Source organism: Paenibacillus sp. LRG-1 (assembly GCF_057220305.1).
Map to the genome: position 1 here is coordinate 5,055,343 of NZ_CM170126.1, position 57,671 is coordinate 5,113,013.

Below are 57,671 nucleotides of genomic sequence, written 5' to 3' on the forward strand. Positions count from 1 at the left end.
ACAGCGTCCCCATCAGCTCCATCCCGTAAACCCTCGCTCCATAGCTATAATAAGGACGAAGCACTTGGCGGCTGGTAAATGGACGGAAAGCACGCAAATTCATATACTTGCGCAAACGGAGGAACGCCCATACTAGCGCAAGGAAACTCGCGGCAAAATTCACTGCTCCTGCCAGCTGCACATTGAGCAGGCCCATCAGCCACAGTGTCACCAGACCGATGAAATTCAGTAATGGGTAGTAAAACAGCAGGCCGTTATATACGCTAAATCGATCCAGCCCTTGCGACAATGCTGTCGTCAGCGCTGTAAGCACTGCCAGCGGTATGGCTGCCGCACAATAAAGCTGGGACAGCTGGATGATGTCCGCACCATAACCATTCAGCCACAGCGGCATGCATATCCAGGCCACCGCTCCCGCCAACAAGCTGGCAGGCAACTGAATCCAGAGTGACAACGCCAGTAGTTCTTCCGTCGTGCCTGTTTTCTTCTTGATGTTATAAATTAACGACGTTGGTAATCCGAAGCTCAACACACTGCCGATCAGCGTAGGCCAGAACAGAACTGCCGCCAGTTCTCCTTTCCCCTCTACTCCGAGCATACGTGCGGTCAGGATGGAAGTCAGGGTCGTGACGATTAGCACAAAAAAATTGTTAAAACTCGTGCGCATGATCGTTTTGGCGAGACTGTCACCCGTGAATACTTTCCTTGCTGCTGTCCATGTGCTCATGTTACGTCCAACTCCTGTTCCTTATTAAGCCTCTCGTCTCTATGCTCACATTGCGTCTTTTGACGCACCTCCATCAGCCTACCGTTTTTTTGGAATTGCGTTCAGGCAACTGTCCCCCGCCAACAGGCTCCTTTGGACTTGAAAAGATCGCTTTCAACGCTCTTCTATAGCCTTGAATGGCAGTATGATTTTTCTTGGGCTTTTCTCTCAAAATCTGATACAACGTCGTCCAGTATAGTGCTGCATAACCAATCGGCCCAGATCCCTCGTCACGCAGCAAATGAATATGATTCATCACCCGCATATAAGTAACCTGTTCCATATTGTCGCGTGAGGACGGCGATTCGTGATGAAGCAGCGTAAGCGCCGGGTTAATGTATAACGGACCACTTTTCATTGCGATGCGTGAAAGTAATAAATCCTCGCCTACGCTATAGCTTTGCAACCAAGGTACCGGCTCCAGACTACGAATCGCCTCACGGCGAAATGACATATTGCAGCCATGGAAAAACTGGGTTCTAAACGTCTTCTTGGCCTTATGCCAGTTATACATCGAGCCGGACTGACCGCTGAGGGACAACCTCCCTTTGGACAAAGACTGCTGGAATGACAGCAAGCATCGAATTGTTCCCATGAAGCTGTTACTCATTCCCTGTGCAATACCGCCAACACCAGCGGCCTGCGGGTAAGCCTCATAGGTACGCATCAACTCATTCAAATAGTTGCTCGGCAGCTCAACGTCATCGTCAAGGAACAAAATGATGTCACCCTGCGCAAGTTCAGCTGTCTTTACACGAGATAACCATAATCCCGGCTGCTCCTTGCGATGATATCGGTAGGTAATTCCCGCTCTGCCCAACTGACGCTCATAACGTTCCAGCACATGCTTCGGCAGTTCTCCGTCGTCAATAATCCATAGCTCGGTTTCACATGCCTCCGGTGCTCCCCCAATGGCAATTGAATTAATGCATCGGGTCAGATCATCAACCCGATTTCGGGTGCACAGAGCAATGGACAAGCTTAACATCATACTCCCCCTTTATCCTGTCAGTGTGTTAAAAAAACAGTTTACTGAACCGCCGGGCCTAAATATTCGTTATATTTTTGCTTGCGCGGGTTCAGAATGAACAACACCCCCTGCTTGTATCCATCTGCGGCATTAAAATTGCGGCGCAGCATTTCTTTGAGCATCAAGTAGGATAAGGTCCATAAAAGGGCTCCATACTGAATCACTCCAGCCTTTTTCAAGGCAAGAAAATAATAGTGGTTAATCGCTGTAGCCTTGGCTACTTTGCCCGCCTTATCGCGCGAGCTTGGAGATTCATGATGAATGATGGTTAAGTCAGGATTGATAACCAATTTGCCGTAACGGCTCGCCAACTGGCACATGTACAAATCGTCAGCAACGGCATAACTGGTCATCCACGGATACGGCTTCATGTCCCGAAGCGCATCCCTCCGAAATGACATATTGCAGCCATGGAAAAATTCTGTATCGAAAACCTCAGTCGCTTCGCCCCAACGCAGCAAAGAACCTGCCAGACTACTAGGCGAGAGCTTGCCGAGGGATGAAGACATCTGAAATGTCAAAACGCCCAGCAGCTTTCCTGCCCGGCTCGAATGTAATCCCTTTGCAATCCCTCCAACACCCACAATCGTTTCATCCTGATCATAGGTATCGAGCAAGCGCCGGATATAGAGTTTATCGTCCAGTTCTGCATCATCGTCAAAATACAGCACAATATCATACCGCACAAGAGACAAGGCCTCATAGCGGGACAACCAAACGCCGGGACGACTTTTTTTATAATATTTCAAAACGCTTTGAGGCAATCCGGATACCATGTGACGGTACTGCTCGATCTGTTGGTCGGAAATATCGCCGTCATCAACAATCAGCAGTTCTACAGCCGTATGCTCCAATTGCTGCTGTACTGCAATAGATTGTATACAGCGTGTCAGGTCTTCGATCCGGTTGCGGGTACAAATGATGATGGAGACATCGGACATGCCATTACCTCCTGTGTGTGTATCCAGATGCTTTGGAAGAGATATTCTAAGTTTTTCCAATTGCTGGATTATATATGTTTATTGTATCTTTGACAGCGTTTTAGTGTATATACCTCTTTTGTATACTTTTTCAGTCTCCAAAAGGGTAGACAATCCTCTAAAAAGAGCAAAAAAATAGGATTGGCTTCTAGTGCCAATCCTGATTTACCCCTGGAAGTCCAGAAACAACGTCGCATTCACATACCGACGTGCCATGGACAAAAAATAACTATTTTGCACCGCTACCGCTGCCACCAGCAAAGTATTACGCACTGCTTCACACTGGTTAGGGGTCAAATGCTGTAAACGGCTGGTGTATTGATCGGCCGCCTGAACCAGCAACTCCTCTGTCGCAGCTTCCTGGCGCTGCTGTCCTGTAACGGAATTTCCGTTGTCCTTTGCATAGCCTGCTCCAGCAACATCGAGCAGTTGGTCTCCGTTCGCATCCAGCTCCTCAAACAAAGTTGAATAGGCGGCGTACAAATCGACCGGCTGAATCAGATCGTCCGTATCATCTTCGGGTTGTTGGAACAGGATATGAAATAGCTGACGAATGGATTCAAAATCAAGACATGATTTTAAATCTTCCACAATGAGCAATATAGCTGCCTGGTTGACCGAGTATTTTTTGCCGATCTTCGGAGCGCCGAGAAATTCCTTGAAGTCGCGTTTGACCCAATTTTGCATAGATGCCAGTGAGACATGACTGTATTCGACCAGTTGACCCAGGGAAACGATCTCCTGCAGCGAAAAGGCTGCGCTGTGCTTACCCTTGATGATTTTATCTAGCACAGGTGTCACGTCGGTGTATAAAAATGTCGGCATCGTGCTCCCGGAACGGGCGAGATGGCTATGAGTGCGCCTCCAGGCGTCCTGTAGAACGGCCAAAGGCTGCAATTCGCGGCGACCTTCCATGGCCAGCAGCAAATGGGCCATATCACGACGAGTAAGGGTAAAAGACTCCATCTGCTTTCCTCCCTTTATTACATTTCAAGTTCATTTGAACTCATCATACGCCCTCAAACTAGGCTTGTAAAGTGAAGCAATGAGCCGTGCGGGTTCTATTATGCCTTATTTTCCGTGTAAATTGGAGGTAGGTGACCTGCTATGATTCCATATGAACCTTGTATATTTCCTTTTAAGTTCTTAAAATAAGTTCAAGTGAACTTAAAATGGAGTTCCTTAAAAAATTGAACGAAAAAGGGATGAGTGAAAATTATATGGGTATAGGTGTCAGTCTATTTTTGTTTGCGGTGTTGATTTTATTTAGTGCTTTTTTCGTGGCTACCGAGTTTGCGATTATTAAAATCCGTTCCAGCCGGGTCGATCAGCTGGTCGTGGAGAACCGTAAAAACGCACTGGCGCTACAAAAAGTCGTCAATAATCTGGACGGCTACCTGTCCGCCTGTCAGCTTGGTATTACGATTACAGCGTTGGGACTCGGCTGGCTCGGTGAACCGACCGTAGTCAAATTGCTGGAGCCTCTCTTTCAACAGCTCAACATCAATGGGGATTTTTCACATATCCTGGCCTTTATTATTTCATTCGTCATTGTAACTTACCTGCACGTGGTGATCGGCGAACTGGCTCCCAAAACATTGGCGATCCGCAAAGCGGAAGCTGTCAGTCTGTTAACCTCCCCAGTGATCGTGTGGTTTAATCGGATTATGTATCCGTTTATTTGGCTCCTTAACGGCTCGGCCAATCGTCTGGTTCGTCTGTTTGGTCTTCAACCGGCTAGTGAGCATGAAGAAGCGCACTCTCAGGAAGAAATTCAGATCATTTTGTCCGAAAGCGTGGAAAGTGGTAAGATCAATAACACCGAATATGGCTACGTAAATCGTATCTTTGCTTTTGACGAGACCGTTGCCAAAGAAATTATGGTACCACGTACAGATATGGTATGCTTGTTTACGAATCGCTCGCTACAAGAAAACATGCTGACTATTCACGAAGAGCAGTATACCCGTTTTCCGGTGGCGACAGACAGCAAGGATCAGATCATTGGTATGATTAATACCAAACAGCTATTCCTTGAGTATGATCGCAATCCAGAGCTTGTTTTCGACAGTCTGATTCAACCGATCTTGACCGTTCCGGAAGTTATCCCCGTCAACACACTGCTGAAACGTATGCAGAAGGAGCAGGTTCATATCGCTCTCCTGGTCGATGAATACGGTGGAACCTCCGGCCTCATTACCATTGAGGACATTTTGGAGGAGATTGTTGGCGAAATTCGGGACGAATTTGATAAGGATGAACGGAAGGAAATCGAGAAACTGACGGAGAACAGTTATTTGATGGATGGTAAAGTGATGCTTTCCGATCTGAGTGATCTGACGGGCTTGACATTGGACGATGAAGACGTGGATACTGTCGGAGGGTGGGTGTATAGCCGGGTTCCGGAACCTAGACAGGGCAAGGAATTCATAGAAGAGAATGTGAAATTTATCATTCGTGAAATGGGTAAAAATCGTATTCGTCGGGTGGAGATTATTTTACACCACACATCCCCCGCATCTGAATTGGAAGCAGAATCGGACACTTCTTCCCGGGAGTGAACCGTGTGACCTGAGCGTTTATCTATGCACTTGACACTTGTGTTCACTCCTACTGAAATGACATATTCCCAGGGCAAACGACTTAGGTCGTTTGCCCTGCACGCGTGTAAGGAGGAGCTAGTAAAGTGGATATTTTATCTTCTATTATTATGGGAATTATTGAAGGACTGACAGAGTTTTTGCCGGTCTCTTCGACGGGTCACATGATCCTTACGGCTGATCTTCTAGGATTAAACACAGAGAATGATACGGTCAAAACGTTTGAGGTTATCGTACAATTAGGTGCTGTGCTGGCAGTCGTCGTATTATACTGGCGCAGATTCCTGAGCCTGTTTGATTTCAGACGCAAAATCTCGAGTCAGCCACGTCTAAACCTGTTACATATTATTTTAGCCATGATCCCAGCGGGGCTAATTGGCGTACTGTTCCGTGATGTAATTAAGCAATACCTGTTTGGTCCTGAAACGGTTTTATACAGTTTGGTGATCGGGGGCCTGCTCATGATCGCGGCTGAAAAATTTCATCCGCCTATTAGATCACATACGCTGGATGAGATCACGTACAAACAAGCATTTACCATCGGTGTGTTCCAAGTCCTAGCCCTATGGCCAGGATTCTCCCGTTCAGGCTCAACCATGTCTGGGGGCCTATTCGCACGTGTAAGCCATACGGCAGCCGCGGAATTTACATTCCTCGTATCTGTTCCGGTCATGCTGGGTGCATCGGGTATTGATATGATCAAAAGTATGGATCATCTGTCTATGAGTGATTTCCCAGTGTTCGCGGCCGGCTTTATTACTGCCTTTATCGTCGGGATGCTGGCGATCAAAACATTCCTCGGTCTGCTCAAACGCTTGAGCCTGACTACGTTCGCCATTTACCGTTTCGTGCTGGCGGCTGTGTTCTTTTTCATTATTTTATAAGCCATCGTTTGGTACCAATAAATAAAAAAAGGGATATCCATAGGGTCTGAATGATCAGCCTTGGATATCCCTTTTTTTATTTTGCTGAAAGGAAAGATAGTCTGGAACTATCCCTATCATGCGTTCTGATTATTGTTTGGATTCCAGCGTAGTCAAATATTCCGAGATTTGAGCTGGCGTTTTAGCGTATTTGCTGTGCAAATGAGCAATTTTTTCTCCATTACGGAACACGAGCAGACTCGGAATGCCGCGCACTTGATTTTCTTCGGCAATCGGTTGGAATTTCTCCGCATCAAGCGCAAAGAAACGCTTATCTGCGTTTTCCTCAATAATGCCGTCCATAAATTTATCCAGTGTCTTGCAATCCGGACACCAGGTTGTATCAAATTTCACGACAGTCAGACCGTCACCATTAATTAAATCCTGATATTGCTGCTGAGATTCGATGCGTTCCATTCGTTGGTCCCTCCTAGAGTGTATTTATAACGTCTCCATATTCACATATGAATTATAAACCGAGGCTTATTCCTATATTGTAATGATTCTTTTATAAATTGCAACTGGGACGGGTACATGTTTGACACTTGTCCTATACTTGCTCGGATTAGCGGTATTGCGCATCATACCGATTGGCTCGGCTGATTTGCTGTAGCGTCTGCCGCTCTTGCCTGGTTAGCGGTGCAATATCCGCAGCAGAAATATTATGCTCCAATTGTCCCAAAGAGCTTGCACCCGGAATAACAGCAGCGACAGTCGGATGAGACAGGCTATAACGGATCGCTGTCTGACCCATACTCCGGTCCGCACCTGCAAATGCCTTTAATTGCTTACGCACGTCCAGCAGCTCTGCTTCATTGTAGTCCAGATATCCCTTGGCTATCTTCCCTTCCCCTTGGTCAGCCAATACACCACTGGCCACTGGCCCACGTGCAATCACGCTAATTCCCCGTTCCTGAAGCAAAGACAGTACCTCTTCCTCTGCACGCCGATCCAGCAAACTATACTGATTCATAACACTAACGATATTCGAGCGTTTGACATATTCACGGATGACATGAGGGCGAATTGAGGAAATACCATAATAACGGATGACGCCCTCCCGCTGTAGTTGCTCAAAGGCCTCTATCGTTTCGTCTATCGGATCGTCAATTGTCCCTCCGTGCAACTGATACAGGTCGATGTAGTCCGTTCCAAGGCGGCGTAGGCTCTCTTTAACAGCAGACAGAATATATTCCTTGGACGGATCCCATCCCCAGCCCTCCTGTCCTGGTATACGCCGGTTGCCGACCTTGGTCGCCAGGATGACCTCCTGCCGACGTCCACGGATTGCTGTCCCCACAATTTCTTCATTGCGCCCGTGCTGGTACAAATCGGCTGTATCCAACAGGTTTACGCCCATGTCTAGCGCTTCATGAATCAAGTAAACACCTTGCTGCTCATCCGTACCGACCGACATACATCCCAAGCCAATCTCACCTACCAGCAAATCTGAAGATCCCAGGCGGTTTTTTTTCATTTATGCTCCCCTCACTTCCAATAACGTATAATTTTAAATTTTTAATATTTCTCTATTGAATCAATTTCATAAATGATTAAACTAACGAAATGTAAACCTCATATAGACAAATTAAACCATTTTGATCTATATGTACTCTTTATTAAAGCTACTCAAGGTATTATGAAATTGATTCTATTATACGAAAAAAAATATACAAAAAAAACAACCCCAAAGGCATAGAGACTCCACGCTCTCCAATCCTTTGAGGTTGTTGTATGAAATTCGTATTCCATTCATGCTATCCGAACAGCCATCGGACGGCCTTAGGAAATTGACGCTGAAAACAATCCACACGATGCACCGCATCCTGATCCAACTCAAGGAGCACATCTTTTGCATCCAGTCCCTGTGTCCGCAGCACCTCGTGTGCCTGGAGGGTCAGCGGAACCATATCTTTTTGTACATTCGTCTTCCCTTCACCTTCACGGGTCCCGACAGATATATAAAAGCGATGTGCACCATCCCTCACAGTTACACAAGATGCAGATTGCATATAACCAATCATACCCGGATACCAATACGAGCCTGAGATGGAACCGACGCGTCCGAATATGTCCTTATACTTGAAGACGGCATACATGGAAATTAATCCGCCCAATGAGGCGCCGATGATTCCCGTATGCTCCGGTCCGGTTTTTACCGGATATCTCCCCTCGACGTACGGCATTACTTTTGTAACCACAAACGCCAGATAGGCATCTCCGCCACCACCAAAAGCAGGTCTTCCTTCTACTAAAGCAGCTGCCTTCCAAGGCGTATAATCATCCAGCCGATTTACGGGCTGAATACCTACCAGCACGACACGGAGCAACTCTCCCGTAGAAAAACCTCTTTCCAGCTCATCCAACCCGCTTAGAAATAAAGAGCTGCCATCCTGCACATACAGCACAGGATACAGCTCATTATGACTCACGGAGACAGGAGGTGTATAGACGTGCACAAGGTACCCATCTAATGGAATTTTATCTACATGACCTTTCATCCTACACAGTCCCCCATGATGTGAATGTATTCATTACAGTGCAGCATCCATTTCCTTGATCATTTCAGATACGGATTCCAGACCATTACCTGACAGGTACCAGTAGTTAGGATCAAGGTATACAATATGACCGTTTTTAAATGCATTGGTTTTCTTCACCAGTTCATTCTCAATGGTTTGTTTACCTGTAACCTGTTCCTTGCCTTCCTCGACCACCACAGCCCCACGGTCAACAACAAAAATATAATCCGGATTTTTTTGCTGTACATATTCAAAAGAAACCTTTTGTCCATGCGTGGATACTTTAATACCAGGATCTACAGGGGTTACGCCAAAAGCATCATGAATGATACCGAAACGGGATTGTGAGCCATATGCGCTCAGGCTTCCTTCATTCGTCAGCACGATCAGTCCTTTAGCTTTGCTCGCTACAGCCTTGTCATGTACGGCCTTGATGGAGCTATCAATCGCAGCCAGTTCCTGCTTGGCAACATCCTCTTTGTCGAAGATTTGACCCAATGTTTCAACGTTTTTCTTAAAGGAATTGATATAATCCTTGGTGTCTACAGCCATCGAAATGGTCGGTGCAATTTTACTCAACTCTTTATATGCATCAGCTTGTCTGCCGCCGATGATGATGAGTTCAGGAGACAGATCACTGATTTTCTCGTAATCCGGTTCAAACAGCGTGCCCGCACTTGCATATTTGGAATCTTTATATTTGCTCAAATACGTAGGAAGATCCTGCTGCGCTACTGCCGCAACGTCAACACCCAGCTTATCCAGCGTATCCAATGAACCGAAATCAAAGACAACGACATTTTTTGGATTAACTTTGACTTGGACCGGGTTTTCATCCAGTGCGTGTTTGACCGAGATAGTTTTGGATTCCGTTGTTGCAGCAGAGGAGCCGTTTCCAGTCGCTTCCGGTGTTGCCGGAGCTGCTTTGCCACAGGCTGACACGATCAGTACCAATGCAAGCATCAGCGTTAAAAACATCATATTTTTCTTCATTTAACATTCCCCCTAAGTGAAATAAACGCAAATTTTATGGTCACCAATCTGTTGAATCGGAATATCCATATCGTACAAATCCTTTAATACCTGACTATCAATCATCTCGTCAGCCGTTCCTTGTTTTAGCAACCTGCCATCCTTCATCCCTACAATATAGTCTGAATAGCAGGAGGCGAAATTAATGTCATGCAACACGACCAGAATCGTTTTGCCGAGATCATCCACCAAACCGCGCAGCGTCTTCATAATCTGAACCGAATGCTTCATATCCAGATTGTTCAGCGGCTCATCCAACAGGATGTATTCTGTGTCCTGAGCCAGAATCATGGCAATAAAAGCCCGCTGTCGCTGTCCCCCACTAAGCAAATCAATATGCTTATCCTTCATATCTTCCAGTCCCATGTAGGCCATAGACTGCTCCACCATTTTGCGATCCTCGCTGTTCAATCTGCCCTTGGAATACGGAAAACGGCCGAAGCTGACCAGTTCCTTCACGGTTAAGCGGATATTGACATCGTTCGTCTGTTTTAAAATAGATATCTTCCGGGCTAGCTCCTCACTTTTCGTCAGACTCACGGCCTGCCCGTCAATGAGGATTTCTCCCTCATCACTGTCAGTCAGGCGACTGATCATCGACAACAAGGTGCTTTTTCCAGCGCCGTTAGGTCCAATAAAGGAGGTAATGGTACCTTTAGGTACAGTGACGGATACCTGATCCACCACATTTTTATTCCCGTAGCGTTTGGATACGTTTCTGACTTCTACCATGACTTATTCTCCCGCAGCAAAAGGTACAGGAAGTACACCCCCCCGATAAAGTTAATAATGACACTGACCGTTGTCGATAAGTCGAATACTCTTTCTGCCAGCAGTTGGCATCCTGCCAACGCAATGACACTGACACAAATAGAGGCCGGAATAATATAACGATGCTGATAGGTTTTCATCACCTGATAAGCCACATTGGCCACAATTAACCCTAGAAACGTAATCGGCCCGACAAGTGCCGTGGATATGGAGATAAGAATCGCTACGATAATTAGCAGCCTTTTGATAATAAAACTATAAGGGAGCCCTAAATTAATCGCATGCTCTCGTCCGAGCGACAGCACGTCCAGATACTTGATGAATCTCCACGCATAAGCAAATACGAGCACAAGAATGAATACAGAAAGCCACAGTAGTTCGGTGTTTACATTACTGAAGCTGGCAAAGCTCTTGTCTTGGATTTTCGCAAATTCGTTCGGGTCAATCAGTACCTCCATAAAGGTAGACAGACTGTTGAATAGTGTGCCGAACACCAGACCGATCAGCAAAAGTACATAAATACCGCGTCCATCTTTGCGGAAAATTAATTTGTATAGCAGTCCTGCGAACAGCACCATCAGCCCTACCGACAGCAAAAAGTTCAATTCTTTGCTGGTCGAAATGAAAGGGACGGAACCAAATGCAAAAATAATCGTCGTCTGAATCAGCATATACAGTGAATCCAGTCCAATAATACCGGGAGTCAAAATCTTATTATTCGTAACCGTCTGGAAAATAACTGTTGCAAAAGCAATGGAGCCACCTGTCAGAATGAAGGCTGCGATCTTTTTCAATCGTCGTGGCAGCGCGTAATGCCAGGTATGTGGAAGATCTATAAACACGAAAGCAGCAATCAACACAAGCGCGGCAGCGGCTAATATTCCGATTTTTAATTTAGGATTCATAAGCCCTTCTCCTCAGCAGCAAATACAAAAACAACGCGCTCCCGATCACACCAACCGTAAGCCCTACAGAAATTTCATACGGATAAATGATCACCCGTCCCAAAATATCGCAAAACAGCACAAAGACGGCGCCCAAGATCGCTGTATGGGCCAGGCTTTTTTTCAGATTATCCCCCATATACATGCTGACCAGATTGGGTACAACCAGCCCCAAAAAGGGAATCGTTCCGACCGTTAAGATGACAACAGAAGAAACCAAAGCCACGATCACCAAACCGACATTGACGGTGCGCTTGTAATGTACACCCAAGTTGGCCGCAAAATCCTCACCCATGCCTGCAATTGTAAAACGATTCGCATATATGTACGCCAACGCAACCAAAGGAATACTAAGATATAGCATCTCGTAGCGACCACTCATGATTAGAGAAAAGTCTCCCTGCATCCACGAAGAAATGCCCTGGATCAGATTGTATTTGTAAGCAAAAAAGGTCGTTACCGAATTTAAAATGCCTCCAAACATCAAACCGACAAGCGGGATAAATACCGGGTCCTTGAAACGGATTTTATCCAGTATTTTCATGAAAATCAGTGTTCCCCCTAGAGCAAATCCGAAAGCCGTCAGCATCTTCGTCCAAAATCCTGCTGCTCCAAACACCATAATAGCCATCAGCACACCCAATCGTGCCGCATCCATCGTCCCTGCAGTGGTGGGAGAAACAAATCGGTTCCGGGTAAGCTGCTGCATAATGAGCCCACAGATACTCATACTCGCCCCTGCAATAATGATACTGATCAATCGTGGGAATCTGCTAATCAGGAGCACCTGCGCCTGATCGTTGGTTAAGTGAAATAAATCAAGTGGAGTTACATCATGAACACCAATAAAAACCGAGGCGAAGGCCAGTACCAGAAAAGCCACTATTAAATAACGCAATTTCATCTCTAACTAAGGGAGCCTGTCCAATAACTTGTACCAAGCTTCGGCCCTCTCCTCCCCTCCAATAATGATAATCATTATCAAAAATTAACTAGGATAAATTATATCAGTGATATTGTATCTGTCAAATTTTTTGCAATGAATAAACCATGTCAAAAAAGGTGTTAGCAAAACCTGAATAGTCTGAAGAGCGAATGAGCAAATAAGAGCAATATCCTGTAAAATATAGATGGAAGATTTAGGATTACCCTTTTCTCATTTTTACTGTAAGCAATTCTTGGAATTCGGGATTCATTAACTTGATGAATCAAAAAAATAGGAGGAGAATGATGAATCGCATATTAATCGTCGAGGATGATATTGCCTTGAGTAACGGTATTGTTCTTGCCCTTAAAGAACCTAACAACGTATTTACGCAAACGTATGACATAGCTACTGCAAAAGAACACTTAAACGTTACTGCCTTTGGCCTAGTGATTCTTGATGTAAATTTACCGGATGGAAGTGGACTCGACCTTTTAACCCATATACGTAAAACAAAAGCTTTACCAGTCATTGTTCTGACTGCGAATGATATGGAAACAGATGTCGTCACTGGTTTTGAGCTGGGTGCTGACGATTATATCACCAAACCTTTCAGTCTTATGGTACTGAGAGCAAGAGTTGGCGTTCAGCTAAAGAAATCCAGATACTCGCTTGCAGACTCCATTCAGCTAGACAATTTTTCTTTTTCATTCGAGAGAATGGAATTTATTAAGAATGGTACACCTATTGAACTAAGTAAAACTGAGCAAAAATTGTTGCGTATCCTAGTCGATAATCGAGGCAACACCGTTTCGCGCGATCATTTGATAGATAGCATCTGGACTGATGGAGCTGAGTATGTAGGTGAAAACGCATTGTCTGTTACAGTAAAAAGGCTGCGGGATAAATTGGAGGATTCCCCCTCTTCTCCTCGATACATTAAGACGGTTTATGGGCTGGGCTACACATGGGCATTGAAATGACAACACTCCTCTATATATGTATTGGAATTGCCGTTGTTGCTGTATGCACCGCTGTGTGTGCTATTATGCTTTATCGCAGGAGCATCCATAAAACAATGAAAACCATTGAGAACATGCTGGATGCCGCGATAAATGGCAGCTTCTCGGAGGATGTCTTTGATGAATCCGTTCTCTCTGCAATAGTAGCTAAATTTGCGAAGTTTCTTTCCATTTGTTCTGTGTCCTCCAAAAATCTGCTTGCCGAAAAGAATAAAATAAATGAGCTGATTTCCGATATTTCACACCAAACGAAAACACCATTGGCCAACATCCTGCTTTATTCCCAACTACTTAGCGAATACGAACTATCGCAGGATACCTCCACTTGTGTGAAAGCTCTATCTGCACAGGCTGAAAAGCTTAACTTCCTGATCCAGGCATTGTTGAAAACATCACAACTTGAAACGGGGATTATCACGGTATCGCCAAGGCGGGAATCTGTTCAAAAGCTCCTTGGTGCTGCACTGGAGCAAATGATGCCAAAAGCAGATGCCAAAGGGATTTCAGTTGTTATGGAGGACACAGTTATCCATGCTTATTTTGACCTAAAGTGGACGAGTGAAGCTGTCTATAACATTATGGATAACGCCATAAAATATACAGAGACAGGCGGAAGCATGAATATAAAAGTAATGGCATACGATTTGTTTTGTCGAATTGATATTACCGATAGCGGTATAGGCATTGCAGAAGAAGAACAAGGGAAGATCTTTACCCGCTTCTATCGCTCCCCTACTGTTAACTCGCAGGAGGGCGTCGGGATTGGACTGTTTTTAGCTAGAGAAATCATCGCTGCGGAGGGTGGTTACATCAAAGTACGGTCACACTACGGCCGTGGTTCTACCTTCTCTATTTTTCTTCCTATGGATACTTAATTCTTTCAATACCGTTAGATTTCAGAAAGATTGTAGAAAGATTAGTGTGCTAATGTCTGTACTGTAGATGACTACGATCCAGACATTTTTTTGTGGAGGAGAACGTATATGGCTCTATTGAAAACTCAGGCATTAAAGAAGCATTACGGTAATGGAGATACTGCTGTTCATGCCTTAGACGGCGTAAATCTGGAGGTAGAAAGCGGAGAATTTGTCGCTATTGTCGGTACATCCGGGAGCGGCAAATCTACCCTTCTGCATATGCTGGGTGGACTTGATCGTCCGACAAGCGGAAGCGTTACGATTGACGGCAAAGATATTTTTTCATTGAAAGACGAAGAATTGACCATTTTTCGCAGACGAAAGATTGGCTTCGTGTTTCAAAATTACAACCTGGTGCCTGTCTTGAATGTCTACGAAAATATTGTACTGCCCATTGAACTGGACGGTAAAGAACCGGACGAAACTTACATAGATAAAATTGTACATACCTTGGGCCTTGACCACAAAATGAATAATCTGCCAAACAATCTTTCCGGTGGACAACAGCAACGTGTAGCCATTGCCAGAGCACTGGCAGCCAAGCCCGCAATTGTCTTAGCAGATGAACCCACCGGAAACCTGGACAGTAAAACCAGTCTGGATGTGATGGGGTTGATCAAAGTATCCAGCCAACAGTTCCGCCAAACGATAGTGATGATTACCCACAACGAGGAAATCGCGCAAATGGCAGACCGGATCATCCGGATTGAGGACGGTAAAATAGTTGGCGGTGAAGGTAAATGATCAAGGTAAAAAACAAAAAAGTAATCCGCAATCTGGCTGATAAGAGTTTCAAAGTGAACAAAACCCGTAACATTATTGCCATTGTTGCCATAGCACTAACCTCATTGCTATTTACAACACTGTTCACTATGGGGATTGGCGCTGTGGAAAACTTACAACGGGCGACCATGCGACAGGTCGGTGGAGATGGACATGCCGTACTTAAGTATATAACGGATGACGAATTTAATCATGTCAAGAATCATCCATTGATCAAGGAAATAGCTTATAACCGTATATTAAGCGATCGAGTTATGAACGATAAATTTCTAAAACACCATACGGAGTTCTGGTATTACGACGATGTAGGGATGAAGCTTGGTTTTATTGAGCTTAAAGAGGGGCGTAAGCCTGCGGTGGAAAATGAAGTAATCGCAGACTCCAAGACGTTGCAGCTATTGGGTGTTCCACTGGAGGTTGGAGCACCTTTGAGGCTAAAGCTTGACATACGAGGTAAAGAAGTACAGCGTAATTTTATCCTATCCGGCTGGTGGAAAAGCGATCCTGTGGTTAACGTAGGACAAATATTCGCTTCTAAAGCCTATGTCGATGCTCATGCTCAGGAATTACAAAGCAACTATAAAAAGGATCACTTCTATACAGGAACCATTAGTGCATATATGATGTTCGACAATAGCCTTGATTTGCAGGGAAAGCTCAGTAAAGTGATTACCGAAAGCGGGTATTCGCTTGACGAAGAGGCACCGAACTATATCGCGAATAATGTAAATTGGTCATACATCTCGACCAATTTTAGTTTGGATACAGAGACAATCATAGCGTTAACTTCTGCCCTGTTACTGATCATGTTTACCGGTTATTTGATTATATATAATATTTTCCAAATATCAGTGATGCGAGATATCCGTTTTTACGGTCTCATAAAGACAATCGGTACAAGCGGCAAACAGATCCGCCGGATTATTCGCAGACAAGCGCTGATTCTATCAGCGCTTGGAATCCCGATCGGATTGATAGCAGGTTTTTTTATTGGTAAATCGCTCGTGCCTTTTATCATAAATATGAGTGTATTTAACGGTACCGAGATATCGGTATCCCCTAACCCATGGATTTTTGTCGGATCTGCTCTGTTCGCTCTCATTACTGTAATGATTAGCACTTTCAAACCCGGCAGAGTTGCGTCATCCGTATCGCCGGTAGAAGCAGTCAGATATACAGGTGGAGTAAATAAGAGCAATGGTAAGCTGAAAAAATCAACCGGAGGTGCAAAAATCCACCTCATGGCTCGTTCCAATTTGGGACGCAATAAAAAACGCACCGTTTTAGTGGTTATGAGTCTTTCTTTAAGTTTGGTTCTTCTGAATACAGTATTCACACTATCTCAGAGCTTTGATATGGATAAATTTTTATCCAAATTTAATGATACCGATTTTCTCATTGCTCATGCTGAATATTTCCAGGTTCCCAGTAGTTTCAGCGGCCATGAAAATGAGACCACTGAAAGTTTTATTAAGGCTGTACAGGCACAACCGGGCTTTGAAGAAGGCGGCCGATTGTACGGTGATCTAACAGCTCTCACTGCTGAGAATACAAAAGGAATCATAGATGATACCCAAAACACTGACGCTCGCGGCAACTTCCTTGTAGAAGTGTATGGACTGGAAGATTTACCACTACATCGGCTGCAATTGATTGATGGTGAGCTTGATCTTAAGAAACTGGCTTCTGGTAAGTATATCCTGGAGGGAGTCGAACTGAACGACAACGACAAGCCTTACATGGAAAGCATTCATCATAAAGTGGGAGAAAACGTTACTCTGCATAGTTATGTGGGAACAGCAGATGCTCCACTGGATAGAGAGTATATAACGCATAATTTTACAGTGCTTGGCCATGTGGGTATCAAATCTACCAATTCGAATCGCCTTTATACTGGCTATAACTTCTACCTCCCTGCGGATATATACAAGTCACTTGTAAAACAGCCCGTTGTAATGAGTTATGCCTTTAATGTATCCTCATCTCAGGAAGCGTCCATGCAGAACTTTTTGAAGCGCTACACTGAAACCATCGAACCGATGATGAACTACGAATCCAAAATCACATCAAGGGACGCTTTATCAGGTATGCAAACTACTATTATAATGATCGGCGGCCTGCTTAGCTTGATTATTGGCCTAATTGGTATTTTAAATTTTATAAATGCGATTTTAACCAGCATACTGACCCGACGCAATGAATTTGCTATGCTGCAGAGCATAGGCATGACTAAAAAACAACTGCGGGGAATGCTGATTTATGAAGGGTTATATTATGTTTGGGCTACTAGCCTAACCTCTACTCTATTGGCAGTACTATTTTCTATTTTGATTGTGAAACCTTTTTGCAACTTGCTATGGCTTTTGAGCTATCACTTTATAATCTGGCCACTTCTAGCCTTATTGCCTTTACTGTTATTGCTTGGGATACTTATTCCAGTAGCGGTCTATTCTATGAACGACAAACAAAGTATTGTGGAACGACTTCGAGAATCAGAGTAGATTTACCGAGAAAGTCCATAATACCAGTGTGAATAATAAAAGATGACTCCTGATCAATTCGAGGCCACCGAAAAACCAGCCTTTCGTGAAAAAAACAAGAACACGAATCAAAAAGACGACGGTTTATTCTGAATTCACAGAATGAACCGTCGTCTTTTCTCTTGCTCTCCGCCTCATGTGGCCCTTGCTTACTCCATCAGTTTCAATATTCGTTTTAAATTGACAGTGAATATCGCCATAGCCCCCTGGATTTCCATACCTATCAGACCCGAGGAGGACGCTACATCGTACCCGTGTCTGTGCTTCAGTTCACTATTCTTCGCCTCAATTTTGTATCGTTCTTTGGCCTTGGCTTTAAAGCTTTCGCTTTCTTGAAACGTAACTTCTTCAAATGCTCATGGCTTTTTATACTTTTTTGCCTTCACGCGCTCTGCGGATCGCCAGATGTCCAGCTTTGCATACGTACATTCCCGCATCTTTGTTAAACTCGAACTCGTCTTGTCGTGACAATAGGTTTCGTTCAGTTCCTCATAAATAAAGCTAAAGTCCACCAATTCGTCCAATCTTCCGTAACAGATGGTCTTTGGGAATCAACAGATTGTATAGTTCAATATATGGACTTAGACCATGCTTTGCTGTTTCGGAAGCACCGGAACCACCCGCCTTTATTTGGATATTTTAATTATACCGAAAAAGCGAGACAGTAACCTCTGTTATGGAGGAACTGTCTCGCTTTAGAATTTAGGACTTTTTCAGTGGCCTCGGGATATCCGGGGTTGTCTTTTTTTCATCCTTAATCTTTTTCTGAATGAGCAGCTCCACTTGCTTCTTCCAGAGAATGAATGAGAAGTCTATGATCGATCGGTGACGACATGACAAGCAGGCTCGTGTAGGTTCCATACTTATCGCACTGGTTGCTAAACTCTTCGAGGGTGCGTGTCGAGCTGGTCACTACTTTTAATAAATAACTGTGTTCTCCGCTTATACGATGGCACTCGGCAACATGTGGAGATGTATGAACAAAATCAAGAAATGCATGGCAATCTCTAGTCCGAAACAATATATAGGCTGCCGTATCCTTTCCTATTTTTTCAGGAGAGATGATAGTGCGATACCCCTTGATAATACCTTTTTCTTCCATTCTTTTAACTCGTTCTGTTACAGCAGGTTGGGATAAACCCACGCATTTCCCTAGCTCTGTCATTGAAATTCTCGCCTGACTTTGAAGATAAAAGAGGATTTGTTTGTCTACATGATCCACTTTGAATTCTCTCCTTTAAATTTAACGTTTTTATGAGAAATTCATTTAATTACTTTGTATAATCATCATAATGGATTGATTGCGTTATGTAAAATGAATGATTTAGATTATATAATAAAACTCATATCGATAAGGTGAACCAAACATGAAAAGATAGAGAGGATGGCTGCCCTTGAGCAAATACGTTTTTAATAAGGTAGGAACAGTAGCAGATTTAGAAGTACATATTGAAGAGGCTATTGATCGTACAATTGTCGAAAAAAGGCTGGTTGGTGCTGGTATACGAGTTACGCTTAATGAGGCGCAATATTATAGTTGCGCTGCCGGATGTCCAGACCGTGAACAAAAGTCTGGAGGGACCTCTCAGTGAGCCTCTCCCTCTCCCGCAAAAATATAATTGCATTGGCTGCTATATGTTTGTCCGCATTGATGTTCGGCCTCGAAATTTCCAGTGTGCCAGTGATACTGCCAACTCTGGAGAAAGTATTGCATGGCGATCTTAAGGATATGCAGTGGATTATGAACGCTTATACCATTGCATGTGCCACAGTTCTGATGGCTGTTGGAACGCTGGCTGACCGGTATGGAAGGAGGCGTATTTTTATTATCAGCCTCGTCTTGTTCGGTGTTACATCCTTGATTTGTGGCTTGGCGCAAAGCACATCGGTTCTGATCATCAGTCGGTTTCTTCAAGGGGTGGGTGCTGGTGCGATGCAGATTTGCCAGATAGCAATTCTTTCACATCGGTTTCAGGAAGGACAAGAACGCAGCAAAGCCTTTGGCATATGGGGGATTGTGTTCGGTATCGGCCTCGGTTTTGGACCTATCATCGGCGGCATAATCGTGGCCGTGTTGAACTGGCATTGGGTTTTCCTGGTCCACGTTCCGTTGACCATCCTCACTTTGATTCTTGTTTTTGGTGGCATAGAAGAGTCCAGAGATCCGCAGGTGAAAAAGCTGGACATTATCGGCATCGTCACGCTTTCATTGACAGTTTTTGGCCTTGCATACTTTATCACGCAAGGGCCGGAACTCGGCTTTACCAGCAGAGCATCCATCAGCATCCTTGTTGCAGTAGCAATAAGTTTCATTATTTTTCTATTTGCGGAAAAGCTCAGCGCCCATCCGATGTTTGACTTTTCCGTATTCAAGATACGTAATTTCTCCGGCGCTCTCCTTGGCTCCATCGGCATGAACTTCAGTTTCTGGCCGTTCATGATCTATCTGCCGATCTATTTCCAGAGTGGCCTGGGTTACGGCATCGTAGCCGCCGGGCTGTCTCTCTTGGCTTATGCGCTGCCCACCTTGGTAATTCCACCTCTGGCAGAGCGTTTTTCGCTCCGCTACCAGCCGCGCATAGTCATTCCATCAGGTCTGTTCATCCTCGGTATGGGCTTCATTTTGATGAAATATGGCAGCGGCAGCGATCACGCCAGTTGGTTGACCATGCTCCCTGGCTCCTTGTTGGCTGGTATTGGGCTTGGCTTAACGAACACGCCTGTGACCAACACGACCACCGGCTCTGTTCCAAGTGCCCGTGCAGGCATGGCTTCCGGTATAGATATGAGTGCTAGATTGATCAGTCTAGCCATCAATATCGCTGTGATGGGATTCATCCTGCAGGCAGGTATTTTGTCTTATTTGAAGAGTGCCCTTTCCGGGACTCTCAGTGCAGTGCAATTGCGGTCTGTAGCCGAAAAAGTAGCCGCCGGAAATACTGTATCTCTCAGGCAGAGTTTGCCAGAACTCTCCTCCCTGGATGCGTCTGGAGCCGTCGTCCATGCGGCGCTTATGCACGGCTTTGGCTTGATAATGCTCTACGGCGGTATTGGTGTCTGGCTTCTAGCCGCGATCAGTTTTATGATTTTTGGACCTAAGAGAGCATAAAGACAATCCCGGGGATATCGAGGTACTGAAAAAGTCCCCCATTGTTGAGAGTAAGAGAATATCCAAAGAAAAACGAGCCTCTAGAATCGCTTCTAAGGCTCGTTTCGCGTTCAGGGAGACATATTTGTACCCCTAAAATCTTTGTATTTTCGGAAATCAACAGTTTTTCAGTGGCCTTGATCAATTCAGAGGTCATCTTTTTATGCTTAGAAAGGTACTTTGTATGAACAACTACAGTTCCCACTCTTCCCGTAAAAGCCCCATTCGGATCGAGTCATAATACTCTCCATTATAATATCTACACTTTCGAAGCCTGGCTTCTAGGGTCATGCCCAGCTTCTCCCCAACCTTCATCATCCGATGGTTTCCTGACCAGGTTGTAAAGCCTACTCTTACTAAAGGCAATGTATTAAACAAATGGTCGAACCATAGTCGAAGTGCCCTCGTACCATACCCGCCGCTCCAATACTGCGAATCATAAATACCTATCCCCATTTCAAGCCATTGGGAAGGCTGATGCTCCCAATAATAGCTCACTGATCCAATGACCTTGCCTTCCACTTCAATGATCCAAAAGTCATCTTGTCCGATTCGCTTTTCCTTCTCTTTTAAATAATCATCAAAAGAAAGTGACTTATGTTCATAGTAGGGTGCATCCCACTGTTTCCATTCCGGTGCTTCTTCCTTAAAAGTTAACGTCCAAAGAGCCGGCAGGTCTTCTTCTGTAACAGGCCTAATCGTTAAATCCTTATCCGTATACATCGAGTACACTCCTTTTATAATAAAATTCGTTCTATCTATATTGGGCTTTATTGTATCTGCTTTTGCATTATTTCGAATTTCTATTTTTGTCCGTCTTTGGAGCCAGTGCAAATTCAAGTTGACAAACAATAAAAAAACATATATCTTAATATCAAGATAATAAATATAAAGAAAAGTTTTTCGACTGTTTATTTTGTTTAGAAAAACCTAATGATATATAAACCAAGGAGGACAAAGACATGAAACTATTAGGATTACATCACGTTTCGGCGATTACTGCGGCGGCGGCTAAAAATGTTGATTTTTATACTCAGGTAATGGGACTTCGATTGATCAAGAAAACGGTGAACCAAGACGATGTTAGTGTGTATCACCTTTTTTACGGAGATGAGCGTGGAACTGCGGGTACGGAAGTCACTTTCTTTGAAATTCCACATGCGGGGCAAACTCGTACAGGAAATAACAGCATTTCAGCGCTCTCCCTACGGGTACCGAACGACAAGGCACTGGACTACTGGAAAAACCGCTTCGAGCAGCTGGATGTAAAGCATGGTGAAATTACGGATCAAGCAGGACGCCTGGCACTTTCGTTCGAAGATTTTGAAGGACAACGCTTCTTCCTCGTTTCAGATGAGCATGATAACGGGATGCGCGGTGGCACGCCTTGGGAGAAAAGCCCTGTCCCTGCCGAGTACGGCATTGTAGGGCTTGGACCGGTTCATCTGACCATTCCTAAAGCGGAGAATACCATTCTCATTCTTGAACAGGTTATGGGCTTCCGCAAAAAAGGCTCTTACCCTTCCCCCGTTGCTGGACAACCAGATGTGGTCATCTATGAAACGGGTGAAGGCGGTACAGGAACTGAAGTGCATCTGGAAGAGCGCAACGATCTGCCACAAGAACGACCAGGACGTGGCAGTGTGCATCACGTAGCCTTCCGTGTTGAAACTGAGGAAGAGCTCAAACAGTGGGTAGACCGTATTGGGCAGCTGCAAATTTCCAATTCCGGCTTTGTAGATCGCTTTTACTTCCGTTCCTTGTATTTCCGTGAGCCGAACGGCATTCTGTTTGAATTGGCAACCGATGGGCCCGGCTTTGATACGGATGAAGAACTGGAGTTTCTGGGTGAATCGCTGGCGTTACCGCCATTTTTGGAATCACGCCGTGCCTCTATTGAAGCCAATCTCAAACCGCTTAACACCAAACAATAATTGAAGTTTAAAGATACGATCAGGTATGGTCAATTCGCCCCATAAATATTTTTATTTCATGTTATTTATCTCATGAATTGTGACCGTTTATTGTGCATAGAACGACCAGAATGACAGAGCAGATCGAACACATTCTACCATCTCCCGGATCTCCTGGACTATCTGGCCTCAAATTTCAAAATGAGCCGATAAATGAAACAAAGAAAGCTTCAGACCGATGAAGGCCTGAAGCTTTCTTTGTTTATCGCGCTTTACTTAACATCAAGCACCATACACTTTAGCTGTAACGAAGTTTACTGCTTGGCTAGCAGGGTCACCAGCCCAAAATGCATCAAAATAAACCCCTCTGCCATTATCCGCATAAACAATGCTTGCACCTTTAACTAAAAATATCCCTACAACAATACCTCCAATCCAGCCTGGTAGACCCAAAGACGAAAGAATACCGGTAAGAGTTGATCCGGATATTGCACCAATTCCCCCAGCGTAAAGGGCTTTTGATTTGATATCATTTATTAATTGATGAGAAAAATAGATACGGTATCCCCACCAAAGTAATTCATAATCCCAATAAGAGGAAGTATTAATCGAGGCTGTAGAGAATTTATTAGTAGGTACTACTTTTAAACTGTTATTATCCGTTGTAGTAACTGTTACATCACCTGAGATATTTTTCGCTTGATTATTTGCTGAATCTAAAGCTTTATTAACGAGTCCAAGTTCATCTTCAGTTAAATTTTTTGAAGCCTCTTCACTTAAAGTGAATGTTTGTGACTGTAGTTTTATGTAGGGATTTGCTTTGTTAATCAATTCTTGGCTGAGTTCAGAGGTTGATTCTCTCTGTACTGCATTTGGCGTTGTTGCTGCCATTGCTGCTGTACTGCCGATAACAAGCATTAACATAACTGATGCCATCAAAGTCGATACAAATTTCTTCATTTTACCACTTTCTTCCTAATAATATGATATAATTGTAATAAAAATATATAGAGTACCATATATAAGCTATTTTGGGTACATATTTTTTTAGGAGGAGTTGTAAATTTTGAAAAACTTTTCAAAAATCTTATTCATTGGATTTTTCACTGGAATCTTGACTATATTTATACTTACTGGAAAAGTAGAACTAAATGGTTTACTAGTTTGCTTTTTAAGCGCAGGAATAGTAGCAGTAGGATATCTGGCTATATATTTAATAAAGAAAAGGCGTAAATGATTTAACACGGGATTGGAGACCTCGAGTGTTCCAGCTCGCTTGGACTGATTTATATAATTACATCACCTAATACAGTGCTATCACATTACCTAGATGGCATATGTATAAAATCCAGCATTTTTTGCATATGTCTAGCCTTCCGTGGAACAATGCAAAAAAGCAGAGATTTGGCCATCCAGCTGATCTTTGCTTTTCTCCCGATTCCTTTGATTTTCGCCTATGCCCATTTCCGAAAAAACTCCTTATTCTGGCTTACCCTTCGGTGGAACATGGCCGTTCACTTCATCCAAAAGCTTCAGCACGTTGCCCCAATTTCTCGGCAACCGGTTTTTTACCTGTTCTGCCGGCATTTCTTCGTCGCCAAAATGACTCCCCACGGATAAACTTTCCCTTCTGCATCAATTCATGGTTAATTTAGAATAACCCAAAAAATCGTTTGTGCTTGCCGTGCAGCTCCAGCCGCGAAACAGCCCCGCAATTTCCGTGAGTTGCTGATCTGCACGTTCTTGAGCTTGGCGCACTTCCTCCAGCACACCATTTACCTGGTCACCAACCCCGGAATACGCCCACTGCTCCACAACAGCATTTATGGCGCTCTGATACTCAATGCCACGATTCAGGAAGTCCAGCAGCGCACAAAAGGCTACTTTGTCGTGATTTACAAAGGCTCGATGCTCTTTTTCATCCTTAGCAAACGCATAGCCAGCTTCTTCAAGAGTTCTCGCATACTTATTGACCATTTACACAAAGAGGCATTCCGCTATCTGTAAGCTTTTCAGCTTTGACAGGTAAGCGAAATGCCCTTTTTAATTATGCTTACAGCTTTTTATCATCCACACTGTTCAGCCATGCTTCGATTTCTCCGATTACAGAGGCGATACAGCCATCTTGGAAAGGCGAGATTAGTCCAGCCAACTCAACCAATCCGGTAAAAGAGCGACTTCCCCCGGCACGGCATAGCTTCAAATAATCTTCCCACGCAGCTGTCCGGTCGATACTCATGCGTTTCCAGAATTGGAACGCGCACAGTTGCGCGAGTGTATAGTCAATATAGTAGAACGGGGATTGAAAAATATGACCCTGTTTGTGCCAAAACCCGCCCTGCTCCAGATACTCGTTGCCTTCATAATCCAGATGCGGTTTATACTTACGTTCAATGGAGCGCCATGCGCTTTTACGTTCGGCCGGGGTCCAGTCTGGATGCTCGTATACGGCATGCTGGAATTCGTCCACGGCTACGCCGTAAGGCACGAACAGCAACGATGAGGATAGATGTTCAAAGTGATATTTGTCCGTATCTTCCTCGAAGAACAGATTCATCCAAGGCCATGCGAAAAACTCCATGCTCATAGAGTGGATCTCAGCCGCCTCCATGGTTGGCCAATGGTACTCAGGAATTTCAAAATGTCGGCTTTCATAGACCTGGAAGGCATGACCTGCTTCATGCGTCAATACGTCGATATCACCGGATGTACCATTGAAATTGGAGAAAATAAACGGCGTGCCATATTCGCTCAAAAATGTACAATAGCCTCCGCTTTGCTTGCCCTTTTTGCTGATCAAATCCATCAGTCCACGTTCGATCATAAAGCTGAAAAATTCATGTGTTTCCGCTGAAAGTTCCTCATACATACGTGCTCCATTACGAATGATCCACTCCGGGTCACCTTTAGGCGTAGGATTGCCTGACAGGAAGTTGAAGCCCTCGTCATAATAGCGAAGCTGATCTACTCCGATCCGTTCGCGCTGGCGTTCCTTCAGCTTGGTTGCCAGAGGAACGATGTGCTTCAGCACCTGCTCGCGGAAATTGGCTACCATTTTGGCATTGTAATCTGTACGTCCCAAGCGAGCATAGCCCAATTCTACGAAGTTGTCATAGCCCAGCTTGTGTGCCATGCGCGTGCGCACCTTCACCAGTTCATCATAAATCCGGTCCAGCTCGTCCTCATGCTCACTCATAAATTGATATTTAGCCTCGGAGGCTTGTTTGCGCGTCTCCCGGTTGGTAGCCATTTCAAAAGGCAGGAGCTGCGACAATGTGCGTTCTTCTCCCTCGAACGGGATCTTCGCTGAAGCAATCAATTGAGCATATTCCGAGGTCAGCTTATTTTCCTGCTGCAAATCCTCAATAATATCCGGATGGAACGATTTGAGTGCTACCTCGGCAATACTGAAAAGCTGGCTGCCCCATTGACTCTCCAACTCGGTTCGGAATGGAGAATCCACCAATGCCCGGTAGTAATCGGTTACATACTCCTGAATAACCGGCATGAAATCATCAGCGTACTCTTGCTCCGCTTTGTAAAAGGCGTCCTCCGTATTAATGGAGTGCCGAACTTCCACCAATTGCAATTGCGTTTCCACGTTACTGCGCAGCTTGTTAATCGCATGAATCACTACATTTTGACGTTCTACACTGTCCGCTTCACGAAACTGCTGCAACAGCGTTTTAAACCGCTGTTCAATTTCAGGTTGCTCTGGTCGGCTGTAAGCCATTTGGCTGAATAATGTCATTGCTTCGGTTCCTCCTTAAATATAATAAATCTGATGCCTATTATACAGTACGCTTAGACCAAACTGGAAGCTATAATTCCAATAAAATACAACCTCAAGAGCCGCAATACCATGTATTGCGGCTCTTGAGCCTCATCTAACTCTATATATCAAAAAAGTCATGGTCTAAAACAATCTAATATATATTCAGCCTAATGGAGATTTATAAGTCTTTCTAAGATCGCAGACCTTTATGCTTTATTGATTTTGCAAACGATGTGCCGCATGCAAAGTCGGACCGACGAATTCATTCAGCTTGAAGCTACCTTCAATGGCCTGTGTAATGAATCTCTTGGCCTGATCCACTGCTTCACGTACAGTCAGCCCTTGAGCCAAACCAGCCGTTACCGCTGCCGAAGTGGTGCAGCCTGCACCGTGGGTAAAGTTTGTTTTTACAACATCGGCTTCAAACCAGTCAAAAGTGATTCCGTCATATAGCAGATCCATCGCTTTACCTGCGCGAATTTTGCCACGGTCCTTGATCAGTACATGCTTAGCTCCACGCTCATGGATAATCGCAGCCGCTTCCTGCATCTGCTCCAGTGTCGTGATCGGTCCATTCTTCGCCAGTTGCGAAGCCTCGAACAAGTTCGGTGTTACCAGGTCAGCGCCAGGAATCAACAATTCCAGCATCGCCTCTGTATTTTCCGGCTGGAGCACTTCATCCGTGCCTTTGCAGACCATGACCGGGTCAATTACGATCCGCTTCAGATCATGCTTTTTCAAATGGCTGGCTACCAGCTCGATAATTTCAACGGAACCAAGCATACCAGTTTTCATCGCATCAAAACCGATACCTTCCAATACAGTACGCAGCTGCGCTTCTACCACATCCAACGCAATAGGATATACAAGATGATCCCAGGTTTTAGGACCCATCGCTACTACGGTTGTCAATACGGTCATGCCATATACGCCAAGCTCCTGAAAGGTTTTCAGGTCTGCCTGAATACCCGCTCCACCGCTTGTGTCGGAGCCGGCTATCGTTAATGTTTTGGGAATCGTCATTTGTACATGCTCTCCTTCACTTTCTGTGCTGCATTTATCCTAATCCCGCTCGCGAAACTTGTCAACGCGCAAAACGGTCCTCTCTATGCTAAAAGTCACAGGCGACGACAGTAGCTAAAAAACGAGAACATCCCCTTTTGAAACAGGAACATCCTCGCAATAACGTGTTATATGAAGAATTCGAATGGAATTTAGAATTAGAAATACCCACCAGTACTGTGATCATAGGCATGATTCTTTTCATTTGCACGTACGCCCAAGCACAGACTCTGATACAACTGCTGCTGTTCCGGTGTAGCAAAATTCCGGTGCTGCTCAAATAAAGCCATACAACCAATGATATGTTCGGTATAGCTATTATCGACAGACAGTTGCAAGCAATGCAGTGTTTGTCCCACTCCCTCGGGGTAATCGCCTTTTCGGAAATAATATTCTGCAAACACCTTACAAAAGGATGCAAAGCGAAATGCATTAAAGTGCTTGCGATAATGAGTGTCCCATCGTTCCGGTGCAAGCTCCCAGAAACTCTTGAGTTGCTGACTAAACAGTCCCAGTTCGGCATCCACGAAATAACCGAACCGGTTCGCCGATTCGAGCAAGGTGTTCAAGCCTTCCAGTGTCTCATCCGGATGCTCACGTAGGTAAGTAATATATTCATAGATTGCAGAAGTGTTGCCCATTTTAATTTCAATACAAAGTCGGTTGCCCTGTGCATATACACGATGTAGGTTGACCACTTTCCAGCCTTCTTCGTCTAAACCCTCAAACCAGCTCAAATCTGCATAACCCTCAATCCATTGCTTGGATTCCTCATATCTGCCCTGAAACTCATAGCAACTGGCCTTGAGCAGATGCCCCTGAGCATAGTAATAAACGAGCGGCTTAAGTAGCTCCAGGTGCTCATCTCCAAAACGGTTCCGATTGCGATACAATGCCTGCGCCAGCTCTCTCAGCTCGTCCGCATACATTTCCATCTCGGACCATTGCATTTTTAAAGCAAACACTTGAGATAGCATATGTAAGCCTTCCAGTGCGTAAATTTCCGGTAGACGACTACGGTACAAATGGAATTGTACAGCAGCCTTCAAGTTCCGTTGGTTATCCTTAATCTGAATCTGGAATATACGGAAATAGCTGATCGCCAATCGTTCAGAGTGGGTATACTTTTCACTCTCGATGACACAATCATACAGAAGCATGGAAGCTTCATGTCTGCCATCCTCAAACATCGCTTCTGCGGTCTCAAAAATAGCAGGAACGTTCGATAAATCGTCCATCAAATAGCCAAGTACACTGCGTATACACTCCAGCTTGTTCAACTCTGAGCAACGCAGGAGAAACGGACGCAACCTTCTCCAGTGTGGTAAGGAATGAATAAAACATTCATCAACATACATCTCGAACAAAGATCCTTCTTCCAATCCCATGGCCTCGGTAATCAAATCCAGCTGATTGACTGAGATCGGCCGTGGTGGGTTCCGGTTAAGTATACCGCTAAGTGTACCCGGATTTACCTTGGAAGCATCTGCAAAACATTGCATTGAAATGCCTTCACTTTGAATATACTTTTCTATTTCTGCGCGGATCGTGGTGTTTTTTTCCAAAGGGACACCCCCTCAAACGAATGATGGTGACTTTTTCATTACCTTTTAAACCAAAATTTGTTTAATCAAAGTATATGTCTATTTATACGAGAGGTCAATAACTTTAAATACGACTCAGGACATATAAAATCACGAATTTTGTACGATTTTAAAACTGTTTTATGAAAAAAGACCGTCCTCTGTGGGACAGTCTTTTTCTATTATTTTGATGCTGTGGACTTATAGGACAAAAACAAGTTAGCAGTTTTACCGTGAACGTCCGAAATCGAGGGCAAACTTAGCGTATCCCTCTACCGTTAACCCTTCATAAAGCAACTCCGAATAGGCATTAGCGGCATCCGTTGCTTGCGGTGAGGTCAGGAAGGTCACATGCGGACGCCCTGACCATGGGGCGAGGGACCAATGGCCATCAGCTTTTGGCGTCAACGTCTTCATATGCCGCACGTATTCAGTCAGCACATGACGGTTCTCATCCGGTGAAGCAAGTATAATTCGCTCTCCACCCGGATTGACCAGCGGAGAGGAAAACGCGCGATAGTTATTCGTAACAACCAGATAATTTCGCTGCATATCCATCGGTTCGTCATCAAAAGACATCTGAATGATTCTGTGTGCATCTGGGTCCTTTAGGCCCCCGTCAGCATCATATCTGGCTGGCTGTGTTACATCAATCTGATACCTGATGCCGTCGATGATATCGAAATTAAAGCTTGGAAAATCAGAATTAATCAGCTCTTGCTCTTGTTCTGCTGAAGGATCAATTTGCTGGAATTGTCCAGCAGACCACTCCAACCATTCCCGAATTTCCGTTCCGGTCAGCCGAACGACATGCAACGTATTCGGAAAATTGTACAGATCGGCGATATGCTTGATCGCCAACGTCCCCGCCGGAATATGGGTATAGTACGATGGGCCATATCTGCCACCTGTTTTAAAAGGAGCTGCTGCCGACAGAACGGGCAATCCTTCGTGCTCGCTCCCTTGCATCTGCTGCTTCACATACCACATTTGCGCATCATTCACCAGCTGAACCGAAGCATCATCCATCACCTGAGCAAAAAAGCTGTTCACCGCCACCGTCGTCTGACCTACAGGTGCACGAATATACTCCAGTGTTCCGGCGTGCTCTTCTGCTACCGCCAGCTGAATGGCAGTATCCGGTTGTACCAGCGCTTCCTTGCGTATCGGATCATACACCGGGCGTACCTCGGCAGCAGATGTAGCCACTTGCCACTTCTCTCCACTAAAGGTCAGCTCCAGATCAATGAAACCCAGATGATCCCCCCAAAAGCCCGGCTCCACTGCTGGGATATCGTGGATGGTACCTCGCTCTACATCAACACCTGTTTTCCCCATAAACGAAGGTCCGGGAAATACTTTATGTGCATGACCAAACACAATGGCATCGATCCCTTCCACCCTGCTCAGATGCAGCACCCCATTTTCCATATCAAGCGTTTCGGGAATATCCTCAAAGCCTGCATGGGGCATAGCAATGATGAGATCGGCTCCCGCCGCCTTCATTTGTGGAATAAACCGTCTTGCCGTTTCCAGCATATCTTTGACGATGATTTTCCCCTCCAGCCACGCCTTGTCCCATTGCATAATTTGCGGAGGGACAAAGCCGATGACTCCCACCTTCAACAGATGCTTACCACCTGCTTCATCCTCTACCGTCTTATCCAGCAATAGATAAGGTGTAAAGTAATTTCGTTCTTGTTCTCCCGCTATATAAATGTTGGCATTCACATAAGGAAATTGCGCTCCTCGAAGGCAAGTCTGCAAGTATTCCAGTCCATAGTTAAATTCATGATTCCCGATATTGCCTGCCTCATACCCAAGCAGATTCATAGCTTTATAGGCGGGATGCACCGCGCTTGGGTCCTGTTGGATTCGCTGTACAGCATAATCTCCCATCGGATTCCCCTGAATCACATCTCCGTTATCCAGCAGCAGGTGATTGGGTACCTCCGCCCGGGCTATTTGAATCAAGCTGGCTGTTTGCGCCAGACCGTAATGCAGCGTCTCCTGATCCGTATAATAATCGTAATTCCACAAGCTGACATGCAAATCGGTTGTAACCATAATGCGGAATTTCACTCTCACAAGGCTTACATTGTCCTGGTCTGCCTTTTCGTTAATATCCAAAATATCCAATCTTGTTCTCTCCCTCAGCTTCGGTCATAGAGCTTGAACAAGTCTAACAGAGCACTGTTAAGAGAATGTTAAAACAAGCATTTTGCATAAATCCAGAAAATGGTTTTAAGCATACGATAAATTTTACATCATTTTTACCAAAGTCAGGAGTGGTTTTTACCCTAGCTACGGGACTAGCTGTTAAGATTTGGTTTGTCACAGCATTTACAGGTTTTTTATTATCGTTATCACTATGTTTAGGGGGAAATTATTTTGTTCAAAAAAGCACTGACCTTGTGCATGACTTTCACACTGGCAGCGGGTCTAGCCGCTTGTGGCTCCAATGCAAGCAATAACAACAGCGCGTCCACTCCGGGTACAGATGGCTCTAAAAACGAAAGCACAGCCTATGTTCCTAAGGAGTTAAAGGTACAGTTCGTTCCTTCTCAAAATGCAGATACGCTCGAAGCCAAAGCCAAACCGCTCGAAAATCTACTGGGTGACAAGCTTGGGATCCCGGTGAAAGTAACTGTATCTCCTGACTACAATACGATTGTGGAAGCCATGTCTTCCAAACAGGTAGATGTAGGATTCCTTCCGCCGAATGCTTATGTACTGGCCCACGATAACCGTAAAGCAGCCGACTTGCTGTTGCAAGCTCAACGCTACGGAATTGAAGATGCTACAGGCAAGGACACGACTGAAAAAGTAAACTTTTATAAAGCAATGATCGTGGTGAAAAAGGATTCTCCGATTCAAAGTCTAGCTGATCTGAAAGGCAAGAAGGTTGGCTGGCAAAATGTAACCTCCTCCGCAGGCTACGTGTACCCTGCAGCAGAGCTAAAAAAAGCTGGCGTGGACCCCGACACGGATGTGCAGGGTGTGACAATCAAAGGCCACGATGCTGCTATTCTGGCGTTGCTGAACGGTCAAGTTGATGCGGTAGCTGTTTTCCAGGATGCACGTAACACGGTGAAGAAGGAAATTCCGGATGTATTTGAAAAAACTCGCGTCATTCATTACACAGCTAAAATTCCAAATGACACCGTCAGCGTACGTTCTGATATGGATCAAGCGTGGAGAGACAAGATCAGCCAAGCCTTTATTGACATCGCCAAAGATCCTGCAGGCGGCGAAATCATTAAAGAGATTTACACCCATGTAGGTTATGAAAAGGGCGACGATAAAAACTTCGACTCCGTGCGTGAATACGCCGAAGCCGTTGGTCAAGCGGTTAAGTAATCGGAGCAAACAAGATACTGTAATGAAGTAACAGCTACGAAACAGGCTTTACGAATGACAGGGCAACACCGTCCATGTATTCATGGCGGTGTTGTTTTCATTCCACCCCATCGGGGGAGAAAGTTGGGAGCATATGATCGAATTCCGTAACGTATCGAAAACATACCCGAACGGCACCAAAGGGTTGAACAATATTAATTTGACGATTCAGGAGGGAGAAATGGTCGTCATTGTCGGCTTATCCGGTGCAGGTAAGTCTACCCTGCTGCGTTCCATTAACCGACTGCATGACATTACGTCCGGCGACATTGTCGTGGGTGGCAGGTCCGTCACGTCTGCTGGAAGCAGCGAGCTGCGGCGCATTCGCCGTGATATCGGCATGATCTTTCAAAGTTTCAATCTGGTTAAGCGTTCGACGGTGCTCCGCAATGTACTTTCCGGCCGCGTCGGCTATCATTCAACGCTGCGAACCATTCTCGGCCTCTTTCCGAAGGAAGATATCGAACTGGCACTAACAGCGCTGGAGCGCGTGAACATCCGCGAAAAGGCCTACAGCCGGGCAGATGAGCTGTCCGGTGGCCAACAGCAGCGCGTATCCATCGCCCGTGCTCTGGCGCAGGAGGCTAAAATCATTCTGGCGGACGAGCCTGTCGCATCGCTGGATCCGCTGACCACCCGCCAGGTCATGGATGACCTTCAGCGGATCAACCGTGAAATGCAGATTACGACCATCGTCAATCTGCATTTCATTGATCTCGCGCGCGAATATGCAACGCGGATCATCGGATTGCGCGCCGGGGAAGTGGTCTTTGACGGCACACCGGAGGAGGCTACGGATGAGGCCTTTGCGGAGATCTACGGCCGGGCCATCAAGCATGATGAGTTGCTGGGAGTGGGATCATGAAGCCCGACTCTACTGCCCAGCCGCTCTCTTCGACACAACCGTCACCGCATGCTGGACCGCCGCAGCCTGGCAAGACGCCCGCAGGGCCACCTTTGCCAGGACGTTACAAACGTTATGCCACCTGGATGATTTTTATCGTGGTGCTGGTAGCCTGCTCCATTCATACGGATGCCACACCGTACCAGTTGATCGTCGGCTTGCCGGAGATGGGCAAATTGTTGGGGGAAATGTTTCCACCCGACTGGAGCTACTTGCCTACCATCTGGAAACCGATGCTGGAAACGATCCAGATCGCCATTGTTGGCACGACACTGGGAGCCATATTGGCGATCCCTGTCGCGTTACTGTGTGCCTATAATGTGATGCCGCGCAAACTGATTTCGCTCCCGATGCGCACGATCCTGAATCTAGTACGGACGATTCCCGATTTGCTGTTTGCCTCGATCTTTGTGGCGGTGTTCGGCATCGGGCCGTTTGCGGGGATGCTCGCCCTGCTCTTCTTCTCCTTTGGCATCATAGCCAAGCTGACCTTTGAGGCGATTGAAGCCATTGATCCCGGGCCGCTGGAAGCCATGACCGCTGTTGGCGCGAGCCGCATTCAAGTCATCGCCTTTGGTGTGGTTCCGCAGGCTCTTCCTTATTTTGTGTCGTACTTGCTGTATACCTTTGAGGTTAATGTACGCGCGGCTTCCGTTCTGGGCCTGGTCGGGGCTGGCGGTATCGGTCTGTTGCTTGACCGTTCTCTGGGGCTGTTCCGATATGATCGGGCAAGCATCATTATTCTACTGACCCTCGTCATCGTCCTTGCGATTGATTACGGCAGTAACCTGCTACGGAGGAAATTATTATGAATGATCCTACGCTTCGCAGACCTATTGGCTCCCGCCTGCGCCTATGGGCGATAGCTATTCTGCTAATCATCATTTATATTTGGGCTTTTCGCGGGATGCAGTTTGAAGGATTACAGGGGACGGCTAAAAGCGTCTCTATCGCTATATTGGACGGCTTCCTTCATCCCGACTGGTCGTTCGTCTACATCCCTGAGGGAGAGGATTTGCTGCGCGGGTTGCTGGATACGCTGGTCATTTCAGTGCTCGGAACCTTCGTATCCGCATTTGTCTGCCTTCCGTTCGCCTTTTGGGCGTCCAGCAATATGACCCGTCTGCGTCCCTTATCGGGTAGCGGGAAATTTGTGCTTAGTGTCATCCGGGTATTTCCCGAAATGATCGTCGCCATCTTGTTTATCAAAGCCGTTGGACCCGGCTCGTTTGCGGGTGTGCTTGCCCTCGGCATTCACTCCATCGGCATGCTGGCGAAGCTTTTCTCGGAAACAATCGAAAGTGTCGATCACGGGCCCCAGGAAGCTTTGATCGCGTGCGGTGCCAATCGTTGGCAGGTGATCTTCTTCGCCGTGCTACCACAGGTGATTCCACAGTTTCTTTCGTATTCGCTTTACCGTTTTGAAATTAATATCCGTTCTGCTACCACGCTCGGTCTGGTCGGTGCAGGTGGTATCGGTACTCCGCTACTATTTGCACTCCAAATGCGCAACTGGAACCGTGTAGGCGTTATTTTGCTCGGCATTGTGGTTCTGATCATTTTGACGGATCTGATTTCCGGCTGGCTGCGCAAACGGATCGTATAATTAGAACTCTAAACGCCCAAAAAGCCTCTCCTGTGTAAAAAGGGACATATTATGCTCCCATTCACTCGGAAGAGGCTTTTGCCGTTCAACATCTCCCTGCCAATTCATCTATGACCCGTCGGACTTCCTCAGCCGTATTGTAAAAATGAGGAGCCACACGGATAACATCCTTTCGTGCTGAAACGATCATATTTTGGCTTCTCAAATTCCTCTCCACAGCCGACACGTCGGCTACTTCAACAGCGAGCAAGCTTGGTAATGTGCCTCCCCTGTAAGGTACACGTATGTGTAGCCCTTTGCGCCGTCCATATTCAACGGAAAAATCCAACAACTCACTCATATAGGCCTGAATATTCGTGACTCCGATCTCTAGCAGCAGCTTTAAAGCCGCATTGGCGGCAAAAATGCTAATAAAAGAAGGCAATCCCGTCTCAAAGCGTCGGGCTCCCGCCGCCGGAACCGGGTGAGCAATATCAAACCGGGAAGCGAGCTCCTGCCCAAGCCAGCCTGTAAGACGGGGCTTGAAGCGGTCTATTCGATCCTTGCTTACATAAAGAAAAGCCACGCCCGGAATTCCCAGCATATATTTGCGTGCTCCCGCGACCAAAATATCTACGCCCATTGCCTTAACATCCACTGGAACGATCCCTGCAGACTGATAAGCATCCACAAACAGCAACGCCTGATTTCGGTGTGCTATATCTGCAATGGATTTTAAATCCTGCTGAAATCCGTTGGTATAGTTCACTTGTGACACCATAACGAGCGCAGTTTTCTCCGTAACATGCTCCTCATACTGCTCTATCGTCACTTCTCCCTCGATGGAGGGGATACAGCAGATGTGATCATGGAACATCTTCTGTGCCTGCCAGATGTGTCCCACCGTCGGAAAGTCGGTGTCCGCATACACAATGCCTTCTTTTCCCGGTACATAAGGAAGGGCTGTAGCCACCCCAGCAATCGCCTCAGAGGCTGAGGACAGGACCGCAATTTCGTCAGACTCCGCCCCGATGAGCTTGGCAAAATGCCCTCTGGCCTCCTCCAAACGTGCCATAGACAGATCGCCGTTATGACCGTGTTGCAGCAAACTTCGATGATATTCCTCAATGGCAGCGGAAACCGGCCTCGATACGGCCCCCTGGGAACAGCTTCCTACATGGATATGTGAGGATAGCACTGGAAACAGCTGACGGTAGGACTGAAACGGATGTTTCATTTTTCCCTTCGCTCCTCCTGGGCACACCAACGTGCCTTGATATGATCATTTTATTATCCATATAAGCCACCTTAGAACAAGGGCCTCTCTTCCCATCTTCTCGCCGTTAACAGACGATAGACGCAAAGAGAGGCCCTGAGGGATCATATACAAAATCATAAATTAATGCACGCGTTTGCGTCCAAACCAACTTTTAAGCACCAAAGTAGCCAGAGCTAGTAACAATAACAACGAGGCCACCGCAAAAGATGCCGAGAACTGATATTCGTTATACAAAATTTCTACATGCAGCGGCAGTGTATTCGTCTCTCCACGGATATGTCCAGAAACGACGGACACTGCACCGAACTCACCCATGGCTCGCGCATTACACAAAATGATGCCATACAACAAACCCCACTTGATGTTCGGCAGCGTCACTTTCCAGAAAATGCGCCAACCGCGCGCGCCCAGCATGACAGCCGCTTCTTCCTCCTGCTGTCCCTGATCTTCCATCATTGGAATGAGTTCTCGCGCCACAAATGGAAAGGTGATGAACAGCGTCGCTAAAATAATACCAGGCAAAGCAAATATAATTTTAATATCATGCTCGTCCAACCACGGTCCAAGCCAGCCCTGTGCGCCGAACACTAATACATACATCAGCCCTCCGACGACAGGAGAGATGGCAAAGGGTAAATCAATTAAGGTGACCAGCAAGCCTTTGCCGCGAAATTGAAATTTCGTGATCAGCCAAGCGGCAGCTACACCAAATACCGTATTCAGCGGTACCGTTATCGCTGCCACCAGCAGCGTCAACCGCAATGCGGACATGGCATCCGGGTCCCGTAACGCTTCGACGTATACGCCCCATCCTTGCTTGAGTGCTTCGGTAAGCACGACGATTAGCGGCAATACCAGCACCCAGAGCAAAGCTAAAAAAGCAGCACCAATCAGCGTCCACTTCACCCAAGCGGCCTCGGTCGTGACCCTGTTGGGCGGTGCAGATGAAGGCACTGGTGCAGAAGCAAGCTCCTGCCCAGTTATCGCTTGTGACATAATCTATCCCTCCTTAGAACGTGGGTATCATGCGCAGCCCTGCATGTTAACATTAGATAGTCACATTAGACAGTTGCGTTTAGGCAGTACGCCGTCGTGACCAGCGCTGAATGCTGTTAATCACGAGTAACAGCACGAATGAAATTACCAACAGCATCAACGCTACTGCCGTAGCTCCTGCATAATCATTTTGCTCCAGCTTGGACATTATGAGCAGTGGAGCAATTTCCGTCTTCATCGGCATATTGCCAGAGATGAAGACGACAGAACCATACTCGCCAATGCCACGGGCAAAGGCGAGCGCAAAACCCGTCAGCAGCGGTGGCACCAGCTCCGGCACAATAACGCTGCAGAAGATACGCCATCTGCCAGCTCCCAGCGTAGCAGCGACCTCCTCCTCATCCTTGTCCAGCTCCTCCAGCACCGGCTGCACTGTCCGTACAACGAACGGAATGCCAATAAACATCAATGCTAGCGTAATCCCCGTCTGTGAGTACGCCATCCTCCATCCAAGCGGTTCAAACAATGAACCGATCCAGCCGTTCTGCGCATACAGAGCAGTCAAAGCAACCCCTGCTACCGCAGTAGGCAAAGCAAAGGGCAGATCAATCACCGCATCAAAAAGTCGTTTTCCCGGAAACTCATAACGCACCAGCACCCAAGCTATCAATAAACCGAGAAACAGGTCGATCAGCGCCGCAGCCGCAGCACACAAAAAGCTTACCTTGTAGGAAGCCAGCACCCTGACATCAGTCGCCACGTCCCAAAATTTCTCCCACGTCAGTCCAGTTGAATTCAGAAGCAGTGCCGATAAAGGCACCAGCACCACCAGACTGAGATACAGCACACTATAACCCATTGTTAACCCGAACCCGGGAAGTACGCGTTTTCGAGTGGCTTGCACTTGACTCATGTTCTGTCCATCCCTCTCTGAATCCATTCACTATGACACTTGCGGCTACCGACCCAATCCCTACACAGTCCACCTATTTTATGAACTGCCGGGTACATAAATCTGGTCAAAAATGCCCTTGTCGCTGAAATGCTTCTGCTGCGTCTCCTTCCATGTCCCGAATACATCCTTCAAGGTCACGAGCTCCAATTTAGGAAATTGATCCTTGAACTTTGCCGTCACGCTCTCCAGTGTTGGGCGATAATAATTTTCGGCAGCAATGGTCTGCCCTTCTTCACTGTACAAATATTTCAGGTATGCGTCCGCCACCTCGCGTGTACCTTTTTTATCTACCACCTTATCAACTACCGCTACCGGTGGTTCCGCCAAAATACTGATCGACGGATACACGATATCGAATTTGTCCGCACCCAGCTCCTTCACCGAGAGCAGTGCTTCATTTTCCCAAGCGATCAGTACATCGCCAATTCCACGCTCTACGAAAGTCGTTGTCGCTCCACGTGCTCCGCTATCCAGTACCGGCACATGCTTATACAGCTCCTGTACAAACTGCTGGGCCTTGGCTTCATCGTTATTGTTCTTCTTGAGCGCATAGGCCCAGGCTGCAAGATAGTTCCAACGTGCTCCACCCGAAGTTTTAGGATTCGGTGTAATAACTTGCACATCGCCACGGATTAAATCGTCCCAGTCCTTAATCCCTTTCGGGTTCCCTTTGCGTACCAGTAACACGATGGTTGAAGTGTACGGGGCGCTGTTATGCTCATATTTACTTTGCCACCCCTCTTTAACGAGTCCTTTTTCCTGTAGCGCATCAATATCATAGCCCAGGGCCAGAGTTACCACGTCCGCGTCCAGTCCGTCCTGCACAGAACGACTTTGCTTGCCAGATCCTCCGTGAGATTGCTTGATCGTAACCTTCTGCCCTTTCTCCTTCTCCCAATGGGCGGCAAATGCTTTATTATATGCCTCATACAGCTCACGGGTCGGATCATAAGAAACATTGAGTAACTCCACGTCCTTGGAACCGGCAGCAGAGCTACCATCCGCCTGCGTCCCTCCCTTGCTTGCCCCGCAAGCGCTTAGCATAATCGTTAAAACCAAAGATAGTCCGAGAATAAGTCCACTTTTCCATTGCCTCTTCATCAAGACACCCCGAATTCTATGTAATTTGTATTCATTTACGCCTGTTATTGACAGACATAATCAAAAAAAGAGCGGAGAATTCCCTGATGCAGCCCTGATAGGTCAAACCTGTCACGTGGACAGTGTCTGCCTGCTGTTCCTAGAGGTTCTCCGCCAAAATGGCGAGATCATACATTAATTCTTTAATTCCTACCTGTTTAATGAGTTATATGGATATAATACGAGAGTTTAGGAGTGATGTCAAACCTTTTTTTGGTATGTATCATCTGGACTTTTCTTTCTTTAGGGGGGGGGCAGTCAGAAACATTATATATGTTTCCGACCGTTTAGAGGTCATTTACACACGAAGTACGACTTAGTTGGCAACCGTTTCAAGATTAATCGAAAAGACTCCAAAAAGCTTCGGATTGTCCGTAGCTCTTCTCAACCACAGTTCACCCGATCCCACCATGACTCCCTGATAATTAACAAACAAATCATCTGTCTTTTGATTCACCAGCGCCTCGCGAATTGCGTCCGTAAAAATCTGATCATACTTGGCCATAAAATCTTTCTTATTCGGAATCGTTAGCGACTTTTCACTATCATTAACACGCAGAGGGTACAAAATATAATTGGCCACTTTTTCCTTGTCATTGTCGGCAACTGCCTTCTGCAGCGCTTTGAACGTGTTCAAAAACGCTTTAGGATCTTGAATACCTGCTACCTCAAATGGATTTTGCGATGGATTGGAGGTTGCCGGAGAAGAAGATGTATCCGATGAAGCAGATGGAGCTGAAGGAGTTGATTTTTGTGCATCAGTACCGCTGTTTTCTGCACTCTCGCTCTCTTTCGCTGTTTTGTCACTTTGGGCTGAACCGCTACGACTACCACCGGCTCCGTTCTCGATCACGCTTGTACTGCTTCCAGTATCAATGGTTTCAGCATTCTTATCCTGACCACAGCCAGTAAGTGCTACAAAGGTAAGTGTAAGTAAAATGGCTGTGAGTGACAGCCTCCGTGACATCTTTTGATTACCGAATTCATGGTTTTTGGGCACAACGGGTCATCCTTTCTGCTTTCTGCTCTGACCTATTCTGTTCATTAAGTCTTCAACCGTTCTATTGTAACATAAGTAGACTAATGACCGCATGTCGTGCCCTTTCTGGAAGGAGCTTACAGTGTAATATATGCGAAGGTTTTAACGTTTCCTTGCGATCCATCGTCCGTACTTACTTTTAAAATCATCTCTTTTAAGGAGTCATTTGCAGCTTCATCCTGTCCCTCTGGCTTTACAAACACCAGATCGTGGCGTTCTCCCGGCTGCAACGTTCGGCTGGAAAACCCGCTCGTTGACTCTTGCAAGTCTAATCCATTCGCACTATTGAGCTTTTATTGTACGGGTTGCTTACCTGTATTCTTGATACTGATGTACAGCTTGCGTTCCTCTCCACCATTTGATTTCCTCCTCTTCTTATCTTTCCTTCAGTCGTCACCGTGATTGCACAGATGGAACGGCTTATCTTCTATAAGGAAGCGATTCAGCCAGGTCATTTTATATATAAAATCGGGTGCCGATTCGATGAATCCATTCACAATGTTCAAGGAGCGTAGATTTTTCAGGTTTTGTAATTCAGGAGGCAACGTACGGATTCCGCTATACTGGATATCCAGATACTCCAGTTGTTGCAGCTCTCCGATTTCAGGAGGCAAATGCCGAAATACCAGCTCCGCCTTGGGAATCACTTTGAAATCTGGGGCCGGACGATCATAGCATCCACAGCTGATCCTCAGGTTTTTGAGATGGGTCAGCTTGGCAATGTCAGCGGGTAGCTCTTCCAAATCCGCTACTTGTATCGTCAGTGACTCCAACGATTCCAATTCGAACAAAGCGTGCGGTAGTGTTCGTATATCCTGCTCGAAAATAGTCAGATGCTTCAGGGAATACAATTCTCTAATCCGTTCCGGTATCTCCCTCAAGCCAAACCCCATAAGCTCTACTCGATCCGGTTGATGCCGAATAGCATCGTCCAGAAAAATATCTATATTCTGATGATATTCAGGTTTGTGAATAAACACACCGGGGATAAGCTTCTCCAATTCATCCGCTTCTTCTGTAGCCATGTTTAGTCCACCTATTCGTTCGTGAGCTATGTTAATGATCCAATCCCTTCCCTCCGCATTCTGGAAGCACAAATCCTCAGGTAATTGGGGATGTACCCAGGAAAACAAACTAGACGCCGCCTGCTTTAATAATCCCCCTGCCTCGGACGCACACTGGTATCGGTAAAATGTTCCTTGTGTGTAGGCAATGGAATGGATGCCCCTAATTTCCTCATAAGAGTGTGTGGACAGCATAAAAGGATTCAATTGCTGTAACAATTCCTTGAACAGGACATCCTGGTCGATCACTCCATTCTCATCCTCTGTCGCCCATTTATGTATGCCCAGCATAAACGTGTCTGCCCGTTCCATAGCATAATCAATCAGTCTTTCATAGGCTGCTCCCCGGACATCGCTGTATAATCTGAACATGTCTCTCCCCCTCTGTGCAACCCTCGGCCTTACAATAAAAAAAGCCGAACTCATATCTATTATGAGTCCGGCTGTCATATTTTTCAAACTTGATCAAAGACACTCAACACGACTTTATAAATATGGCTTATCGCTTACTCTGTCACTGTTCCGTAGATTAGCACTGGCGCTTCCGCGTGATCCGCAATACGGATGTTGGCGTAGATTTTCTCCAGCACTTGGGCTACATCTTCACGGTTCGCATGGATAGTAACCAGTGAATCGCCTTTTTGAACAGCATCCCCGACCTTTTTGTTCAGCATCAAGCCGACAGCCAGATCAATCTCGGATTCTTTGGTCGCACGTCCTGCTCCAAGCAACATCGCTGCGGTACCGATTTCGTCAGCCACGATTTCAGCTACCACACCGTCCTGCTTCGCAGGCACCTCAATAAGATATTGCGCTTGCGGCAAGCGTTCAGGATGATCCACTACAGAAGCGTCACCGCCCTGATTTGCAATAAACTCTTTGAATTTCTCCAGTGCTTTGCCATTGCGAATGACTTCTTTGAGCTTCTCTTCGGCGTTTTCGAGGGATTCTGCTTTCCCTGCCAAAAACACCATCTGACTGCCCAAAGCCATACACAGCTCTTCCAGATCTTTTGGTCCTTCGCCACGCAGCGTATCAATCGCTTCTTTCACTTCCAGCGAGTTACCGATGGCCAGACCCAGCGGTTGACTCATATCGGAAATGACTGCCATCGTTTTTCGACCCACATTGTTACCGATGCTCACCATGGCATGTGCCAGTGCTTTGGCATCATCTACGGTTTTCATAAATGCCCCTGCACCTGTTTTTACATCAAGCACGATGGCATCGGAGCCAGCAGCGATTTTCTTACTCATAATCGAGCTGGCAATCAGCGGAATCGAGTTGACCGTCGCTGTAACGTCACGCAAGGCATACAGCTTTTTGTCCGCAGGTGTCAGGTTGCCGCTTTGCCCGATGACCGCAATTTTGCTGCGATTCACCAAATCCACAAATTCGTCCTTGCTGATTTCGACGTGGAAGCCTGCAATAGCTTCCAGCTTGTCGATCGTTCCTCCGGTATGTCCGAGGCCGCGGCCTGACATTTTGGCTACCGGAATGTCCAAGGCCGCTACGAGCGGAGCCAGTACCAGCGTTGTCGTATCACCCACACCGCCAGTGGAATGCTTATCGACCTTTACACCTTCAATCGCGGACAGATCAATGGTATCACCCGAATGAACCATCGCCATTGTCAGATCAGCGCGTTCGCGTTCAGTCATATCTTTGAAGAAAATGGACATCGCCAATGCACTGACTTGATAATCAGGAATTTCACCCTGAGTGTAGCCTTGGATAATAAAATTAATTTCCTCTGTACTCAGTTCTTTTCCGTCACGTTTTTTCTCAATCAAGTCTACCATTCTCATATGTCATTTCTCCTCACTGTGCGTATGATCGTTTACAGAGATACTGCTGTATCCAGTGCAACTTCCATCATTTCTTTAAAAGTTGTTTGCCGTTCTTCTGCGGTCGTTTCTTCCCCCGTCAGCAAATGATCGCTTACCGTCAGAATCGTCAGTGCGTTTACACCAAACTTGGCTGCCAACGTGTATAAAGCCGAAGTTTCCATTTCTACACCCAGCACGCCGTATTCCATCAGCTTTTGTACCACTGATTTGTCATCACGGTAGAAGCTGTCTGAGCTGAATACATTGCCGACATGCATGTTCAGGCCTTTGGCAACACCGCGATCATAAGCGCCCTTCAATAGATTGAAGCTGGCAATCGGCGAGTAATCGTAGCCGCCAAAGATATGGCGGTTCATGCCGGAATCCGTACAGGATGCCTGTGCCAAAATGACGTCACGAACGTGCACATGCTCCTTCATTCCGCCGCATGTACCCACGCGGAACAGGTTTTTCACACCATATTCGCTAATCAGTTCGTTGACATAAATACTGATGGAAGGCAGCCCCATCCCAGTTCCCTGTACAGATAGGCGTTTGCCTTGGTACGTCCCCGTGAATCCGAGCATTCCGCGTACCTCGTTGTAGCAGGTCACGTCCTCCAGATACGTTTCAGCAATAAACTTAGCCCGTAACGGGTCTCCTGGCAGCAAAATCGTTTCTGCAATTTCTCCGGGTTTGGCTCCAATGTGTACACTCATGTTTTTTTATTCCTCCGTCCCATTTGTCCATGCTTGTATTGTTATTTATATCGTTACTAGTAATCTTGCTTGTACTCTTGCTGGTCCTTGATTACTGAAGCTCTGCCAAAAAGCTCGTTCCATGTTCAGGCAATTTCACACCAAAGTTATCCGCCACGGTCGCTCCAATATCAGCAAAGGTTTTACGAACTGCAAGCTCCTTGCCCCCAGCTGTAAAACGCGGGGAATATGCCAGCAAAGGTACATATTCGCGGGTGTGATCCGTTCCCCGATACGTCGGGTCATTCCCATGGTCCGCAGTGATGATTAGCAGATCGTCATCGGTCATTTTGGCAAAAACCTCTGGCAGACGCGCATCGTAATCGTCCAAGGCTTGACCATATCCCTGCGGATCACGACGGTGACCGTATACAGCGTCAAAGTCCACCAAATTCAGAAAACTTAATCCGGTGAAATCCTCATCGAGCGTAGCCACCAGCTTATCCATGCCGTCCATATTGGACACCGTACGCACCGCCTTCGTCACACCCTCACCGTCATAAATGTCGGAGATTTTACCCAAGGCGATCACATCTAGACCTGCATCCTTCAGCTCGTTCATGGTGGTGCGACCAAACGGTTTGAGCGCATAATCATGTCGGTTGGAGGTACGAGAGAAGTTCCCTGCCTCGCCTACGAACGGACGTGCAATAATGCGACCCAGCATGTACGGATCTTCCAGCGTGATTTTACGGCAGAACTCGCAAATCTCATAGAGCTCTTTCAAAGGTACAACTTCCTCATGCGCCGCAATTTGCAGCACAGAGTCCGCCGAGGTATAGATGATGAGCGCTCCAGTTTTCACGTGTTCTTCGCCTAGCTCATCCATGATTTCCGTTCCACTGGCCGGCTTATTGCCAATAACTTTGCGGCCTGTGTGCTCCTCAATGCGCTGAATCAGCTCATCCGGGAACCCATCAGGAAATACACGGAAAGGAACAGCAATATTCAAGCCCATGATTTCCCAATGACCCGTCATCGTATCCTTGCCATTGGACGCTTCCTGCATCTTAGTGTAATACGCAAGCGGCTTGTCGGCCGCTTCCACACCTTCTATGGAACGAATATTGGATAGACCGAGCTTACCCATATTCGGCATCTTTAGACCACCGCGTTCGCGGGCAATATGACCGAGTGTATCTACATCGTAATCATCAAACTGGGCAGCATCCGGCGCTTCGCCGATACCAACCGAGTCCATAACCACCAAGTGAATTCGTTTGAATTTAGACATCATAAAAATCCTTTCCTAACTCGCTGTTTTTTTTACAAAAACAACCCTGCAATCGTTGCCGACAGCACGCTAACCAGCGTTGCCCCGTACAACAGCTTCAGACCAAAGCGGGCCACCACATTTCCTTGTTTTTCATGCAAACCCTTCACAGCCCCGGAAATGATACCGATGGATGAGAAGTTAGCAAAGGATACGAGGAATACCGATACGATCCCGACCGTGCGCTCCGACAAGCCTGTTTGCTTGGTCAGATCAAGCATAGCCACGAATTCGTTGGATACGAGTTTGGTAGCCATAATGCTGCCCGCCTGAACGGCTTCGTTCCACGGAATACCCATGACAAAAGCGAAAGGCGCAAACACATATCCAAGCAGCGCCTGAAAGCTGATTCCAAACAACCAAGAGAAAATCCCGTTAACCATGGCAATCAACGCCACAAAACCGATCAGCATTGCAGCTACCGTAATAGCAACCTTGAAACCGTCCATAATATATTCCCCGAGCATTTCGAAGAAGGACTGCTTCTCTTCCTCCTGAACCTCCAGTAAATCGTCTTCCTTCTCAATCTTGTACGGATTAATAATGGAAGCGATAATAAAGCCGCCGAACAGGTTCAATACCAAAGCTGTGACCACATATTTGGGATTTAACATTTGCATGTAAGCTCCCACAATCGACATGGACACCGTAGACATCGCAGACGCACACAGTGTATACAACCGATGTTTTGGCAGCAGACCAATTTGCTTCTTAACGGAAATAAACACCTCGGATTGACCCAAGATAGCCGAAGCTACAGCGTTGTAGGATTCCAGTTTACCCATTCCGTTTACTTTGCTCAAGACAAGCCCGATATATTTAATAATAAAAGGTAACACTTTTACATATTGCAATATACCAATCAGCGCAGATATAAACACGATTGGCAGCAGTACACCGATAAAGAACGGTGCTGCTCCTTCATTCGCAATTCCGCCAAAAACAAAGTTAATCCCTTCAGTTGCATATGCCAAAAGACTATTAAAACCTTTTGCAAAGCCTTTGACCAGAAATTCGCCAATTCCTGTATTCAGCAATACGAAAGCAAGCGCTGCTTGCAGAACAACCATAACTATCAGCGGACGATACCTGATTTTACGCTTGTCACTGCTGGCAACGTAAGTAAGTGCAAATACAACGAGCAGTCCCACCAGAGCGATTACATATTTCATTTAATTTCCCCCTCATTACATTAAGCGCTTACATTCCCCGTAAAAAGAATGCGCTCCAAAGAGGCATTCTTTTTTTTATTTCCCCAGATCCGCAGGTCGAAAAGCACCCGGCAGTAATTGATCCACCGTCCACTCTTCCGTGTTGCCATGAAGGTTTGTCAGATAAATTTTGGTATCTTGATGAGCAAATTCGGAAATAACCTGACGACAGGCCCCACATGGAGACACAGGCCCTTCCGTATCAGCTACTATCGCAATCGAATCAATTTGACGGCAGCCTTCGGATACCATTTTGAAAATCGCTGTCCGCTCTGCACAATTGCATAAGCCGTAGGAGGCATTTTCCACATTACATCCGTGATAAATCGTGCCATCGCTTCCGAGAACCGCAGCACCCACCTGAAAATTCGAATACGGAACGTATGCCTGTTTACGCGCCTCAAGCGCTTTCTGAATCAATTGATCCTTCATCGCGAATCCCTCCATGACTTTAAAATAAACTTAGTAGGAAGATGTAGACTGCTCGCCCTCGATAATCTTCACACCGGAACTTGCACCGATCCGACTTGCGCCAGCTTCTACTAATTTTTGCACGTCTTCCAAACTGCGTACACCGCCTGAAGCCTTGACACCAATCTCAGGTCCTACCGTTTTGCGCATCAAAGCCACATCATCCGCAGTAGCTCCACCTGTTGAGAAGCCTGTCGAGGTTTTCACAAAATTCGCTCCCGCTTTGACGGACAGCTCACATGCCAGTACCTTCTCTTCGTCTGTTAGCAGGCATGTTTCGATAATCACTTTTACCAGTGTACAGGCAGCTGCCTCCACGACCGCACGGATGTCCTGCTCGACGAGCTGTACATCACGTGCCTTCAAAGCGCCTATGTTAATAACCATATCGATTTCAGTCGCACCGTTAGCAATAGCATCTTTCGTTTCAAATGCTTTCGTTGCGGACGTGCTCGCTCCCAGCGGGAAACCGATAACTGTACAGATAGCTACTCCTGTGCCTGCGAGCTGTTCTGCTGCATAAGCTACCCACGTCGGGTTCACACATACAGAAGCAAACTGATATTTTTTTGCCTCGGTAGTCAATTTCGTAAATTCATCCTTCGTCGCATCTGCACGCAACAATGTATGGTCGATTAATGCTGCAATGTTCATATCTAAAAGCTCCTTCATTAGATAAATAGTGTGAAGACAAAAGTCCTTTATTTCTCTGTGATGAGACCATCATAGCACGCCTTTGAACATATGTAAAACACATTTTGAAATTATGTTCAAGCTTATGCGCAAGGCGTCACCTACAATTCATATTACCCTGTAGGGAAACGCCATAACCGTGTATTTTGCTGGATTGAGAACGACTTGCTCTATTGTAAAAGTGCTTGTGCCGTAAACTGATCTGTCACCAAGATATTCGCATACTTGCCACGCAGCGATGCCCGAATGGCCTCCACTTTACGCTGGCCTCCAGCGACGAGAATGGACTTCTCCTTCTTTCGCAAATCAGGCAAATCAATCCCGACGGTACGGCTATTGATTTCCTGACTGCATATGTTGCCCTCAGCGTCAAAAAAGCGCGAGCAAATATCGCCCTTGCCGATTCTTTGCAGTAGCTTCTGCTCTTCCCCGTTAAAATAGCCCAATCGGAACAGCAATGCATCCTCCTTGACCGTACCCACCGTAAACACAGCGATGTTCGCCTGCTTGCCAAGTTCAATGATACGCTGGATATGCCGATCCTCCTCGACCATTTTCTTAACGGCGTGACTGTCGAAAATCACAGGCAGCGGCAAATACCGTGCTATGGTATGAAAGGCTTCTGCGAACAAATTCACGGTTTCCACGGCATATGTGTTGACATGCGAATGGCTCACGCCTCCTTTGAGCTGAACCACCTCAACTCCCTTGACCTGCTTTTGCTGGAGATGAAGCGCTACGGCATGCATCGTTGTTCCCCATGTCACTCCAATAATATCAGCATCCTGTACCGTTTCATGCAAATAATCGGCTGCTTTTTTGCTAATATGCTTCTTGATCTCCTGATATTCATTTAACGGCGAATAACAGACTAACACGGTATCCAGTCCGTACTTCTTCTTCACCTGCTCTCCGAGCGCGTCCATATCCTCCATCGGGTCCACAATACTGATCCGCACGTATCCCTGTTCCTTGGCAGCCTGCAGTAACCGCGATACCGTAGGACGCGAAACCCCGAGTCTGACCGCGATATCTTGCTGACTGTAGTCGTTTAGATAGTATAATCTGGCTGCCTCGATACTTAATCGCTGCTTTTCATGATCCATTCTACCTCAACCCGCTTATCTTAAAATGTAGTGCCAGCGGACACAGCTTTAGTCCCAAACATTATATATGAAGGGAAACTTGAAGCCACGCCTTGGCCGTATAGTTGTTAATTTGGAAGATTTAACTGCTCGTTTGTGATATTCTGTGATTAACTACAACTACTTTACCGCATCCTCAACTTTATCGTTCCATCTGTCAAAACGCAATAGTTAACCCATTTTACCGCTCATTCACAACCTGTGATGGCTTATCTGAATATGTAAGGAGAATTGCTATGTCTGAATTTATTGTGTGCAGTCTGGCGGACAAAAAGTTCGCGTTAAACTTTGTGGAAGTAGAAGAAGTCATGAATGCCAAAAAAGGAACGCCTCTTCCCTTTTCCGAGGCGTGGCATGAAGGAATGGTGACTATTCGCGGCAACGTATTTACGATCCTTAATTTACGCAAAAAGCTGTTTCTTCCTGCATCAAGCGATTCCGCCGAGGACAAAATGATTTTGCTCAGCCGTGCGAAGATTGCTCTGCTTGTCGATCAGGTGGAAGACACAGCTTCTGCTGAGGACAGTCAGCTACAAAGCAATGAGGAAGAGTGGCAACGCGAGTTGTTCCCTACAGTGATGGAGCATCAGGGTACCCTCATTCCGGTGATCGATATGGACGCTTTTCTTGCATCCACCAAGACGAACTAAAAAGCAAAAAATACTCCCGAACCTTGAGCCCGCTTACACTCATCGTTCGGGAGTATTTTCAGTTATTGGAGTCCCTGCCCCTCTTTCATATGAACCAGCGTGTTCAGCTGCTCCAGCAACGTATTCCCGCCAGTCAGCGAAATCGTGCCAATCTTCTCGCAGATTTTTTCCATGAATTCCAGTTCTTTAAGACGAAAGAGGGTGGCATTCTCGTCCATCAGCTTGGCCGTATTGAGCAGACTACGAGTGGATGCCGTCTCTTCACGTCGTGTGATGAGGTTGGCCTGTGCCTTCTTCTCTGCCAACAGCACGGTATTCAGAATATCCTTGATATCCCCCGGCAAAATAATATCCTTCACCCCTGCTGACGTAAAAGTCACTCCATATTCGCCGCTCTGCTCATTCAGTCGAGTCAAAACATATTCCGCAATCTCCTGCTTCATTTTCAGCAAATCATCCAGCTTCATCGTGCCAACATATTCGCGCAGCAGCAGTTGAAGCATAATGTACATTTGTTCCTCGTATGCCCGGAATTCCAACGCCCGCAACGGGTCGATGATACGGTACTGACAGACGAAGTTGAGGCGCAGCGTGATTTTGTCCTCTGTCATGATTTCCTGTCCCATCAGGTCCATCTGCTGTTGTCGCATATCTATCGTTTTGATCTCTGTATTCACTGTGGACATCCAGAAATAATATTTGCCCGGTTTCAGCTCACCCTGCAACACATTATCGTAATATAAAAATCCCAATTCATAGCTGCCCACCTGAAGTGCCTTCCAGAAGCCCGGTGTCTTGGACAAGAATGCTTGCCCCAATGCCTTATCAATCGCAGGCTGCCGAGTATCTGCACGAACAAAACGATGTTTCTTGAGCATGTTCCAAAAAGCATATTTCCCTGCCGTCAGTAGCTCCACAAATCGATTATCCTCATAATGCAACACATATTCATGGTCCTCTACATCAATGACATTCAATTGCTCAAGCAATAGGGGATCTGTCAAAAACAAACGAATGTCATGATCAGGTACAAAAAAAGGTTCGGCTACATTCAAAATTTCAACTGCTTCCTGCTGAAATGTTTTCAATAGGTAAGTTCCTGGGTGCAACAACTTGTGGTAGCTTCCTTTTTTGAACAGCAACCCTCGCTCATCAGATTTAATCGTTATCTTCTTAAACATCGTATCACTCCTAGTATTTAAAATCCTCAACTTAAAAATGTACATTTCCGCGTGTAGCGGCTTCACGTTCCATTTGATCTTCCGATCGCTGTTGCAGTGGAATTCCTTCAATTACATAAAACATTCAAAGGTAGGAATTCCACTGCAAAGGCGAACGCTAACGCTTCTTCAGATTCAAAATGGACCGCTCCGCTGATTCGCATGTTATAGTAAACACACATTTTTAAAATGAGGATTTTTCACTTTTATTTGTTGTAGTAGGGTTAGTGACCCTTGCAGAGCATCCCTCCGGGTGGACGGCGGGGTCAAGCTTGAGGAAAAAGAAAGATACCGCCTGTTTCCGTGTTCTAGGGATGGAATTCATCAGCCCAACATCGATTGTGAATCTGTATCCCCGAAGCCTCGAACCCTGTCGGCGCTTGCTCTCTCCGGTATCCGCTGGCCGCATAGCCATCGCCCCGGTACCTGTCATCGAGACCAGACATGGGATGCTCTTATCCGGGTCTTTTCATTGTTTTTATTCGATCATTCGAATACTCTACCAGAAGTCGCGTGGAAGGCGATTGGGAATTGAACCCTAATGTTGGTGGATACATCAGAATTACAGGATACCTGACCCCATCAGGGCAGGCACTGCGGGACCTTTGGAAATCCTCGCCTCGGTAATATCTTCCTGTATCAGCCTTTATCATTATCGCGCAACCTGGAACTCACGAACATGGCGAAAGTATTACGACCCTATAAAAAAACAAAAAAAGACACAGGAGAAGCGTATTTGCTTCCCTTGTGTCTTTCTTTCTATAGTTAACTGTCGCGTTCGTATCTTAGGCCTGATCCACTAGGATGTTTTTTCGAAAACGGGATCAACGCTCGGTAGTGGAAGTTGTGGAACGTCTGTCGTTGTAGAAGCGGTCTGCTGGTGTGTATAGCTGAATGAAGGGGTCTCGTATTGCAATCCCGCCTTTTCATAGGTAAACCAATAGCTGACAGCCTTCCCGATATCGAGGTCTGTAATCCGCTGCTCCCAGACACCGCCGTTGTTTGTCATTCGGTAATTGAGCTGTTGTCCACCAGTTAAAGTATAATGCACGTCAACATAGGCCGAGGCTGTTTTGGGTGTAAATTGAAGCAATGCTTCATGATCGCTGACAAAGCGAGCTCCTACTTTATAATCCTCCGTTTCTCCACCACCCTCATTACCGCCAGATGCTGGGTCTGTCGTTACCCCTACCGCATTGCTTGCTGCAGATAGGTTACCAGCTGCATCGCGAGCCTTAACGGTAAAGCTGTAAGTGGAAGCTGCATTCAGCCCTGTAATTGAAGCGGAAGTACCGCTTATCTCTGCGGCCTGAGCCCCGTTCTTATAAACGATATAACCCGTAACGCCAACATTGTCTGTAGCTGCATCCCACTCCAGAGTGACTACCGAAGCCGTTTTGGTCGTAGCTCGAACATTCGCCGGGATGGACGGAGCCTCCGTATCAGGTTGCGGATTGCCACCGCCGCTTCCATTTCCGGTATTAAAGCTATTCGGCTGCACGGTAATACTGTGCCCATCTGAGAAGGTTACTGTTTTGACTTGGTTTGTAAAATTGTAGGCCACATAAGTTTTTACACCGTTTTTATGAAATACGGCATAAATAGGTGAATTAGCAGTGATGCTGCGGTCGATGTTGCCTAAAGCATCCAAATTGTAGATCCAGTGGTAGGCATTCGCCTTGGAATTCCCCGCTTCCGGTGTCATGGCCGCTACGCGTGCACTGAATTTGGCCTTGGCATCGGACGGATCCGAGATCGCTCTGTACATATACACAATATCTTCCCATGGACTGAAATTCCCACCGCTTTTTCGCAGCAGATCGTTATAATTTTTAGCTGCATAATCTGAATACTGCGTCAGATACAAGGAAGCCGAGGTGATCGGTAGCCAGTTGATACCATGAACCTCTGCGGCATTATTGGTCCACCATGTTGCATTCCCTACGGTTTTACCACCCCAGATCATGCTTGCCGTCGCGCTTTGCATCCCTGCAGGGGTGTTTGTGCCATGCACATCAAACCAGTATTCGTTAATCGCATTCATTTCCGTTGTGTATAGATAGATGCCCAGATCACGAGTTTGAGTATTTCCCGTCGCCTCGCCCCATAAAATAAGACCTGCCCAAGCATTCATCGCTTCCGAGGAGGATTCATTGTTGTTGCCATCACCAAATTTGGCATGGCCGGAAGCCCAGGTATGCCCGGCATAGGGATCAAAATTACGCAAATACGGAAATTTCGAATCAGACCTGTCGATATTGGCGATGTCGCGAATGAGCAGCTGTACCATCTGCCCCCATTGGGAATTGGATGCCCAGCTCTTGTCCACACGTGCAATTTCGGCTGCGGCCTTGATAAAGTATCCATAATGGAAGTGATGGTCATTTAATTCTACCGCACTGCCAAAGCTGTCGGGATAACCGATCAGTGTCCCCCAATTGTTGTTATACACAAATAGACTGGAGCTTTTCAGATTACCCGAGCTGTCACTGGCCTTAAACCAGTCCTGCAGCCGGCTTTTGATCTCATTGCGGAACTGGGTCGCTGCTGCGGTATTGCCAGCCTGGTCGGCAATCGGCGCCAGCGCTGCTAGCTTGCCCAGACGTTTTCCAGTCCAGTACGTGTCTCTATCGCCGGAGTAGACTTCCGCTTTCGCTTCGTCTATATAACTGTTGAGCGTATTTTTATCGTAGGACCCCAAGTCGGGCAGGGAAGGCAGTACCCCTGTAAACTTCATTTTCGTTTGAAAAGAAGCACCTTCTGCTGTTTTCATCAGACCGCGTACAGAATTGTACGTATAGCCTAGCAGGGGTTGTGATGAATTTTTCCACTGATGCGGGTATAAGGCAAAAATAGTACCGCTTTGCGTGCCTTCCTTCGCTGTTGTCGCAACAGTAAAGGTGGTCGTCACCTCGGAAGAGGCTTCGTTATAGCTGTACTGTGCTTTGGAGTTTGTAACGAAAGAATAGGCGTATTGCTGAAATTTGTCCAATGTCGCGGTTGCTTTGTCAGGCAAAGCGGCCACTGTAAAATAGTTTTTCCCGTTCAATTGATTGATCAGAGTACTCGTTCCGAGGCCAGACCAGGTGCTGCCGGAAGGACCAAACAGACCATAGTGTGAGCCATTAACCGTAATGCCAAGCACAGGGGAACTAGCTGACCCAGACCAAACCTCTGGCACCCCATTAAATGAAAGCTTGGGATTGCCACCGCCAAACTCAAAAAAAACATAGGGGGAGCCGTGTCCATAGGTAGCACTCATTTTATTGCTGCCGCTTTGAAATAATGATTTGACAAACCAGTCGCTGAAACCGTCCACCTTGGCATCAGGAAATGAAGCGCTTACAGAATGACCGACGGAAAAATCGTTCACATCATCCATCCAACCTGCGATGTATCCCGGATTTACCGTAATTTTCCCACTCGGGTTAAAGATGCGTAAACCGTTTTGCTGATTTTTCAAGGCAAGGGGATGCGGATATTGAGCCTCGGAGTACGGTACCCAGGCGAGGCTGCTCCACCAGTCATTGGTAGGCATTGGGCTGTTTACATTCGCTGTTTTGTAAATCTCGTTTTGCGGTGTTGCTGCTCCGGCAGGTAGTGTGGTTGAATATGAGCCAGCGCCTTGTGTGACCTCACCCGAAAAGGCTTTAGTAGAAACCGGTGCAGCTAAAAATATCAGACTGGCACTTAACAAGCATAATAACGTTTTTTTCACAACCTACATCCTCCTTTGAATTCTATAATCCCTTTCACTGCAAGGCTTTTCCCTTCTCTTCCAAGTTGATTTCAACTTCATTGTGCTTGATCTCAATTTCCAGGTCAATCCTTTTATTTCTATATTCTAACTAAACGAGGCGAAAGTCTCTAAAAATACATGAGAAACCAGGACGAAAAACCCAAGCATGTGTAATTATGTTATCTCGAATTCACCCCATTAGACATTTACCCTATGAGTTATTCATCCCATTAATCATTCACCCTAATAAACGTTTAGTATATAAAAAAAGAATCCTCCAGGCCTTGTAGCCCTTCAGATTCTCTGTTCTTTTAAGTATATAAGCTTTTGAGCTTTTGAGCTTTTGAGCTTTTGAGCTTTTGAGCTTTTGAGCTTTTGAGTATTTAAGTCCTTTTGCCTTTCCCATGCTCCACACCATTTCGAAAAAATGAGTGACTTTGCGGTGGGCAGTAGCGGAGCGAAGGGGTTGAATCTGGAGAAGCGTAAGCGTTCGCCTTTGCAGTGGGATTCTTACCTTTAAATGTCTTATCAATCCGAAGAATCCCACTGCAACAGCGATCGGAAGATCAACCCCTTAGTGGAGTGCCTTCTCCCCCGCAAACAACACTCATTTTTCCCGCTCAAAATACCCTTCTAGTTTCCAGTCTACACCAACCTGTGTCACGCTCAAATCATGCAATGCCACCGCATCGCTCATCGCAGACACGCCCTCTCCCCCGAGAAATCCCGGGGCTGCGCGTCCTCCAACCAGCTTTGGTGCCATGTACAGCACCAGCTTGTCTGCCAGCCCTTGCTGCACGAAGGAAGCGTTCACCTCGGCTCCGCCTTCCACGAACACCGATGATACCTCTGCCGCACCCAAAATATCCAGCATTTGCGGCAGGTTAACCCGATCGCTGTTTTCATCCTGAGTCGGAAATACCTTTACACCTAGCTGTTCCAACTGGCTACGCTTGCCTTCATCATAAGCGCGTCCTGTGAATATCCAGGTAGGCGCCTCCCCATCTGTAATGACACGGGCATCCAATGGAATACGAAGCTTGCTATCCAAAATGATACGAATCGGATTCCGTCCTTCTGGTAGACGAGTCGTAAGCTGAGGATTATCGTGAATCACCGTCTGTACACCGACCAGGATTCCCACATGCTCGTTACGAAGACGATGCACATCCTCCCGTGCAGCCTCAGATGTAATCCATTTGCTTTCCGAGGTCCGGGTTGCAATTTTACCGTCCAGTGTTACTGCCGATTTGATCGTAATAAAAGGACGCTTGCTCACAATATATTGATTGAACACTTCATTCATGCGGATGGATTCCTGCTCACATACTCCGACAATGACCTCAATGCCCGCATCTTTCAAAATCTGTACCCCTCTGCCGGAAACCAGCGGGTTCGGGTCCAGCGCTGCAACCACCACCCGACGAATGCCTGCCTTCACAATGGCTTCCGCGCACGGGCCTGTCCGACCGTGATGAGAACACGGCTCCAGCGTTACGTAAATTGTCGCTCCCTGAGCGTGTTCACCCGCCATACGCAACGCATGAATCTCGGCATGTGGCTCGCCGGGCTTCAGATGAGCGCCGATCCCAACGATACGACCGTTGTTGACAATGACTGATCCGACGAGCGGATTCGGCTCTGTTTGCCCTTTAGCACTTCTGGCATTTTCCAGTGCCAGGCGCATATATTTTTCGTGAGTGGTCATAGAACCTCCCTGAGATCGGAATCCCGCAAATGGCCGGATCGTTCCACTTTTGTATTCAAATACCGTTCATTATATTGCGACACATCGCCCCAGAGCGGCATGCGACCCGCCACATTCATACCCGATTTCTTCAAGGCATCCAGTTTTTTGGGATTATTTGTGATCAGGGTTACCGGTTTTTGTCTCAGGTGACGGAGCACACTAATGGCGTCTGCATAGTTGCGGGTATCATCTTCAAAACCCAATTGGTGGTTGGCTTCTACAGTATCCATGCCTTCTTCCTGCAGAATATAAGCCATTGCTTTACTAAACAAACCGATTCCGCGGCCTTCATGGTTAGCCAGATAGAACAATGCACCCGTTCCATGTTCCACAATCATTTTCATGGACTGATGGAGTTGAAATCCGCAATCACAACGCTTGCTACCAAAAATATCTCCAGTATGGCAAATACTATGCATGCGAACTAATGCATTTTCCGACTGTTGAAGATCGCCATACACCAAAACGCTTGACTGTTGTCCCTCTGCCAAATCCAGTGTGGACAATCGCTTCACAATCGTCTCAGCGGTGGCATTCAGTAAGTCCTGACGATCTTCCTCATCCCGTACAGGCAACCAGCAGTACCACTGAAAAACAACCGTTTCTCCTTCCAAATTAACTGGTAGCTTGATCGGTCCTACTAAAATCGTCGAAGATTGCTCTCCGCGAACGGTTTGAATTTTATCGTTAAGTAGCGTAGCTACATCTTTTGGGTTCATCTCTCTGCACCATCCTTTATATAAACTCTATATATGAAAATTCCGGTAATTCATGTTGTTGTCAGGATTTATATCCTTTGATTATCGGCTTGTAAGAAATGTTCATGAAACGTGGATTCCATCGTCAGCTGCCGTCCCTGAAGCTCGGTGACAGCCTGTCGCCGTCCGTCTTCGAACGCCTTTAGGTCTCCTGCGGTATAGCTCTTCTGTCGTAAACGAAGAAGCTCACTGGCTAGCACATCGGCATCCTTCAAAGCTGCATTCAAGCCAAAAGCTCCGGTAGGTGTCATGGTATGCGCCGCATCTCCAATAAGGACCAGCCCGTTCTGCGCCCAGGTGTCACTGCGACTGCTGAAAATATCCAACGGTACGAAGTCCTTCCATGAACGAATGTGATCATGCACACTATGCTTCAAATCCGGAAAAGCCTCGGTAAGCAGTTGTATAAAGGGTTCAAAGGATTGCTTAAACAGGGTTGGAAAGCTACCTTCCTCCACATTCCAGCCAATTTGAATATAGCCCTCAGCCTGCGAGAATAAAGCCAACTGCCCTCCGTTGACCCGTGCCAGACGAGTGACGGGCTCCCACCCAGCAGGTGCTGTGATTTTCGCCCATA

General features: G+C 46.3%; 53 protein-coding genes and 2 pseudogenes (2 of these 55 only partly in view). 14 read left to right on the plus strand and 41 right to left on the minus strand.

Features of this window, described 5'->3' with window-relative positions; genetic code table 11:
* From ACUUJN_RS22490 to ACUUJN_RS22505, 4 genes are all read right to left on the minus strand, one after another.
* Window positions 1-727: the 5' portion of a lipopolysaccharide biosynthesis protein gene (locus ACUUJN_RS22490; RefSeq protein WP_028541812.1), read on the minus strand. It extends 653 nt beyond the left edge of the window; the window shows 727 of its 1,380 coding nt (coding positions 1-727); its start codon is at window positions 725-727; the stop codon falls past the left edge of the window.
* A gap of 73 nt (window positions 728-800) precedes the next feature.
* Entirely contained in the window at window positions 801-1,754 is a 954-nt protein-coding gene (locus ACUUJN_RS22495; protein ID WP_053326118.1) for a glycosyltransferase family 2 protein, read from the minus strand.
* 41 nt (window positions 1,755-1,795) lie between these two features.
* Window positions 1,796-2,737 carry a glycosyltransferase family 2 protein gene (locus ACUUJN_RS22500; RefSeq protein ID WP_028541811.1) on the minus strand — a complete coding sequence of 314 codons (942 nt, stop codon included), beginning with the start codon at window positions 2,735-2,737 and terminating at the stop codon, window positions 1,796-1,798.
* Window positions 2,738-2,941: 204 nt separating this feature from the next.
* Window positions 2,942-3,742 carry a DUF1836 domain-containing protein gene (locus ACUUJN_RS22505; protein ID WP_068938264.1) on the minus strand — a complete coding sequence of 267 codons (801 nt, stop codon included), beginning with the start codon at window positions 3,740-3,742 and terminating at the stop codon, window positions 2,942-2,944.
* A gap of 224 nt (window positions 3,743-3,966) precedes the next feature.
* On the opposite strand from ACUUJN_RS22505, the gene ACUUJN_RS22510 reads away from it, so the two are divergent.
* Together ACUUJN_RS22510 and bacA are read left to right on the plus strand one after the other, a co-directional pair.
* Window positions 3,967-5,337, plus strand: a complete 1,371-nt coding sequence (locus ACUUJN_RS22510) for a hemolysin family protein (RefSeq protein WP_028541809.1) — start codon at window positions 3,967-3,969, stop codon at window positions 5,335-5,337.
* A gap of 125 nt (window positions 5,338-5,462) precedes the next feature.
* Entirely contained in the window at window positions 5,463-6,260 is a 798-nt protein-coding gene (gene bacA / locus ACUUJN_RS22515) for an undecaprenyl-diphosphate phosphatase (protein WP_160789154.1), read from the plus strand.
* Window positions 6,261-6,389: 129 nt separating this feature from the next.
* On the opposite strand, the gene ACUUJN_RS22520 is transcribed toward bacA, so the two are convergent.
* The 7 genes from ACUUJN_RS22520 to ACUUJN_RS22550 all read right to left on the minus strand — a co-directional run bounded on the left by ACUUJN_RS22520 (window position 6,390) and on the right by ACUUJN_RS22550 (window position 12,472).
* Entirely contained in the window at window positions 6,390-6,716 is a 327-nt protein-coding gene (locus ACUUJN_RS22520; protein WP_013312008.1) for a thioredoxin family protein, read from the minus strand.
* A 148-nt stretch (window positions 6,717-6,864) separates the two neighbouring features.
* Window positions 6,865-7,776, minus strand: coding sequence for an aldo/keto reductase (locus ACUUJN_RS22525; protein WP_484668944.1), 912 nt, complete (start codon window positions 7,774-7,776; stop codon window positions 6,865-6,867).
* Window positions 7,777-8,056: 280 nt separating this feature from the next.
* Window positions 8,057-8,800, minus strand: a complete 744-nt coding sequence (locus ACUUJN_RS22530; RefSeq protein WP_484668945.1) for an alpha/beta hydrolase — start codon at window positions 8,798-8,800, stop codon at window positions 8,057-8,059.
* Window positions 8,801-8,833: 33 nt separating this feature from the next.
* Entirely contained in the window at window positions 8,834-9,814 is a 981-nt protein-coding gene (locus ACUUJN_RS22535) for a siderophore ABC transporter substrate-binding protein (protein ID WP_076160699.1), read from the minus strand.
* A gap of 12 nt (window positions 9,815-9,826) precedes the next feature.
* Entirely contained in the window at window positions 9,827-10,585 is a 759-nt protein-coding gene (locus tag ACUUJN_RS22540; RefSeq protein WP_028541804.1) for an iron ABC transporter ATP-binding protein, read from the minus strand.
* The gene (locus ACUUJN_RS22545) at window positions 10,579-11,529 is read right to left on the minus strand and encodes an iron chelate uptake ABC transporter family permease subunit (RefSeq protein ID WP_028541803.1); all 951 of its coding nucleotides are present in this window, start codon (window positions 11,527-11,529) and stop codon (window positions 10,579-10,581) included. Before ACUUJN_RS22545 ends, ACUUJN_RS22540 begins: the two co-directional genes overlap by 7 nt.
* Complete coding sequence (locus ACUUJN_RS22550) at window positions 11,519-12,472, minus strand: ABC transporter permease (protein WP_484668946.1); 954 nt, start codon at window positions 12,470-12,472, stop codon at window positions 11,519-11,521. Before ACUUJN_RS22550 ends, ACUUJN_RS22545 begins: the two co-directional genes overlap by 11 nt.
* A gap of 326 nt (window positions 12,473-12,798) precedes the next feature.
* On the opposite strand from ACUUJN_RS22550, the gene ACUUJN_RS22555 reads away from it, so the two are divergent.
* The 4 genes from ACUUJN_RS22555 to ACUUJN_RS22570 all read left to right on the plus strand — a co-directional run bounded on the left by ACUUJN_RS22555 (window position 12,799) and on the right by ACUUJN_RS22570 (window position 17,716).
* Entirely contained in the window at window positions 12,799-13,476 is a 678-nt protein-coding gene (locus tag ACUUJN_RS22555; protein WP_484668947.1) for a response regulator transcription factor, read from the plus strand.
* A complete protein-coding gene (locus ACUUJN_RS22560) occupies window positions 13,473-14,390 on the plus strand; it encodes a sensor histidine kinase (RefSeq protein ID WP_484669769.1) in 918 nt (305 codons plus the stop codon). Before ACUUJN_RS22555 ends, ACUUJN_RS22560 begins: the two co-directional genes overlap by 4 nt.
* Window positions 14,391-14,498: 108 nt before the next feature.
* Window positions 14,499-15,176, plus strand: a complete 678-nt coding sequence (locus ACUUJN_RS22565; RefSeq protein ID WP_068938268.1) for an ABC transporter ATP-binding protein — start codon at window positions 14,499-14,501, stop codon at window positions 15,174-15,176.
* Window positions 15,173-17,716, plus strand: a complete 2,544-nt coding sequence (locus ACUUJN_RS22570) for an ABC transporter permease (protein ID WP_484668948.1) — start codon at window positions 15,173-15,175, stop codon at window positions 17,714-17,716. The genes ACUUJN_RS22565 and ACUUJN_RS22570 overlap by 4 nt, the downstream gene beginning before the upstream one ends.
* Before the next feature lie 188 nt (window positions 17,717-17,904).
* On the opposite strand, the pseudogene ACUUJN_RS22575 reads toward ACUUJN_RS22570, so the two are convergent.
* The 3 genes and pseudogenes from ACUUJN_RS22575 to ACUUJN_RS22585 all read right to left on the minus strand — a co-directional run.
* A pseudogene (locus ACUUJN_RS22575) lies at window positions 17,905-18,220 on the minus strand (transposase); the annotation flags it as partial.
* Window positions 18,217-18,385: pseudogene (locus ACUUJN_RS22580) on the minus strand (transposase); the annotation flags it as partial. The pseudogenes ACUUJN_RS22580 and ACUUJN_RS22575, both read right to left, overlap by 4 nt.
* A 124-nt stretch (window positions 18,386-18,509) precedes the next feature.
* Window positions 18,510-18,977 (minus strand): Lrp/AsnC family transcriptional regulator, encoded by a 468-nt coding sequence (locus ACUUJN_RS22585; RefSeq protein ID WP_023990362.1) that lies wholly within the window; start codon window positions 18,975-18,977, stop codon window positions 18,510-18,512.
* Between the two features lie 172 nt (window positions 18,978-19,149).
* On the opposite strand from ACUUJN_RS22585, the gene ACUUJN_RS22590 reads away from it, so the two are divergent.
* Together ACUUJN_RS22590 and ACUUJN_RS22595 are read left to right on the plus strand one after the other, a co-directional pair.
* Complete coding sequence (locus tag ACUUJN_RS22590) at window positions 19,150-19,347, plus strand: hypothetical protein (protein ID WP_023990363.1); 198 nt, start codon at window positions 19,150-19,152, stop codon at window positions 19,345-19,347.
* Window positions 19,344-20,864, plus strand: a complete 1,521-nt coding sequence (locus tag ACUUJN_RS22595) for an MFS transporter (RefSeq protein ID WP_340959828.1) — start codon at window positions 19,344-19,346, stop codon at window positions 20,862-20,864. Before ACUUJN_RS22590 ends, ACUUJN_RS22595 begins: the two co-directional genes overlap by 4 nt.
* A gap of 231 nt (window positions 20,865-21,095) precedes the next feature.
* Here ACUUJN_RS22595 and ACUUJN_RS22600 read toward each other — a convergent pair whose 3' ends face one another.
* Window positions 21,096-21,626: a GNAT family N-acetyltransferase gene (locus tag ACUUJN_RS22600; protein WP_076295666.1), complete on the minus strand. Its 531-nt coding sequence runs from the start codon at window positions 21,624-21,626 to the stop codon at window positions 21,096-21,098.
* A 239-nt stretch (window positions 21,627-21,865) separates the two neighbouring features.
* On the opposite strand from ACUUJN_RS22600, the gene ACUUJN_RS22605 reads away from it, so the two are divergent.
* Window positions 21,866-22,837, plus strand: a complete 972-nt coding sequence (locus ACUUJN_RS22605) for a ring-cleaving dioxygenase (RefSeq protein ID WP_069080670.1) — start codon at window positions 21,866-21,868, stop codon at window positions 22,835-22,837.
* A 261-nt stretch (window positions 22,838-23,098) separates the two neighbouring features.
* Here the strand turns inward: ACUUJN_RS22605 and ACUUJN_RS22610 are convergent, their stop codons facing one another.
* The 7 genes from ACUUJN_RS22610 to ACUUJN_RS22640 form a co-directional block, all read right to left on the minus strand.
* The gene (locus ACUUJN_RS22610) at window positions 23,099-23,776 is read right to left on the minus strand and encodes a hypothetical protein (protein WP_028541794.1); all 678 of its coding nucleotides are present in this window, start codon (window positions 23,774-23,776) and stop codon (window positions 23,099-23,101) included.
* 519 nt (window positions 23,777-24,295) lie between these two features.
* Entirely contained in the window at window positions 24,296-24,430 is a 135-nt protein-coding gene (locus ACUUJN_RS22615; RefSeq protein WP_256026502.1) for a hypothetical protein, read from the minus strand.
* Between the two features lie 21 nt (window positions 24,431-24,451).
* Window positions 24,452-24,793 carry a hypothetical protein gene (locus ACUUJN_RS22620; RefSeq protein WP_028541793.1) on the minus strand — a complete coding sequence of 114 codons (342 nt, stop codon included), beginning with the start codon at window positions 24,791-24,793 and terminating at the stop codon, window positions 24,452-24,454.
* Window positions 24,794-24,869: 76 nt separating this feature from the next.
* Window positions 24,870-26,567: a M3 family oligoendopeptidase gene (locus ACUUJN_RS22625; RefSeq protein ID WP_484668949.1), complete on the minus strand. Its 1,698-nt coding sequence runs from the start codon at window positions 26,565-26,567 to the stop codon at window positions 24,870-24,872.
* Window positions 26,568-26,804: 237 nt separating this feature from the next.
* Window positions 26,805-27,614, minus strand: a complete 810-nt coding sequence (gene thiD, locus ACUUJN_RS22630; protein WP_484668950.1) for a bifunctional hydroxymethylpyrimidine kinase/phosphomethylpyrimidine kinase — start codon at window positions 27,612-27,614, stop codon at window positions 26,805-26,807.
* A gap of 197 nt (window positions 27,615-27,811) precedes the next feature.
* Window positions 27,812-29,218 (minus strand): hypothetical protein, encoded by a 1,407-nt coding sequence (locus ACUUJN_RS22635; protein WP_053326126.1) that lies wholly within the window; start codon window positions 29,216-29,218, stop codon window positions 27,812-27,814.
* A 246-nt stretch (window positions 29,219-29,464) separates the two neighbouring features.
* Window positions 29,465-31,375, minus strand: a complete 1,911-nt coding sequence (locus ACUUJN_RS22640) for a bifunctional 2',3'-cyclic-nucleotide 2'-phosphodiesterase/3'-nucleotidase (protein WP_341056729.1) — start codon at window positions 31,373-31,375, stop codon at window positions 29,465-29,467.
* Window positions 31,376-31,627: 252 nt separating this feature from the next.
* On the opposite strand from ACUUJN_RS22640, the gene ACUUJN_RS22645 reads away from it, so the two are divergent.
* From ACUUJN_RS22645 to phnE (ACUUJN_RS22660), 4 genes are all read left to right on the plus strand, one after another.
* Window positions 31,628-32,596 carry a phosphate/phosphite/phosphonate ABC transporter substrate-binding protein gene (locus ACUUJN_RS22645; RefSeq protein WP_025722520.1) on the plus strand — a complete coding sequence of 323 codons (969 nt, stop codon included), beginning with the start codon at window positions 31,628-31,630 and terminating at the stop codon, window positions 32,594-32,596.
* Between the two features lie 133 nt (window positions 32,597-32,729).
* On the plus strand, window positions 32,730-33,500 hold the full coding sequence (gene phnC / locus ACUUJN_RS22650) for a phosphonate ABC transporter ATP-binding protein (protein ID WP_023990372.1): 771 nt from the start codon (window positions 32,730-32,732) through the stop codon (window positions 33,498-33,500).
* Entirely contained in the window at window positions 33,497-34,351 is an 855-nt protein-coding gene (gene phnE, locus ACUUJN_RS22655) for a phosphonate ABC transporter, permease protein PhnE (RefSeq protein WP_034095097.1), read from the plus strand. Before phnC ends, phnE (ACUUJN_RS22655) begins: the two co-directional genes overlap by 4 nt.
* Window positions 34,348-35,145 (plus strand): phosphonate ABC transporter, permease protein PhnE, encoded by a 798-nt coding sequence (phnE, locus tag ACUUJN_RS22660; protein WP_446675594.1) that lies wholly within the window; start codon window positions 34,348-34,350, stop codon window positions 35,143-35,145. The genes phnE (ACUUJN_RS22655) and phnE (ACUUJN_RS22660) overlap by 4 nt, the downstream gene beginning before the upstream one ends.
* An 85-nt stretch (window positions 35,146-35,230) precedes the next feature.
* Here phnE (ACUUJN_RS22660) and ACUUJN_RS22665 read toward each other — a convergent pair whose 3' ends face one another.
* From ACUUJN_RS22665 to deoR, 14 genes are all read right to left on the minus strand, one after another.
* On the minus strand, window positions 35,231-36,361 hold the full coding sequence (locus tag ACUUJN_RS22665) for an aminotransferase class V-fold PLP-dependent enzyme (RefSeq protein WP_484668951.1): 1,131 nt from the start codon (window positions 36,359-36,361) through the stop codon (window positions 35,231-35,233).
* Window positions 36,362-36,523: 162 nt separating this feature from the next.
* Entirely contained in the window at window positions 36,524-37,399 is an 876-nt protein-coding gene (gene cysW / locus ACUUJN_RS22670; RefSeq protein ID WP_013312030.1) for a sulfate ABC transporter permease subunit CysW, read from the minus strand.
* Between the two features lie 79 nt (window positions 37,400-37,478).
* The gene (gene cysT, locus ACUUJN_RS22675; RefSeq protein ID WP_484668952.1) at window positions 37,479-38,312 is read right to left on the minus strand and encodes a sulfate ABC transporter permease subunit CysT; all 834 of its coding nucleotides are present in this window, start codon (window positions 38,310-38,312) and stop codon (window positions 37,479-37,481) included.
* Between the two features lie 78 nt (window positions 38,313-38,390).
* Window positions 38,391-39,455: a sulfate ABC transporter substrate-binding protein gene (locus tag ACUUJN_RS22680; protein WP_023990376.1), complete on the minus strand. Its 1,065-nt coding sequence runs from the start codon at window positions 39,453-39,455 to the stop codon at window positions 38,391-38,393.
* A gap of 355 nt (window positions 39,456-39,810) precedes the next feature.
* Entirely contained in the window at window positions 39,811-40,494 is a 684-nt protein-coding gene (locus tag ACUUJN_RS22685; RefSeq protein ID WP_484668953.1) for a hypothetical protein, read from the minus strand.
* A 116-nt stretch (window positions 40,495-40,610) separates the two neighbouring features.
* Complete coding sequence (locus ACUUJN_RS22690) at window positions 40,611-40,799, minus strand: hypothetical protein (RefSeq protein WP_484668954.1); 189 nt, start codon at window positions 40,797-40,799, stop codon at window positions 40,611-40,613.
* Window positions 40,800-40,919: 120 nt separating this feature from the next.
* Window positions 40,920-41,969, minus strand: coding sequence for a leucine-rich repeat domain-containing protein (locus ACUUJN_RS22695; RefSeq protein ID WP_484668955.1), 1,050 nt, complete (start codon window positions 41,967-41,969; stop codon window positions 40,920-40,922).
* A gap of 134 nt (window positions 41,970-42,103) precedes the next feature.
* On the minus strand, window positions 42,104-43,405 hold the full coding sequence (locus tag ACUUJN_RS22700; protein WP_025722513.1) for a pyrimidine-nucleoside phosphorylase: 1,302 nt from the start codon (window positions 43,403-43,405) through the stop codon (window positions 42,104-42,106).
* A gap of 32 nt (window positions 43,406-43,437) precedes the next feature.
* Window positions 43,438-44,145, minus strand: a complete 708-nt coding sequence (gene deoD / locus ACUUJN_RS22705; RefSeq protein ID WP_023990381.1) for a purine-nucleoside phosphorylase — start codon at window positions 44,143-44,145, stop codon at window positions 43,438-43,440.
* A 91-nt stretch (window positions 44,146-44,236) separates the two neighbouring features.
* Window positions 44,237-45,421, minus strand: a complete 1,185-nt coding sequence (gene deoB / locus ACUUJN_RS22710; RefSeq protein WP_177235832.1) for a phosphopentomutase — start codon at window positions 45,419-45,421, stop codon at window positions 44,237-44,239.
* A 29-nt stretch (window positions 45,422-45,450) separates the two neighbouring features.
* Window positions 45,451-46,629 carry a NupC/NupG family nucleoside CNT transporter gene (locus ACUUJN_RS22715; protein ID WP_023990383.1) on the minus strand — a complete coding sequence of 393 codons (1,179 nt, stop codon included), beginning with the start codon at window positions 46,627-46,629 and terminating at the stop codon, window positions 45,451-45,453.
* Window positions 46,630-46,704: 75 nt separating this feature from the next.
* A complete protein-coding gene (locus ACUUJN_RS22720; RefSeq protein WP_023990384.1) occupies window positions 46,705-47,100 on the minus strand; it encodes a cytidine deaminase in 396 nt (131 codons plus the stop codon).
* Between the two features lie 30 nt (window positions 47,101-47,130).
* Window positions 47,131-47,793 (minus strand): deoxyribose-phosphate aldolase, encoded by a 663-nt coding sequence (gene deoC / locus ACUUJN_RS22725; RefSeq protein WP_484668956.1) that lies wholly within the window; start codon window positions 47,791-47,793, stop codon window positions 47,131-47,133.
* A 209-nt stretch (window positions 47,794-48,002) separates the two neighbouring features.
* The gene (gene deoR, locus ACUUJN_RS22730) at window positions 48,003-48,938 is read right to left on the minus strand and encodes a DNA-binding transcriptional repressor DeoR (RefSeq protein WP_023990386.1); all 936 of its coding nucleotides are present in this window, start codon (window positions 48,936-48,938) and stop codon (window positions 48,003-48,005) included.
* A gap of 275 nt (window positions 48,939-49,213) precedes the next feature.
* On the opposite strand from deoR, the gene ACUUJN_RS22735 reads away from it, so the two are divergent.
* A complete protein-coding gene (locus ACUUJN_RS22735) occupies window positions 49,214-49,627 on the plus strand; it encodes a chemotaxis protein CheW (RefSeq protein WP_023990387.1) in 414 nt (137 codons plus the stop codon).
* A 62-nt stretch (window positions 49,628-49,689) separates the two neighbouring features.
* Here the strand turns inward: ACUUJN_RS22735 and ACUUJN_RS22740 are convergent, their stop codons facing one another.
* The 5 genes from ACUUJN_RS22740 to ACUUJN_RS22760 form a co-directional block, all read right to left on the minus strand.
* Window positions 49,690-50,808, minus strand: a complete 1,119-nt coding sequence (locus ACUUJN_RS22740; protein ID WP_023990388.1) for a slipin family protein — start codon at window positions 50,806-50,808, stop codon at window positions 49,690-49,692.
* Window positions 50,809-51,646: 838 nt separating this feature from the next.
* A complete protein-coding gene (locus ACUUJN_RS22745; protein ID WP_341063835.1) occupies window positions 51,647-54,565 on the minus strand; it encodes a glycosyl hydrolase in 2,919 nt (972 codons plus the stop codon).
* A gap of 628 nt (window positions 54,566-55,193) precedes the next feature.
* The gene (gene ribD / locus ACUUJN_RS22750) at window positions 55,194-56,294 is read right to left on the minus strand and encodes a bifunctional diaminohydroxyphosphoribosylaminopyrimidine deaminase/5-amino-6-(5-phosphoribosylamino)uracil reductase RibD (protein WP_028541782.1); all 1,101 of its coding nucleotides are present in this window, start codon (window positions 56,292-56,294) and stop codon (window positions 55,194-55,196) included.
* Window positions 56,291-57,055, minus strand: a complete 765-nt coding sequence (locus ACUUJN_RS22755; RefSeq protein WP_341063833.1) for a GTP cyclohydrolase II — start codon at window positions 57,053-57,055, stop codon at window positions 56,291-56,293. Before ACUUJN_RS22755 ends, ribD begins: the two co-directional genes overlap by 4 nt.
* A gap of 68 nt (window positions 57,056-57,123) precedes the next feature.
* Window positions 57,124-57,671: the 3' portion of an FAD-dependent monooxygenase gene (locus ACUUJN_RS22760; RefSeq protein WP_341063832.1), read on the minus strand. It continues 559 nt past the right edge of the window; 548 of the gene's 1,107 nt are visible here — the last part of the coding sequence; the start codon falls outside the window, past its right edge; its stop codon occupies window positions 57,124-57,126.

Bases quoted from the DNA above. Each gene is read 5' to 3' on its own strand.
- deoC (WP_484668956.1), bottom strand. From the start codon at position 47,793: ATGAACATTGCAGCATTAATCGACCATACATTGTTGCGTGCAGATGCG.
- ACUUJN_RS22735 (WP_023990387.1), top strand. From the start codon at position 49,214: ATGTCTGAATTTATTGTGTGCAGTCTGGCGGACAAAAAGTTCGCGTTA.
- ACUUJN_RS22535 (WP_076160699.1), bottom strand. From the start codon at position 9,814: ATGAAGAAAAATATGATGTTTTTAACGCTGATGCTTGCATTGGTACTG.
- ribD (WP_028541782.1), bottom strand. From the start codon at position 56,294: ATGACCACTCACGAAAAATATATGCGCCTGGCACTGGAAAATGCCAGA.
- ACUUJN_RS22625 (WP_484668949.1), bottom strand. From the start codon at position 26,567: ATGACATTATTCAGCCAAATGGCTTACAGCCGACCAGAGCAACCTGAA.
- ACUUJN_RS22605 (WP_069080670.1), top strand. From the start codon at position 21,866: ATGAAACTATTAGGATTACATCACGTTTCGGCGATTACTGCGGCGGCG.
- ACUUJN_RS22505 (WP_068938264.1), bottom strand. From the start codon at position 3,742: ATGGAGTCTTTTACCCTTACTCGTCGTGATATGGCCCATTTGCTGCTG.
- deoR (WP_023990386.1), bottom strand. From the start codon at position 48,938: ATGGATCATGAAAAGCAGCGATTAAGTATCGAGGCAGCCAGATTATAC.
- ACUUJN_RS22715 (WP_023990383.1), bottom strand. From the start codon at position 46,629: ATGAAATATGTAATCGCTCTGGTGGGACTGCTCGTTGTATTTGCACTT.
- ACUUJN_RS22700 (WP_025722513.1), bottom strand. From the start codon at position 43,405: ATGAGAATGGTAGACTTGATTGAGAAAAAACGTGACGGAAAAGAACTG.
- ACUUJN_RS22695 (WP_484668955.1), bottom strand. From the start codon at position 41,969: ATGTTCAGATTATACAGCGATGTCCGGGGAGCAGCCTATGAAAGACTG.
- cysT (WP_484668952.1), bottom strand. From the start codon at position 38,312: ATGAGTCAAGTGCAAGCCACTCGAAAACGCGTACTTCCCGGGTTCGGG.
- thiD (WP_484668950.1), bottom strand. From the start codon at position 27,614: ATGACGATTCCCAAAACATTAACGATAGCCGGCTCCGACACAAGCGGT.
- ACUUJN_RS22620 (WP_028541793.1), bottom strand. From the start codon at position 24,793: ATGGTCAATAAGTATGCGAGAACTCTTGAAGAAGCTGGCTATGCGTTT.
- ACUUJN_RS22550 (WP_484668946.1), bottom strand. From the start codon at position 12,472: ATGAAATTGCGTTATTTAATAGTGGCTTTTCTGGTACTGGCCTTCGCC.
- phnC (WP_023990372.1), top strand. From the start codon at position 32,730: ATGATCGAATTCCGTAACGTATCGAAAACATACCCGAACGGCACCAAA.
- ACUUJN_RS22545 (WP_028541803.1), bottom strand. From the start codon at position 11,529: ATGAATCCTAAATTAAAAATCGGAATATTAGCCGCTGCCGCGCTTGTG.
- ACUUJN_RS22755 (WP_341063833.1), bottom strand. From the start codon at position 57,055: ATGAACCCAAAAGATGTAGCTACGCTACTTAACGATAAAATTCAAACC.
- ACUUJN_RS22540 (WP_028541804.1), bottom strand. From the start codon at position 10,585: ATGGTAGAAGTCAGAAACGTATCCAAACGCTACGGGAATAAAAATGTG.
- ACUUJN_RS22500 (WP_028541811.1), bottom strand. From the start codon at position 2,737: ATGTCCGATGTCTCCATCATCATTTGTACCCGCAACCGGATCGAAGAC.
- ACUUJN_RS22740 (WP_023990388.1), bottom strand. From the start codon at position 50,808: ATGTTTAAGAAGATAACGATTAAATCTGATGAGCGAGGGTTGCTGTTC.
- ACUUJN_RS22525 (WP_484668944.1), bottom strand. From the start codon at position 7,776: ATGAAAAAAAACCGCCTGGGATCTTCAGATTTGCTGGTAGGTGAGATT.
- cysW (WP_013312030.1), bottom strand. From the start codon at position 37,399: ATGTCACAAGCGATAACTGGGCAGGAGCTTGCTTCTGCACCAGTGCCT.
- ACUUJN_RS22600 (WP_076295666.1), bottom strand. From the start codon at position 21,626: ATGTATACGGATAAGGATTTAACGATTAGGCCTGTTACAGAAGAAGAC.
- ACUUJN_RS22610 (WP_028541794.1), bottom strand. From the start codon at position 23,776: ATGAAGAAATTTGTATCGACTTTGATGGCATCAGTTATGTTAATGCTT.
- ACUUJN_RS22495 (WP_053326118.1), bottom strand. From the start codon at position 1,754: ATGTTAAGCTTGTCCATTGCTCTGTGCACCCGAAATCGGGTTGATGAT.
- deoD (WP_023990381.1), bottom strand. From the start codon at position 44,145: ATGAGTGTACACATTGGAGCCAAACCCGGAGAAATTGCAGAAACGATT.
- ACUUJN_RS22720 (WP_023990384.1), bottom strand. From the start codon at position 47,100: ATGAAGGATCAATTGATTCAGAAAGCGCTTGAGGCGCGTAAACAGGCA.
- ACUUJN_RS22570 (WP_484668948.1), top strand. From the start codon at position 15,173: ATGATCAAGGTAAAAAACAAAAAAGTAATCCGCAATCTGGCTGATAAG.
- ACUUJN_RS22565 (WP_068938268.1), top strand. From the start codon at position 14,499: ATGGCTCTATTGAAAACTCAGGCATTAAAGAAGCATTACGGTAATGGA.
- ACUUJN_RS22520 (WP_013312008.1), bottom strand. From the start codon at position 6,716: ATGGAACGCATCGAATCTCAGCAGCAATATCAGGATTTAATTAATGGT.
- ACUUJN_RS22665 (WP_484668951.1), bottom strand. From the start codon at position 36,361: ATGAAACATCCGTTTCAGTCCTACCGTCAGCTGTTTCCAGTGCTATCC.
- phnE (WP_034095097.1), top strand. From the start codon at position 33,497: ATGAAGCCCGACTCTACTGCCCAGCCGCTCTCTTCGACACAACCGTCA.
- phnE (WP_446675594.1), top strand. From the start codon at position 34,348: ATGAATGATCCTACGCTTCGCAGACCTATTGGCTCCCGCCTGCGCCTA.
- ACUUJN_RS22530 (WP_484668945.1), bottom strand. From the start codon at position 8,800: ATGAAAGGTCATGTAGATAAAATTCCATTAGATGGGTACCTTGTGCAC.
- ACUUJN_RS22680 (WP_023990376.1), bottom strand. From the start codon at position 39,455: ATGAAGAGGCAATGGAAAAGTGGACTTATTCTCGGACTATCTTTGGTT.
- ACUUJN_RS22555 (WP_484668947.1), top strand. From the start codon at position 12,799: ATGAATCGCATATTAATCGTCGAGGATGATATTGCCTTGAGTAACGGT.
- ACUUJN_RS22560 (WP_484669769.1), top strand. From the start codon at position 13,473: ATGACAACACTCCTCTATATATGTATTGGAATTGCCGTTGTTGCTGTA.
- deoB (WP_177235832.1), bottom strand. From the start codon at position 45,421: ATGATGTCTAAATTCAAACGAATTCACTTGGTGGTTATGGACTCGGTT.